The 56,897-nt window shown below is 61.9% G+C and carries 52 protein-coding genes and 3 pseudogenes (2 of these 55 only partly in view); 26 read left to right on the top strand and 29 right to left on the bottom strand.

All coding sequences use genetic code 11. The features are described 5' to 3' along the window. The 6 genes from DBZ32_RS15905 to DBZ32_RS15880 all read right to left on the bottom strand — a co-directional run. Nucleotides 1–697, bottom strand: the beginning of a protein-coding gene (locus DBZ32_RS15905; protein ID WP_119168163.1) for a VWA domain-containing protein. Its footprint begins 827 nt before the window's first position; only the first 697 of its 1,524 coding nucleotides appear in the window; it begins with the start codon at nt 695–697; the stop codon falls past the left edge of the window. Then, nucleotides 694–1,677: a VWA domain-containing protein gene (locus tag DBZ32_RS15900; protein ID WP_119168162.1), complete on the bottom strand. Its 984-nt coding sequence runs from the start codon at nt 1,675–1,677 to the stop codon at nt 694–696. The genes DBZ32_RS15905 and DBZ32_RS15900 overlap by 4 nt, the downstream gene beginning before the upstream one ends. Continuing rightward, on the bottom strand, nt 1,674–2,162 hold the full coding sequence (locus tag DBZ32_RS15895) for a DUF4381 domain-containing protein (RefSeq protein ID WP_119168161.1): 489 nt from the start codon (nt 2,160–2,162) through the stop codon (nt 1,674–1,676). The genes DBZ32_RS15900 and DBZ32_RS15895 overlap by 4 nt, the downstream gene beginning before the upstream one ends. Next, nucleotides 2,159–3,145 (bottom strand): DUF58 domain-containing protein, encoded by a 987-nt coding sequence (locus DBZ32_RS15890; RefSeq protein ID WP_119168160.1) that lies wholly within the window; start codon nt 3,143–3,145, stop codon nt 2,159–2,161. The genes DBZ32_RS15895 and DBZ32_RS15890 overlap by 4 nt, the downstream gene beginning before the upstream one ends. Nucleotides 3,146–3,155: 10 nt before the next feature. Beyond that, on the bottom strand, nt 3,156–4,136 hold the full coding sequence (locus tag DBZ32_RS15885; protein WP_119168159.1) for an AAA family ATPase: 981 nt from the start codon (nt 4,134–4,136) through the stop codon (nt 3,156–3,158). Between the two features lie 142 nt (nt 4,137–4,278). Then, a complete protein-coding gene (locus tag DBZ32_RS15880) occupies nt 4,279–5,814 on the bottom strand; it encodes an arylsulfatase (protein ID WP_119168158.1) in 1,536 nt (511 codons plus the stop codon). Between the two features lie 300 nt (nt 5,815–6,114). Between DBZ32_RS15880 and DBZ32_RS15875 the strand changes: the two genes are divergently transcribed. Then, nucleotides 6,115–6,507 (top strand): RT0821/Lpp0805 family surface protein, encoded by a 393-nt coding sequence (locus DBZ32_RS15875; protein ID WP_162906790.1) that lies wholly within the window; start codon nt 6,115–6,117, stop codon nt 6,505–6,507. Here DBZ32_RS15875 and DBZ32_RS15870 read toward each other — a convergent pair. Next, nucleotides 6,425–7,174 carry a Crp/Fnr family transcriptional regulator gene (locus DBZ32_RS15870; RefSeq protein ID WP_162906789.1) on the bottom strand — a complete coding sequence of 250 codons (750 nt, stop codon included), beginning with the start codon at nt 7,172–7,174 and terminating at the stop codon, nt 6,425–6,427. The two genes, DBZ32_RS15875 and DBZ32_RS15870, sit on opposite strands and share 83 nt — an antisense overlap. 583 nt (nt 7,175–7,757) lie before the next feature. Here DBZ32_RS15870 and DBZ32_RS15860 point away from each other — a divergent pair. Beyond that, complete coding sequence (locus DBZ32_RS15860; protein WP_208539253.1) at nt 7,758–9,074, top strand: hypothetical protein; 1,317 nt, start codon at nt 7,758–7,760, stop codon at nt 9,072–9,074. Nucleotides 9,075–9,259: 185 nt separating this feature from the next. Beyond that, a complete protein-coding gene (locus DBZ32_RS15855; protein ID WP_119168154.1) occupies nt 9,260–11,335 on the top strand; it encodes a tetratricopeptide repeat protein in 2,076 nt (691 codons plus the stop codon). Nucleotides 11,336–11,854: 519 nt separating this feature from the next. Here DBZ32_RS15855 and DBZ32_RS22865 read toward each other — a convergent pair. The 13 genes from DBZ32_RS22865 to DBZ32_RS15785 all read right to left on the bottom strand — a co-directional run bounded on the left by DBZ32_RS22865 (nt 11,855) and on the right by DBZ32_RS15785 (nt 27,131). Continuing rightward, a complete protein-coding gene (locus tag DBZ32_RS22865; protein ID WP_119168153.1) occupies nt 11,855–12,307 on the bottom strand; it encodes a GFA family protein in 453 nt (150 codons plus the stop codon). Nucleotides 12,308–12,895: 588 nt separating this feature from the next. Further along, nucleotides 12,896–13,390 carry a GNAT family N-acetyltransferase gene (locus DBZ32_RS15845; protein ID WP_162906788.1) on the bottom strand — a complete coding sequence of 165 codons (495 nt, stop codon included), beginning with the start codon at nt 13,388–13,390 and terminating at the stop codon, nt 12,896–12,898. 996 nt (nt 13,391–14,386) lie between these two features. Further along, on the bottom strand, nt 14,387–14,695 hold the full coding sequence (locus DBZ32_RS15835; protein WP_119168150.1) for a 2Fe-2S iron-sulfur cluster-binding protein: 309 nt from the start codon (nt 14,693–14,695) through the stop codon (nt 14,387–14,389). Nucleotides 14,696–14,697: 2 nt separating this feature from the next. Next, nucleotides 14,698–16,131: an amidase family protein gene (locus tag DBZ32_RS15830; RefSeq protein ID WP_162906787.1), complete on the bottom strand. Its 1,434-nt coding sequence runs from the start codon at nt 16,129–16,131 to the stop codon at nt 14,698–14,700. Between the two features lie 5 nt (nt 16,132–16,136). Continuing rightward, complete coding sequence (locus tag DBZ32_RS15825) at nt 16,137–17,525, bottom strand: glutamine synthetase family protein (protein WP_235830227.1); 1,389 nt, start codon at nt 17,523–17,525, stop codon at nt 16,137–16,139. A gap of 7 nt (nt 17,526–17,532) precedes the next feature. Next, nucleotides 17,533–18,270 (bottom strand): type 1 glutamine amidotransferase, encoded by a 738-nt coding sequence (locus tag DBZ32_RS15820; RefSeq protein ID WP_119168148.1) that lies wholly within the window; start codon nt 18,268–18,270, stop codon nt 17,533–17,535. Between the two features lie 7 nt (nt 18,271–18,277). Further along, nucleotides 18,278–19,306 (bottom strand): NAD(P)/FAD-dependent oxidoreductase, encoded by a 1,029-nt coding sequence (locus DBZ32_RS15815; RefSeq protein WP_119168147.1) that lies wholly within the window; start codon nt 19,304–19,306, stop codon nt 18,278–18,280. Continuing rightward, on the bottom strand, nt 19,303–21,348 hold the full coding sequence (locus tag DBZ32_RS15810; protein ID WP_119168146.1) for a molybdopterin-containing oxidoreductase family protein: 2,046 nt from the start codon (nt 21,346–21,348) through the stop codon (nt 19,303–19,305). The genes DBZ32_RS15815 and DBZ32_RS15810 overlap by 4 nt, the downstream gene beginning before the upstream one ends. 22 nt (nt 21,349–21,370) lie before the next feature. Further along, nucleotides 21,371–22,477 (bottom strand): ABC transporter ATP-binding protein, encoded by a 1,107-nt coding sequence (locus DBZ32_RS15805; RefSeq protein ID WP_119168145.1) that lies wholly within the window; start codon nt 22,475–22,477, stop codon nt 21,371–21,373. Then, nucleotides 22,474–23,607: an ABC transporter ATP-binding protein gene (locus tag DBZ32_RS15800; RefSeq protein ID WP_119168144.1), complete on the bottom strand. Its 1,134-nt coding sequence runs from the start codon at nt 23,605–23,607 to the stop codon at nt 22,474–22,476. The genes DBZ32_RS15805 and DBZ32_RS15800 overlap by 4 nt, the downstream gene beginning before the upstream one ends. Continuing rightward, complete coding sequence (locus DBZ32_RS15795) at nt 23,604–24,464, bottom strand: carbohydrate ABC transporter permease (RefSeq protein WP_119168143.1); 861 nt, start codon at nt 24,462–24,464, stop codon at nt 23,604–23,606. The genes DBZ32_RS15800 and DBZ32_RS15795 overlap by 4 nt, the downstream gene beginning before the upstream one ends. After that, nucleotides 24,464–25,366, bottom strand: coding sequence for a carbohydrate ABC transporter permease (locus DBZ32_RS15790; protein ID WP_119168391.1), 903 nt, complete (start codon nt 25,364–25,366; stop codon nt 24,464–24,466). Before DBZ32_RS15790 ends, DBZ32_RS15795 begins: the two co-directional genes overlap by 1 nt. A 196-nt stretch (nt 25,367–25,562) precedes the next feature. Then, nucleotides 25,563–27,131: an ABC transporter substrate-binding protein gene (locus DBZ32_RS15785; protein WP_119168142.1), complete on the bottom strand. Its 1,569-nt coding sequence runs from the start codon at nt 27,129–27,131 to the stop codon at nt 25,563–25,565. Nucleotides 27,132–27,343: 212 nt separating this feature from the next. On the opposite strand from DBZ32_RS15785, the gene pdxR reads away from it, so the two are divergent. From pdxR to DBZ32_RS15730, 11 genes are all read left to right on the top strand, one after another. Next, a complete protein-coding gene (gene pdxR, locus DBZ32_RS15780) occupies nt 27,344–28,855 on the top strand; it encodes a MocR-like pyridoxine biosynthesis transcription factor PdxR (protein ID WP_119168141.1) in 1,512 nt (503 codons plus the stop codon). Nucleotides 28,856–29,109: 254 nt separating this feature from the next. Beyond that, the gene (locus tag DBZ32_RS15775) at nt 29,110–30,036 is read left to right on the top strand and encodes a LysR family transcriptional regulator (RefSeq protein ID WP_119168140.1); all 927 of its coding nucleotides are present in this window, start codon (nt 29,110–29,112) and stop codon (nt 30,034–30,036) included. 181 nt (nt 30,037–30,217) lie between these two features. Next, on the top strand, nt 30,218–31,156 hold the full coding sequence (locus DBZ32_RS15770) for a dihydrodipicolinate synthase family protein (RefSeq protein WP_119168139.1): 939 nt from the start codon (nt 30,218–30,220) through the stop codon (nt 31,154–31,156). Between the two features lie 25 nt (nt 31,157–31,181). After that, the gene (locus DBZ32_RS15765) at nt 31,182–31,943 is read left to right on the top strand and encodes an SDR family NAD(P)-dependent oxidoreductase (RefSeq protein WP_119168138.1); all 762 of its coding nucleotides are present in this window, start codon (nt 31,182–31,184) and stop codon (nt 31,941–31,943) included. Then, complete coding sequence (locus DBZ32_RS15760; RefSeq protein WP_119168137.1) at nt 31,940–32,812, top strand: alpha/beta fold hydrolase; 873 nt, start codon at nt 31,940–31,942, stop codon at nt 32,810–32,812. The genes DBZ32_RS15765 and DBZ32_RS15760 overlap by 4 nt, the downstream gene beginning before the upstream one ends. Continuing rightward, a complete protein-coding gene (locus DBZ32_RS15755; RefSeq protein ID WP_119168136.1) occupies nt 32,809–34,251 on the top strand; it encodes an amidase in 1,443 nt (480 codons plus the stop codon). Before DBZ32_RS15760 ends, DBZ32_RS15755 begins: the two co-directional genes overlap by 4 nt. Before the next feature lie 117 nt (nt 34,252–34,368). Beyond that, on the top strand, nt 34,369–35,898 hold the full coding sequence (locus DBZ32_RS15750; protein ID WP_119168135.1) for an ABC transporter substrate-binding protein: 1,530 nt from the start codon (nt 34,369–34,371) through the stop codon (nt 35,896–35,898). Between the two features lie 86 nt (nt 35,899–35,984). Next, complete coding sequence (locus DBZ32_RS15745) at nt 35,985–36,905, top strand: ABC transporter permease (RefSeq protein WP_119168134.1); 921 nt, start codon at nt 35,985–35,987, stop codon at nt 36,903–36,905. Continuing rightward, nucleotides 36,902–37,801 carry an ABC transporter permease gene (locus tag DBZ32_RS15740; RefSeq protein ID WP_119168133.1) on the top strand — a complete coding sequence of 300 codons (900 nt, stop codon included), beginning with the start codon at nt 36,902–36,904 and terminating at the stop codon, nt 37,799–37,801. Before DBZ32_RS15745 ends, DBZ32_RS15740 begins: the two co-directional genes overlap by 4 nt. Next, a complete protein-coding gene (locus tag DBZ32_RS15735; protein WP_119168132.1) occupies nt 37,798–38,793 on the top strand; it encodes an ABC transporter ATP-binding protein in 996 nt (331 codons plus the stop codon). The genes DBZ32_RS15740 and DBZ32_RS15735 overlap by 4 nt, the downstream gene beginning before the upstream one ends. Further along, a complete protein-coding gene (locus DBZ32_RS15730) occupies nt 38,790–39,767 on the top strand; it encodes an oligopeptide/dipeptide ABC transporter ATP-binding protein (RefSeq protein ID WP_119168131.1) in 978 nt (325 codons plus the stop codon). The genes DBZ32_RS15735 and DBZ32_RS15730 overlap by 4 nt, the downstream gene beginning before the upstream one ends. Before the next feature lie 22 nt (nt 39,768–39,789). On the opposite strand, the gene DBZ32_RS22535 is transcribed toward DBZ32_RS15730, so the two are convergent. Both DBZ32_RS22535 and DBZ32_RS15720 read right to left on the bottom strand, forming a co-directional pair. Continuing rightward, a complete protein-coding gene (locus DBZ32_RS22535) occupies nt 39,790–39,933 on the bottom strand; it encodes an aldehyde dehydrogenase family protein (RefSeq protein WP_407923502.1) in 144 nt (47 codons plus the stop codon). 22 nt (nt 39,934–39,955) lie between these two features. Continuing rightward, a pseudogene (locus DBZ32_RS15720) lies at nt 39,956–40,504 on the bottom strand (ABC transporter ATP-binding protein); the annotation flags it as partial. A gap of 412 nt (nt 40,505–40,916) precedes the next feature. On the opposite strand from DBZ32_RS15720, the pseudogene DBZ32_RS22530 reads away from it, so the two are divergent. Next, a pseudogene (locus tag DBZ32_RS22530) lies at nt 40,917–41,156 on the top strand (transposase); the annotation flags it as partial. A 168-nt stretch (nt 41,157–41,324) separates the two neighbouring features. Here DBZ32_RS22530 and DBZ32_RS22860 read toward each other — a convergent pair. Next, nucleotides 41,325–41,519 carry a transposase gene (locus DBZ32_RS22860; protein ID WP_119168130.1) on the bottom strand — a complete coding sequence of 65 codons (195 nt, stop codon included), beginning with the start codon at nt 41,517–41,519 and terminating at the stop codon, nt 41,325–41,327. A gap of 164 nt (nt 41,520–41,683) precedes the next feature. Between DBZ32_RS22860 and DBZ32_RS15710 the strand changes: the two genes are divergently transcribed. The 3 genes from DBZ32_RS15710 to DBZ32_RS22140 all read left to right on the top strand — a co-directional run bounded on the left by DBZ32_RS15710 (nt 41,684) and on the right by DBZ32_RS22140 (nt 43,223). Then, nucleotides 41,684–42,166 carry a cupin domain-containing protein gene (locus DBZ32_RS15710; RefSeq protein WP_235830226.1) on the top strand — a complete coding sequence of 161 codons (483 nt, stop codon included), beginning with the start codon at nt 41,684–41,686 and terminating at the stop codon, nt 42,164–42,166. Nucleotides 42,167–42,644: 478 nt separating this feature from the next. Then, the gene (locus DBZ32_RS15705; RefSeq protein WP_208539251.1) at nt 42,645–42,848 is read left to right on the top strand and encodes a hypothetical protein; all 204 of its coding nucleotides are present in this window, start codon (nt 42,645–42,647) and stop codon (nt 42,846–42,848) included. A gap of 51 nt (nt 42,849–42,899) precedes the next feature. Further along, nucleotides 42,900–43,223, top strand: coding sequence for a hypothetical protein (locus tag DBZ32_RS22140; RefSeq protein ID WP_162906786.1), 324 nt, complete (start codon nt 42,900–42,902; stop codon nt 43,221–43,223). Nucleotides 43,224–43,560: 337 nt separating this feature from the next. Here DBZ32_RS22140 and DBZ32_RS15695 read toward each other — a convergent pair whose 3' ends face one another. Together DBZ32_RS15695 and DBZ32_RS15690 are read right to left on the bottom strand one after the other, a co-directional pair. After that, nucleotides 43,561–44,238: a glutathione S-transferase family protein gene (locus tag DBZ32_RS15695; RefSeq protein WP_119168128.1), complete on the bottom strand. Its 678-nt coding sequence runs from the start codon at nt 44,236–44,238 to the stop codon at nt 43,561–43,563. Continuing rightward, complete coding sequence (locus tag DBZ32_RS15690; RefSeq protein ID WP_119168127.1) at nt 44,238–44,660, bottom strand: antibiotic biosynthesis monooxygenase; 423 nt, start codon at nt 44,658–44,660, stop codon at nt 44,238–44,240. Before DBZ32_RS15690 ends, DBZ32_RS15695 begins: the two co-directional genes overlap by 1 nt. Nucleotides 44,661–44,755: 95 nt before the next feature. Here DBZ32_RS15690 and DBZ32_RS15685 point away from each other — a divergent pair, with 95 nt between their 5' ends. Then, nucleotides 44,756–45,343 carry a TetR/AcrR family transcriptional regulator gene (locus DBZ32_RS15685; protein ID WP_119168126.1) on the top strand — a complete coding sequence of 196 codons (588 nt, stop codon included), beginning with the start codon at nt 44,756–44,758 and terminating at the stop codon, nt 45,341–45,343. 491 nt (nt 45,344–45,834) lie between these two features. Here the strand turns inward: DBZ32_RS15685 and DBZ32_RS15680 are convergent, their stop codons facing one another. From DBZ32_RS15680 to folE, 4 genes and pseudogenes are all read right to left on the bottom strand, one after another. Beyond that, nucleotides 45,835–46,530, bottom strand: coding sequence for a DUF1826 domain-containing protein (locus DBZ32_RS15680; RefSeq protein WP_119168125.1), 696 nt, complete (start codon nt 46,528–46,530; stop codon nt 45,835–45,837). Further along, nucleotides 46,527–47,099, bottom strand: a complete 573-nt coding sequence (locus DBZ32_RS22935; RefSeq protein WP_456236568.1) for a GTP-binding protein — start codon at nt 47,097–47,099, stop codon at nt 46,527–46,529. The genes DBZ32_RS15680 and DBZ32_RS22935 overlap by 4 nt, the downstream gene beginning before the upstream one ends. A 21-nt stretch (nt 47,100–47,120) precedes the next feature. Beyond that, nucleotides 47,121–47,756 (bottom strand): annotated as a pseudogene (locus DBZ32_RS22930) (GTP-binding protein); the annotation flags it as partial. A 108-nt stretch (nt 47,757–47,864) separates the two neighbouring features. Further along, on the bottom strand, nt 47,865–48,518 hold the full coding sequence (gene folE, locus DBZ32_RS15670) for a GTP cyclohydrolase I FolE (RefSeq protein ID WP_119168124.1): 654 nt from the start codon (nt 48,516–48,518) through the stop codon (nt 47,865–47,867). A 200-nt stretch (nt 48,519–48,718) separates the two neighbouring features. On the opposite strand from folE, the gene DBZ32_RS15665 reads away from it, so the two are divergent. From DBZ32_RS15665 to DBZ32_RS15630, 7 genes are all read left to right on the top strand, one after another. After that, nucleotides 48,719–49,138, top strand: a complete 420-nt coding sequence (locus DBZ32_RS15665; protein WP_162906785.1) for a Fur family transcriptional regulator — start codon at nt 48,719–48,721, stop codon at nt 49,136–49,138. Between the two features lie 185 nt (nt 49,139–49,323). Beyond that, nucleotides 49,324–49,542, top strand: coding sequence for a hypothetical protein (locus DBZ32_RS15660; protein ID WP_119168122.1), 219 nt, complete (start codon nt 49,324–49,326; stop codon nt 49,540–49,542). A gap of 866 nt (nt 49,543–50,408) precedes the next feature. Then, a complete protein-coding gene (locus DBZ32_RS15650) occupies nt 50,409–50,711 on the top strand; it encodes a HigA family addiction module antitoxin (RefSeq protein WP_119168121.1) in 303 nt (100 codons plus the stop codon). Next, complete coding sequence (locus DBZ32_RS15645) at nt 50,698–53,472, top strand: class I SAM-dependent DNA methyltransferase (protein WP_119168120.1); 2,775 nt, start codon at nt 50,698–50,700, stop codon at nt 53,470–53,472. The genes DBZ32_RS15650 and DBZ32_RS15645 overlap by 14 nt, the downstream gene beginning before the upstream one ends. Further along, a complete protein-coding gene (locus DBZ32_RS15640; protein ID WP_119168119.1) occupies nt 53,469–54,302 on the top strand; it encodes a hypothetical protein in 834 nt (277 codons plus the stop codon). The genes DBZ32_RS15645 and DBZ32_RS15640 overlap by 4 nt, the downstream gene beginning before the upstream one ends. Further along, nucleotides 54,299–56,368: a DEAD/DEAH box helicase gene (locus DBZ32_RS15635; RefSeq protein ID WP_119168118.1), complete on the top strand. Its 2,070-nt coding sequence runs from the start codon at nt 54,299–54,301 to the stop codon at nt 56,366–56,368. Before DBZ32_RS15640 ends, DBZ32_RS15635 begins: the two co-directional genes overlap by 4 nt. Continuing rightward, nucleotides 56,361–56,897, top strand: partial view of a GIY-YIG nuclease family protein gene (locus DBZ32_RS15630; RefSeq protein ID WP_119168117.1) — the 5' portion only. The gene runs 666 nt beyond the window's last position; 537 of the gene's 1,203 nt are visible here — the first part of the coding sequence; it begins with the start codon at nt 56,361–56,363; its stop codon lies beyond the right edge, outside the window. Before DBZ32_RS15635 ends, DBZ32_RS15630 begins: the two co-directional genes overlap by 8 nt.

Genomic DNA, 56,897 nt, shown 5'->3' with positions numbered 1-56,897 from the left:
TGGCGAGCGACAGGAACAGCACCGGCGGGCCCTTGCCGGCGATGTGCCGCTCGAAGCTCGGCAGGTCGGCTCGGTCAAGATCGTCCAGAACGAAGAGGATGGCGCCCGGCGTCGTCTCCTCGGCCAAGGTCGCGGCGGCGAGGTCAAGGGCCTGTGTCGCATTCTGTCCGGGCGACGGCATGATGTCCGGCGAGAGCGCCTCCAGGAAGGGTTTGAGGACCGCCAGGTCCTCGGTCAAAGGCACCACCCGGTGAGCGCTGCCGGCATAGGCGATCAGGGCTAGGCGTCCGCCGCCGCGTGCTGCCATCAAATCGAGAATCTTGTGTTTTGCCCGTTCAAGCCGGTTCGGTGGCAAGTCGGTCGCCTGCATACTATCGGAGACTTCCAGCGCCACCGCCAAGGGCGCCGTCTGAGCCATCAGAGGGTTGGGAACTCGGCTCCAGGTCGGCCCCGCCGCCGCGAGTGCCAGGAGCGCAAGCGTCAAGGCGATGCCGTCGATGGGAAGAAGGCGTCGCGGTCCCGTTCCGCCCAAGGTGAGGGCGGCGGCGAGGTGCGGCGCGACGCCTTTCGGCGGCGCCGGCGGGCGCGTAGCGCGGCGCCGAATACCCCACCAGAGCAGCATCGCGATGGGAACAACCGTCAGCCACCAGGGACGAAGGAGGTGGAAGGCTGCCAGCGCCGCTTGGAGATCACTCATGCTGAGGCCCTCCGGTTTGATCGCCAATGCAACCAGGCAGTGACCGCCACCACGAGCAGGACCGCTGCCATCAAGGGCCAGTGACCGAGGGGCTCGCGCGGCTGGAAGGAACGCCGCTCTACCGCGCGCGGCGCCAACTGCTCGATGCGCGCGTAAACGCTGGCCAAGCCGGCTTGGTCGTCGGCGAAGAAGAAGCGGCCGTCGGTGCGGGTTGCGATGTCTTCGAGCGCCGAGAGATCGACGGCGGCGTCATCCTCTGCCTCGGGATCGCCGACTCCGATGGTGTAGATCTCCACGCCCCTTAGCGCGGCAATCTCAGCGGCGTTGACTGGGCTCATGCGGCTGCCGGTATCGGCGCCGTCGCTCAGCAGGATCAGCAGCCGTTGCTCGATCTCGCTGGCCTCGAAGCTGCGGATGGCCAAGCCGATCGCATCGCCGAGGGCGGTATGCGGTCCGGCCATCCCGACACTGGTCTGCTCCAGCAAGGCGCTCAGGCTGCGCAGGTCCTCGGTAAAAGGAGCCTGCACGAAGGCCCGGCTGCCGAAGACGATCAAGGCCAGCCTTTCCCCTTGTCGCGCAGCGATGAATGCGCCGACGACGTCTTTGACCGCTTCCAGGCGTTGCAGGCGCCTGCCGTCCGTGCCAACGAAGTCGCGCTGGTCCATCGAGTCGGAGATATCAATGGCCAGGATGACGTCGCGTGCGGCCTTAGTCGTCTCAATTGGATCATCCAGTCGCTCCGGACGAGTCAACGCAGCAATCAGCAGCAGCCAAACCAGGATCGCGGAAAACATCTGCACGCGGCGGCGCAGCAGCACGACGGAGCCCAGCCGCGGTCGCATGCCCGCAGTGGCAGTGATTTCTCGAAAGAAGGGAAAGCGCAGCGCCGGCATCTCTTCTCGGTGCGGCGGCAGAAACTGCCAAACCAGCCAGGGAGCCGGCAGCAGCAGCAGCGCCCAGGGGAAGGCCAGCTCTATCATCGCTTCCGACGGATCCCTGATTTGGGACGGCGGTGACGGCGGATCCAGTCTGCAGCGACTGGCGCCAATCCGGGTTGTGGAGCCGTTGTCGCATAGGGCGCCACCGCGAAGGCTCGGCCAGCACCTCGGCGGAAAGCGGTGCCGTCGCAGGTTTCATCGAGAAAGGCGAGCCAAGCCTCGCCGTAGAGCGCGGCAACCTTGGCACGCGGAAAGGCGGCCAGCGCAGTGCGCCGAAGGACCTCGGCCAGTACGGCCGGATCGTCACCTGCGGCGGCGACTTCTCTCAGCGCCGCGCGTCGGTAGGCTTCCGCACGGTGGGCCGCGATCCAGCGATACAACAGCCAAGCCGCAGCCGCCGTCAACGCCAGCCCGAGCCAGATCCACCCGGCAGTCTGGGGCCAGAGCGGTATCGGCGGTGGTTCCGGAACCGGCTCCAGGCGCTCGAGCAATTCGACGAGGTTCAGGCCGGAAAGGTCTTCGCTCATCGGCGCGCCCCGGGATGCCCCATCAACTTTCGGAGCTGAGGCAAGGTGGGCGCTCCAGCGTCGAGCGGGAGCAGCGGGAGTCCGAGGCGGGCTTGCCAGGCAAAGAGAAAGGCGAGGCGTCCGCTAGCTATCTCTATAAGGGCGCGCCGTACCACCCTCGACTCAAGCTCAATCTCTGCCTGCAGGCAACCGTCGGAGACGACGACCCGTAGGTCATCGGGAAGCTCCTGCGCCATTGGGTCGGTAACCGGGCAAAACAGTACGTCATTGTGTCGCGCCAGGCCGCCCAGCCGCGCTTCTGTGCGCGCGTCAATTCTGTCGAAGTCGCTGATAATCGGAATCAGATGGTCGCGGGGGGCGATGCGGGCCACGGCTGTCAGCACCTGATTGAGAGGCAGGGGCTCGACAGTAGGCGCCGCCGCCTTCAGTCTCCCGTTCGCGGCAGCCAGGGCAGCAAGTAAGCGATCGAGAGCCTTGCGGCTGCGTTGCAGCCGGACTTCGGCAATCGCCTCGTCGCCAAAGACGATCCCGCCGACCCGGTCGCCTTGGTCGAGGATGCGGAAGGCAGCCAGTGCTGCTGCCTCAGCCGCCGTCACGGACTTCATGTTATGCCGTGAGCCGAAGAACATTGACATACGCTGATCGACCACGATCAGCGCCGGGCGGTCGCGTTCCTCCGTGTAGACGCGCAGATGCGGCTTGCCGATACGCGCCGTGACCTTCCAGTCGATGGCGCGGGTGTCATCTCCGGGCAGATAGCCGCGCAGTTCCTCGAAGTTCAGTCCGCGCCCCCGCAGGCGCGAGGCATGCCGGCCATTCAGCACACTGCGGAGCGACCGTCGCGGCAGGAAGCTCAGCGTCCTCGCCTGCCCCTCGATCCGCCGCAGATGCGCCAAATCGACATGAACACGCGGGTCGGCAAGGGGCCGAACTCTCGACTTTTCCGTCAGTCCCGCTCGTCCGCGCGCGGCGACGTCCCGCATGCCGAACCTCCTAGATGAGCGCCACCTGAATCACGATCTCATCGACGACACGATCCGCCGTGATGCCATCCCCAACCGCCTCGTAGCTCAGGGTCAGGCGGTGGCGCAGAACATCATGGACGACGGCGCGCAGATCCTGCGGATCGACATAGTCGCGGCCCGCCAGCCAAGCGTGGGCACGGCCGGACCTGTCCAGTGCCAGGGAGGCGCGCGGGCTCGCGCCGACTTCAATCCAGCGCGCCAGATCTTCGGAGTAAGCTTCCGGCTTACGGGTGGCGTAGACTAGGTTGGCCATGTAGAGTTCCATCGCCTCGGCCACGTGGATCTCCGCGATCTCCCGCCGTGCGGCGAAAACGGCCTGCTGCGAGATGGGGGCTAACGCTTCCTGGGGCTGTTCTTCCCGGCCGGCCGCTGTCTCCTCCGCCCGGACCAAACGGATCACCCGAACCTCGTCCTCCAAGGCCGGATAGTCGATCCTGACATGCAGCAAAAAGCGGTCCATCTGCGCTTCCGGCAGAGGATAGGTGCCCTCCTGCTCCACCGGGTTCTGTGTCGCCATCACCATGAAGAGCGGAGCCATGGGGTGCGTTTTGCCGGCGACCGTGACCTGCCCCTCCTCCATCGCTTCAAGCAGGGCGGCCTGCACTTTGGCCGGAGCGCGATTGATCTCGTCGGCCAGCACGATATTGGCGAAGATCGGGCCGGGCTCGAAGCGAAATTCGCCGCGCCCATCGACCTGATGGTAGATCTCGGTTCCCGTCACATCGGACGGCAGCAGATCCGACGTGAACTGGATGCGGCCGAAGACAGCCTCCAGGTTTCGCGCCAGGGCCCGAATAGCACGAGTCTTCGCGAGGCCGGGCAGTCCCTCGACCAACAGATTTCCGTTGGCCAGCAGGCCGATCAACAGGCGCTCGATCACCCCTTCCTGACCGATGATCGCTTGGCCCATGCGGGACTTCAAATCGAGGATCTGCGCATGAGCACTCATGTTGGATCTGGCACTTCACTCCGGCCTACAGACCGCGCCAGCGCCGATGCCTCCGCTGCAGTAGCGCCGCAGTTGGTATTCACGAAGCCGTTTGGCTTCCGGCTCCTGATCCAGAAAGCCTGAGACGGCGCGTCTCACCCTCCTACCGTGTCGCGGGCTGCTGTAGCCGCTCCATGACCTGATCGATCGAGAAGCTCGCCGGCTTCTGCCGCGGCGGGAACTCCTGGAAGGTTGCCAGGAAGTCGCCGACGTATTGCTGTGCCGGCACCAAGAAAAAGACCCGATCGATCAGCCAATCGTAGTAGGTATTCGACGTGCGGTAGGCCCGCTCAAAAGGATCCCGCCGCAAATTGAAGATCAGTGGCACGCGCAGCGGCGTCCAGGGCTCGATCCAAGCCCTCAGCGTGTCGTACTCCTTCTGCTCCATGAAAATGGCTTTCCAGTCGCCATAGCGCAGCGCGGTCAACTCGCCGGTGTCTGCGAAGTAGAAGATCTCGCGCCGCGGCCCTTCTTCTTCCTCGCCCAGCAGGTGTGGCAAAAAGTTATAGCCGTCGAGGTGCATCTTGTATTCGCGCCCGATCGCTTGAACACCGCCTTCGCGCAGTTGCTCCTTGATGTCCGGCACGCCGACGGCGGCCAGATAGGTCGGCAGCCAGTCCATGTGATGCATGATCTCGTTTGAGATCGCGCCCGCTTCGATGCGGCCGGGCCAGCGCACCATAGAGGGCACGCGCCAGCCACCTTCCCAGTTGGTGTTCTTCTCGCCGAAGAAAGGCGAGGTCGCGGCGTCCGGCCAGGTGTTCATGTGGGGGCCGTTGTCGGTCGAGTAGTGCACGATGGTGTTGTCGGCGATGCCGAGCCGGTCGAGCGTCTCCAGCAGCATTCCGACGTGCATGTCGTGTTCGACCATGGCGTCGGAGTACTCGTCCTGACCGGAAATGCCGCGAATCTCCTCCTTGATGTGGGTGCGGAAGTGCATCCTCGTGCCGTTCCACCAGACGTAAAAAGGCTGGTTTTGCTCAACGGCGCGCTCGATGAAGTCGATGGCGGCGGCCAGTGTCTCCTCATCGACCGTTTCCATCCGATTCCGGGTCAGAGGTCCCGTATCCTCGACTAGACCGTCTGCCGTCGAGCGGATCACGCCGCGCGGCCCAAAGCGTTCGCGGAACTCCGGATCGGCAGGATAGTCGGGGTTCTCCGGCTCCTCCTCCGCATTGAGGTGATAGAGGTTGCCGAAGAACTCGTCGAAACCGTGGTTGGTCGGCAGATGCTCGTCTTTGTCGCCCAGATGATTCTTGCCGAACTGTCCGGTCACGTAACCTTGCGCCTTCAGCAGACCGGCGATCGTCGGATCCTCCTCCTGCATACCCAGGTCGGCGCCGGGAAGACCGACTTTCGAGAGGCCAGTGCGGAAAACGCTTTGCCCTGTAATGTAGGAGGAGCGGCCAGCGGTGCAGGACTGTTCCCCGTAGTAGTCGGTGAACATCATGCCTTCTTGGGCGATGCGGTCGATGTTCGGGGTGCGATAGCCCATTAATCCGAAGGTATAGGCGGAGATGTTCGACTGACCGATATCGTCTCCCCAGATCACCAGGATGTTCGGCTGCTCGGTCTGCGCGAATACGGGCGGCGCCGCGATTGCCGTCAAAAAGCCGAAGAGAAGAGCAAAACTCCGCATCGCACTCCACTCCTTTCGCTCACCACCCTATTGCGAAGACGCTACCATGAGTGCATTGGAGCACTTGTCGCCTTGGCGACAGAATCCGAGACCCCCGATCGTAGGGTGACCGGTTGCCGCGGATCGGCTGCTGAGCGTAATCGCCCACCAAACTCGGTGTGTCCCTCTAGGCTTCGGGGAGTTGTCGCATAAGCGACAATTGGAGCCGGCAGGCTGGCCTACAATGAGACGTTCCAATGGTATATGCGGTGGCCTCGCGGCTACCTTCACGCGCCCAGGATCGCAACAGAAGGAGCGACCATGCTGCAGAAGCGAAGTGGTCAGCCCGGCAGGACGCTCGGCTTTATCTTCTCGGTCTCACTGGCATTGACCTTCCTGCCGACGGCCGCTGAGGCGCAACTCACCAGCCCCTTCGGTCGCGATGGACCGCCCTTGACGACCGCCGACATCGACATGATGCGGGATGCGGCGAGACAGCTCTACCAGACCGAGCGCGCTATCGGTTCGACCGCGGAGTGGAGCAACCCGGAGAGCGGCAACGGTGGGAATGTCGCCTTAGCCGAGAAGCTAGAGCTCCAAGGGATGCCCTGCCGGCGCCTGTTGCACGATTTCACCATCGCCGACGGTAGCCGGCAGTACCGCTACTATGTCGACCGCTGCCGCGTGCCGAGTGGCGAGTGGAAGATCCCCTGAGTGGCCGAGCGCCAATGGCGACGTCAGGAGACTCTGTTCTGCAGCAACGGTCGTCCGAGATCTGCCGGGCGCTCGCCCTTCGGGTGAGCTGCGAAAGCGGCCAGCTTCTCGCGATCCAAAACGCGGACTGACCGAAAGAGAGTTCGATGATCCGAGCCTTGGCCATCGAGCGGAGGATCGGGTTGAGGCGCTGGCGGGAGACCCCGACCAGCTTGGCGAGGTCCGATTGCGAAACCGCCAACTCACCGGGTCGGATGGAGAGTCCGAAGCGCTGTGGCGACCACATTTCCGGCGAAGTAAGCATAGCCAGGCGCGAAGCGACGCGCGAGGCCGTGCACAGCCCGTCGATGGCTGCCAGATACCCTAAGAACAGGCGATAACGCCGGATCGCGAGTTTGACGAGGTTGCTGTCGAAATCCGGGAACTCGGAGCGCAGAGACTGGACGCGATCCGGATAAAGGTAGAAGAGATCGCAATCGGTGTCGGGAGTTGCCGTGATCTGATGCGACTCACCGGTAATTGCCGCAGCCTCACCGAACCAGAAGCCGTCATGAGCGATGTGCATGAGGCTCTCCGTCGAGTCAGAGGAAGCGCGTGTGAAGCGCACGCATCCAGACAATAGGTGGTAGAGACCGGAAAAGTCGTCACCCTCGATGTAAAGGGACATCCCGGCTCTACGGGTAATGGAGCGACCCGCTCTCAGCAGCGCCAGTCTCGTTTGCGGCTGCAAGTCGGTAAAGAAGCTGGAGTGGGTCAGGCTGCCCTGCAACTGCGAGGCTCTAATACACTGGCGCATGCTGCCTCTCCCGTCTTCTCTATGTTCTGTGCAACACCGACCGTTACAGAGCAATGACTGAGTGGATGAATATAATGGCATATAACGCTGCAAAAACTATCGAAAAGCAGAAAAAATTCTGTATGTTCACATGTATTTCATCAGCAGAAATATGATGATAATTGATTTTGTCAGAGCTGGTACTTTCCGTGAAGACGTCAGAATTGAGGTACGTCACCTGCTTCAAGTGTGGATTTTATATTTTATAATTTTCGAGATTGCTCGAGATGAAATTGACGCAGAGAAAGTTGAGAATCAATTTGATGATTGAAATAAATAATTTCTCGCGACTCAACTATATTTTCTGGTGCAGCCAAATATACGAAGGCACCCAATCTTGAGTAGATTTGGAATCTCGCAGGAAGGCGCCAGAGCTTTGAGTAGCTGAATTACAAGAAGATGCGGGGGTTGGCTCATGCAGATGAAGGGCGCAGCTACGATTGGCCTTGTCGGGCTGCTTACGGCGGGCTGTACGGGCGGAGGGGAGACCTCCGCGCTCGTCTTCGACACAGCCGCAACGACGATGCCCGACCGCTCGGCCGTCTCACAGACGGCGGCTGAAACGGTCACTGCCGCAAGACCTCTCAACCCAGCGCCTGTCTTATCCGACGGAAACGAACTGCCTCATGGAGAAAAGCAGCAATCAACGCAGCCCGTCACGCTTCATGATCCTGCAGCGGCAGCTCCCGCACACTCGCAATCAACGACAGGTCTTGCCTCACATAAACCTGCGATCACGCAGATACCGGAGTTGGCCAAGGCAGCCGATGACGAGCAGGCTTGGGAGCGCCCGCCACTCATCGATAGCAGACTGACAGAAGCTCAGTTGACGCAGGCTGACATGTCGGACTCGGCACCTGGCCAGGATACGACAGACAACCTCGGCGAAATTGCTCAGAAGGCCAACAATCCGATTTCCGACGCTTGGCTGCTGATCACTCAAAATGACACGACCTTGATTGGAGGAGATGCGATCGACGGGACCGAGGTTGCCAACGTCACGAAGTTCCAACCGGTGATCTCTGCGCCGGTCCTGGACGGTGACTGGAACTTCGTGGTCCGGCCGGTACTGCAGCTCTCCTCCCTACCCTTCGACAGCGACGTTGGCGATCTGCTGGGTGCCAGCCCGAACGACATTGTGGCGGACGACTCCCTCTCCCAAATAGCCGCCAATCCACTGGGCCGGACGACCGGTTTGGGAGACACGGTGCTGCTGACGCTGCTTGGCCCCAACACAAGTGATGGCTGGATCTATGCCGGCGGCGCCACACAGATCTTCCCGACCGCGAGCGACGATATTCTGGGACAGGGCAAATGGCAGGCCGGACCTGCCGTTCTCTTGGCACGTCTCGGCAACGACTACGGTGGTTTCGGGATCGAGCACTTCAACATCGGTGTCCTGCCGCAACACTGGTGGTCCTATGCGGGCGACGACGACCGTGACAGCACCAACCAGTCCGACATCCAGTACTTCATCAACTGGAAGGCAACGCCAACACAGTTGATCGGGATGACGCCCAACATCAGCATTAACTGGAATGCGGACGGCGGCTTCAACGACAAAGTCGCCTTGCCGGTGGGACTCGGCTTCATCGGACTGTTCCGGATCGGCAAGCTGCCTATCCGCTGGGGCGTCGAGGGTCAGTACTACCTGACAGGTCCCGACGAGCTGCGACGCGACGCGAACTTTCGCTTCTTCATCGCGCCCATTGTCCCGAACCTCTTCAAGTGACGGCCTGGCCAAGCCGACTGCCGCTGAGGGCGGCCCTTCTTTGCATACTATCTGTTGCCGCACCGGCAGGCGCAGAGAGTCCGCCATCCGCCCAGTCGCACGAGGGTTTCGCAGGATCGGCAGCTTGCCAGGATTGCCACACCGCCGAGCACGCGGCCTGGTCGCGTTCGCACCATCGTTGGGCCATGGCGCAAGCCAACGAGACCAGCGTGCTCGGGAACTTCGACGAGGCTACCGCGGAGCTGGACGGCCGTTCCGTTCGCTTCTTCAGGGAGGAAGGACGCTTCTTCGTCGAGATCGGCGAAGTCGCCGAGGGGATGCAGGTCTACGAGGTTACGCATACCTTCGGCTATGCGCCCTTACAGCAGTATCTCATCCCCCGGCCCGGCGGTCGGTTGCAGGCCTTCGGACTGGCCTGGGATAGCCGACCGGCAACGGAAGGTGGCCAGCGCTGGTTCGATCTCTATCCGGGGCGTGACCTTATGCCGGATGATCCACTCCACTGGTCGGGACGCGACCAGACCTGGAACTGGATGTGCGCTGACTGCCATTCCACAAATCTACGGCGGAACTGGTCGCCTGAGACCGAGAGCTACCAGACAACCTGGCAAGAAATCAGCGTCGGTTGCGAGGCCTGTCACGGCCCCGGCCGCACGCACGTCGAGACTGCCCGTACAGGCGCTCCATCGCCACTGATTGACCTTTCCGCGAGCGGCCGCTGGGAGCAGGGCGATAGCATGACCTTGGTCGCGCGACTATTGCAACAAGAGGGCGAAGGATCGTCGCGCCGGACCCAGGTCGAGACCTGCGCGCCTTGCCATGCCCGCCGCGCGCCCTTGAATGACGGCTATGCGATCGGCGCCCCCTTCATGGATTTCTATCGTCCGAGCCGGCTGGCCGAGGGCCTCTACCATCCCGACGGTCAGATCCAGGACGAAGTCTTCGTCTGGGGCTCGTTCCGGCAGAGCAAGATGGCGACGGCCGGCGTGGTTTGCAGCGACTGTCACGAACCGCACAGCGGCGAGATAAGGTTCCAAGGAAACGCCGTCTGCACCCAGTGTCACGAAGCCTCGCACTTCGATGCAGTTTCGCATCACCGGCACGCGCCGGAGACGGAAGCAGCGGCCTGCGTGACCTGTCACATGCCGGCCCGCACCTACATGGTGATTGACGACCGGCGCGATCACTCCTTCCGCGTTCCGCGTCCGGATCTCAGCGAAGCGATTGGAACACCCAACGCCTGTACCGCCTGCCACGGTGATCAAGACGCTGCCTGGGCTGCCAGTGCAATCGACACCTGGCGCGACGGCGACAAGTCCTGGCGACGCGCGCACTTCGGAACAGCCTTGGCCGCAGGGCGGCAGGGTGAGCCAGGGGCCTGGCTCGATTTGCTCGCTCTCCTCGACGCTCCCGAGGTTCCGGCCATCGCTCGGGCCACGGCGCTATCCTTGCTGCCGGCCTACGACGACTGGTTGAAAGACGATGATCTAGAGGCCGTTGCCGGAAGCTTGAACGATGAGGATCCGCTTGTTCGCCTTGCCGCCGTGGAAGCGATCGCCAGGCTTCCGCTCGCGACCTCGAGCAGGCTGCTGGCCGAGCGTTTGCAGGATCCCGTAGCCGCCGTGCGCCTGGCGGCCGCGGCGCAGCTTTCACGCGCAGACGAGCGAGACCTGTCTCTCGAGCAACGCTTCGCTTTGACATTCGCGTTGCACGACTACCGCGACAGTCTCGAAACCTCCGCAGAACGCGCCGATATGCAGGTCGCCTTGGGCAACCTCCACCTTACCGAGGGCAACCAGACGCTGGCGGCTGCCAGCTTCCGACGCGCCCTGGCACTCGACCCAACCTGGATACCTGCCTACCTCGCCTTGGCGGATCTGCAGTCCCGCTGGCGCGAGGAAAGCGAGGCCGAAGCGCTGCTTGGCGAAGGCCTGGAGCGTCTGCCGGACAACGCCGAGTTGCAGCATGTCCTCGGACTATCTCTGATTCGCCAACAGCGCCATGCAGAGGCGGTACCGCGCTTGGGTCGAGCTGCGACAGCAGCGCCGCAAGTCGCTCGCTTCGGCTACGTCCATGCGGTCGCGCTCTGGTCTGTCGGGCGGCCCGACGAAGCCATCGACGTCCTGCAAGAGTTGCTAACCCGCCACCCGGCCGACCGGGCCAGCCTCGAAGCCCTGGCGGCCTTCCTGCAGCGTTCAGGCCGAACCCGGGAGGCTCTAGAGGTTGCACGCCGCATCCAGGAGCTGCACGCACTGGAGTGAACTTCTCCGCGCCCTGCCCATCAGCCTACCGGGAGACAGCGAGAAGCTCCTCGTCTGTGGGTCAGCCTGTTCCTCGATAAAGCAGCTGAAACAGCGCCAACTTATAGACAAGGACAGTTTGAGGAGCAGGTCAGATCGACCGGCCGCTCAGCTGCTCTGCTTCTTTGGCCAATTCGCACGCATGTTGGTTGCGGGGGCCCGCAACCGACGTGGTTGGCAGCATCTTCTCCAGTCTGCGGCGTGATAATCCAACTTCATCCAAGTGCGGACGAGCTGATTTCTCTAGGGTGCCACCTAGTTCGACTCTCCTGGCCAGCCCTCTGATCCTTCCAGCCACCTGGTTAGCTTTCTGTGGCGGCGCAGTTAAGGCTTATCAGCGAAGCAGACCTTCGTGCAACGTGCAGAGAACGACGGGAAGCAGCCCAATTTGCACGATGCTGCGGCCACGATAAACGGCAGCTCTGTAAGGTATAACGCTGTCTCACCCCGCCGCCTCGCCCCATATTTCTCAGAAAGGTGTCATCGCTTAGAGTAGTCTAACATCAGCACCTCTAGCTCCTCGATTGTTTCCGGGAACCGGGCGAAGCTGTGCTCGGCTGGAACGTTCGACCACGAGAGCTTTTCCTCCGTCATCAATTCGACGAAGGGAACAAACCAGGTTAGGTCATCGAGCACAGAAGCGCGGAGATTCACCCGGGTGTCCGCGCCTTGGATACGGGTAAAGATGAAATTCAAGCACTTGGCGCAAAAGTTGTGCTCTCGCCGTTCCGTCCTTAGACCCCCGACCACCAGTTCACCGGTTACAGAGAAGGCGTCGGCCGGGAACATAGCGGTCAAAGAGTAAGCACTCGCGCAAAGCTTCTGACAATCGCGGCAGTGGCACGCGAGCGTCAGAAGTGGAGGTGCGGTCACGCGGACGCGTACCGATCCGCAAAGGCATGAGCCTTCGAGCGGGAGATGGGGAGCACTCATCGACAAACTCCCTTTGAGCTTGGTTCCTAGGTTAAGCAGACATTGGGACGACCGTCCCAGGTAGCAGCTTCGTCTCACACTGCGGAATTCTGATCCAAAGAGTACAAGTGACAGAGTCGGGACTCTATCGGACGTTCTCGGCTCCTCACCAAGCCTATCCAACTGGCCCAAAAACAGAAGCCAAGGCCCTGAAAGAGGAACATTTGCCCCAGATCGCGCGATTTCTGGCTCAATCTGGTTGCGGGGTGATTTGAACCTACGATCCAAGTCATTGATCTTTGGTTCTGCCAAAAGGGCGGCCGGTCGGACCGCCTCGGTTTGTCTTTGATCGGGTTGGATTATCTTGGTTCGAGTTGGTCGCGGGGGGGGCGCACTCCCCTATTTTCTCTTTCTGAATTCACGGAATTTCCGGCAATTGCTTGCCGCTTGATGCCAATCACGAAAGCTCTACAAGAGTCTTTAAAGACCGAGTCCGGCCCCGAACGGCCGGTCGGGTTGTCTATTTGGACGACCACTTCGAACCCATTTGAGACAGTCATCCAAATAGGTCGATCTTCCAGAATACAGCAACTTAATGAAACCGCTCGCCTAGTTCAGTTTTTTTTCCATGCGGAAATTCGTAAGCCCCACGCCCGCTATTTCCACTTCTTGTTCAAGGTCAACAATCCAACCCTGCCGCAGGAAGAAAGGCCTCGCCTTTAGGCTGGCTTCTGTGTGCAAGCGCTTTGCTCCCAGTTCACGCGCCTTATTCTCGACCGACGTATAGAGGCGCCACCCTACCCCCGACCCGACAACGGAAGGTGATACAAATGCCAGATCAATCAATCCAGTGGCGTCGATTGTCATGAATCCTACCGGTTCTCCGTCCAACTCGGCTATCAGAGCGATCATCGGACGCAAGCGCTCAAGCCAGAATGACGGATCGGGTTCTTCTCCACCCCATGCCTGCCGCTGTTCGGCACTGTAGAAGTCACTCGTACCTTCGTGGACCGCATCGAAGTAGACTTGAGCAACTGCCGCCGCATCTTTCTCCCGAAACTCACGAATGATCACGTTTCCTGGCATCGGTTCGATTTTCTCCAAGATTCTCTGACTGATCGCAAGCCGCTAAGAACGTTGGAAGTTCAATCGGCGGGCATGAGGTCGTTCGTAGCAAATGTCCGCTTTCGTCCGCACATCAGTAGTTCGTGGTTCCTACCGCAGTGGCCGAGTTGGATCGCTTCGAGATCACTACAACCGTCTCAAAGCGGTCTTTGCTCGCGGACGTGGGGATGACGGTATCGCGCCCACCTCGATCGTTATCGCCAACGCAGAAGCGGCTACCTGTGTTCGACACCCTGACCCATCCCGCGCCGGCCTTCCTTTGCCGGCGTCAATCCGATGGGCACTTCTCCCCTACTCATCTTAGTGCTTCTATAAAGGCGACCCCGCGAAGACACGTCAAGCCGCAGTTTCTCTCATCCGTCCCGGCAGTGACGGTCCTGCGGGCATAGCCGTAGCCGGTCAACAGCCGTTCGTTGAAGCATTTTTTCGTAAGGCTGCTGTCGCCCATGACGGACTTCGGTTGGTGCCGACTGAGCGCGCCGGGGTCGTGCAACGAAACAAGCAGCCCTTGACGGGCCGCTTGTTCGAGCATTTCTGTCGCGGGGGCGGGATTCGAACCTGCGGCTTTCAGATTATACGCCTACTAAGGTGGACGGCGCTGGATCTGCTTTGCCTTTTTTTACACCTGGATCTGCACGACTGTGCTCTATCCATCTGGCCTGGTTATGCACTCAATCCAGTTCATCATCCAGGCAACGGATAATCTATGGATGTCAGGCGTCTGCGTGTCTTGGTGGTATCGGTGATCCGAGCGAGACCGCTTGTAGCCGTCTTCAGACCAAAGTGCACAGGTCGGGGGCCTTTTGATCTTCCGTTGCGATGAAAGCGCCGGGTCGATCACGGCGGCAACCTCTCTGCGACGCATAAGCTCTCCAGGTGTTCTCTCGAAGCCGAGCAGCGTCGCAGCGAGCGTGGCTTTAACGGACCAGCCGAAACCAGTGAGCCGGCCGACGGGCGATCTCTCGTCCGCGCCTGTCAGTGAGCGTCGGGCAGTGTCACGACGATCCCATCGGTGTCCTGCGACAGGAAGATCTGACAACAGAGTCGCGACGTCTCCGATAGATTGAAGGCGACATCGAGCATGTCCTCCTCGCCATCTGACGGTGGCGCGAGGCGTACGAACCAGTCGGCATTGAGCCAAACGTGGCAGGTCGCGCAGGCCAGGGACCCGTTGCACTCGCCCTCGATCAGCCCCGCCTCACGCAGCGCTTCCATGACGGAAAGACCGGCCTGCGCCTCGACAGTGCGACGCTTCCCCTGCGCATCGATCACCGTGATCCGCATGGTCACGCTCCCAGGCAAGGGGGCAAGCGGTGGGTCAGGTTCCGTCTTGTCTCGACCGCTGTCGCCAGAGCCAGCAGCGTCTCCTCCTGCCCCGCCCCACCGGCCAACTGCACGCCGATCGGCAGGCCGTCGGACGTGAAGTCCGCGGGAACGGAGATGGCCGGCTGGCCGGTCATGTTGAAGAGGTAAGTGAAGGGGCACCAGCGCCAGTCGTCCGGAGCTTCCCCCGGTGGGGCCTCCGCCTGCAGGTCGAAGGCAGGTCCCGGCATCACCGGAGTCAGAACGGCGTGGTAGCGGTTGAAAAAGGCCTGTGCCGCGGCAGCGATGGCCAATCGCCCGGCAAGAGCGCGATGGTAGCTCAGGATGTCGATCGAACGGCCGCGCGCAGCGATCTCCCTCAACAGCGGGTCCATCCGCTCCGCCTGCTCCGGCGCGTAGCTATCGAGGAAGCCGGCATAGGTCGCTTCCCAGAACACCATGAAGGTCTCATAAGGGTCGGCGGGCCACTCGGGATCGGCTTCCTCGACCAGGGCACCGGAGTCGCCCAGGACCTCGGCCACCGTCCAGATCGCAGCTTCAGTCTCCCGATCCGGTTGCCCCAAACCGCCCAGTGTCGGCGAGACCGCGACCCGCAAGCCCACCGGACCTTCGGCAGCGCGCGCCGCCGGATCGAAGGGCAAAGGCCAGGCATAGGGATCGCGCGGTTCGGGCCGCGCCATAACCTCCAACATCGCCGCGACGTCCGCCACGCGGCGGGCCATCGGTCCGGTCACGGAGTGTGGCATGAAGAAGGACGGTGGAAAGGACGGCACGCGACCAAAGCCCGGCTTCAGGCCGACCAGGTTGCAGAAGGCAGCCGGAATTCGGATCGAACCGGCACCGTCGGTGCCCAAAGCCAAGGTTCCCATACCCAAGGCGAGGGCCGCCGCCGCGCCGCCGCTGGACCCCCCAGGGGTCCTGTCGAGTACATAGGGATTGCACGTCACTCCATGAACGGCGCTGCGGGTAACGATCCGCGATCCCGATTCCGGGGTCGCCGTCTTACCGACGAACACGGCGCCAGCCTCACGCAGTCGCGCAACCGGCGGCGAATCCTCGGGGGCCGGAATCGTGGGGTCGAGAGCAAGGGATCCGCGCCGCACCGGCCAGCCTGCGACCGGCGCGAGGTCCTTGATCGAAGTCGGAATGCCGTCGAGCAAGCCCAGCGGACATCCGGAACGAAACCGCTCGCAGGAGGCTCGGGCCATGGCCAGCGTCGTGGCACGGTCGCGGTAGACGAAGGCATTGACCGACGTGTCGAAGCTGTCGATCCGCTGCAGCGCCGCCTCGGCCGCCTCCACAGGCGAGAGAGCGCCACGGCGAAAAAGGTTCGCCAGTTCCGCAACGCCGAGATCTGCAGGCGAATTCGCTTCGATGACTGTCGGTTTCGCGCTCACGAGTCTCAATAGAGCTCGAAGTACTCATCGAGTTCAGCCTGCGGAATCTCGTCGCGTAGCCGGCCCGCCTCCTGCCATTTCATGGCCGTGTAGACCTTAACGAATTCCTCGCCGAGCAGATCACGCAAGGCGACATCGGCCTCGAAGGCTTCCAGCGCGTCCTCGATTGCGGTCGGCAGCTTTTCGAAGCGCTCGTCGTCTTCTTGCGGTCCTGCCGCCGGCGGGTCGAGTTCGCGGCCCTGCCGCACGCCCAGCAGGCCGGACGCGATCACCGACGCCGCCACCAGATAAGGGTTCGACATCGCCGAGGGAACACGCACCTCGAGATGGGTCGCTTCGTCGTAGCTGGCCTTGACCCGTACGCTCGCCGAGCGGTCCTGCACGCCCCAGGAGATGTTCGAGGGGGCATAGGTGCGTGGGCGAATGCGGCGATAGCAGTTCGGCGTCGGATTCCAGATCGCCATGGAAGCCCGCGCGTGATCGAGAATGCCCTGAATGAAACTGCGCATGAGCGACGACAAACCGTGCTCAGCCGCCGGATCGAGAAAGGCATTCTTGCCCGTCTCGCTGTGGAGCAACGAGATGTGAAAATGCGAGCAGCTACCCGACAGACCCTTGTAGGGCTTGGTCATGAAGGTGCCGAGCAGACCATGGCGCGCCAAATACTCCTTGACGGTGCCTTTGAACACGAAGGCCCGGTCGGCCGCGGCGACCCCGTCCAGCGCCGAGTAGTTGATCTCCACCTGGCCCGGTCCGTGCTCCACGTTGTAGGTGATGATGTCGATACCCTGAGTTTGGAGCGTACGAATCAGGTCGTCGATCGCCGGATGACCGTGGGTCCGTGCGGTCACGAAAATCGGCTGCCCCCCGAAAATCGGCTTCCGTGTCTCCAGGTCCACCGCGTAAAACTCGTACTCGTGGCCCATCTTCACGGTGTAACCCTGGGCTGCCGCGAGCTCGAGCATCTTCTTCATCAGCAGCCGCGGCGTCGCCATCTGGGGTTTACCGTCGTACCACATGGTGTCGCAGATGACGCGACCGGTCTTCTCGAGCCAAGGTACCGGAGACAGGGTCTCCGTATCCGCGACCATCACGCAGTCGATATAGTTCATCTCTTCATTGTAGCCGGAGCCGCGCACCGGGATGGAATAGCTATCCAGGGCCACGGTGCCGCCATAGAGATTCAGACCGGTCGTCATGTAGTGCGCGACATGGTCGATCGGAATCGTCTTCCCACGCGACAAGCCCGCCATGTCCGGCAGTTCGAAGCGCAGGTAGTCGAAGCCGGCCTTCCGCACGTCTGCCACGAAAGCCTCCGCGTCCTCGGAGGAGTAGAGCTTCAATTTAGGCAAGGTCGCTTCCGGGGCTGTCGTCAGTACGGTTGCATCCATCATTCGTCCCTCACTGCACGGAGGCGGCCTGCGCGGCCGCCACGATCTTCAGGAAGTTCTCGTTGAGACGCCGCGCGGCGGCCTTGAAGTCCGCTAACCGTGCCAGAGTGTCGGCGGCCAACGCTGCCGCCCCCTCAAGCCCCAGGGCCTGCTCGAGCGAAGCGGCATAGGCTGGAATGGCCTGCCACTCCGGCACCGTCGCCTCGGTGAGCTCGACGTGATACTGGAGGCCGTAAGCCGCTTGCCCAACCCGGAAGGCCTGCACCGCACAAGCCGCGTTACGCGCCAGGACCTCGCTGCCAGGCGGCAAATCGGTCACCTCGGCGCCGTGCCATTGAAAGGTCTCCATGCCGTCGCCGAAACCGGAGAAGAGCAGGTCGGTCTTGCCGGCGTCGGTGAACTCGACCGGGGCCAATCCCACCTCGGGCGCGCCGGCCGCGCCGACCGAACCGCCCATCGCTTCGGCCAGCAACTGATGGCCGAGGCAAACCCCGAGAAACGGCCGTCCTAAATCACCGACCCAGTGCCGGATCGCCGCCTTCTCCGGTGCCAACCAGGGATGCTGGCGTTCCTCCCACACATCCATCGGGCCGCCCATTGCAACGAGAACGTCGTAGGGTTCGAGCGACGGGATCGGTTCGCCTTCGTCAAGCTCGACCGCATCCCAAGCAATCCCGGCCTCGCGCCAGAGGTCGCGAAAGACTCCAGGGTGCTCGACATCGACGTGTTGGAAAACCAGAAAGCGCATGAAAACCTCAGCCGGTTAGCATCGCGGCTTCGGCAGCTTGCCGAGGGACGCCGCGAGTGGTGGAGTGTTCGAAATGCAACGGCTTGCCCGGAAAGACCCGCGCATGAGCCGCATGCGCGGCCAACGAAGCTTCTGCAAAGCCGGTGAGAATTAATTTCTGTTTGCCGGGATAGGCCGCGACATCGCCGATGGCGAAGACGCCGGAGCGTGCCGTTTCGCAGGTGATCGGATCGACCGGGATCGTCTTGCCGTTGCCCCCCAGTCCCCAGCCGGCCAGCGGCCTGAGATTACTGGCCAGGCCGAACAGTGCGATCAGGACATCGGCCTCGAGCCGCTCGGTACCGCCACCGATCCGAGACAACTGCAGGGCCTGAAGCTTTGGCGGCACCCCTTCCAGTCCAGCCAACTGATACGGCGTTCGCAGCGAGATCCGCGGATCGGCCCGCATCCGCACCACAGCATCGGGCGCGGCACGGAACCGCTCGCGCCGGTGAACCACGGTCACGCTCGCTGCGACCTCGGCCAGAGACAAGGCCCAGTCCACAGCGCTATCGCCGCCACCGGCAATGGCAATGCGGGCGTCGCGAAAGCGCTCGCGCCGAGCGACGTGGTAGAAGACGCTGTGTCCCTCGTAAGCCTCGATATCAGCGAGCGGGGGGCGGTTGGGGCCGAAGGCGCCGGCGCCGGCAGCCAACAAGAGAGCTCGCGCACGGACCTCTCGACCGCCAGCCGTTGTCAGCAGGAAGCTCCCGTCCGCATGCTCCACCAGAGCTTCGGTGGTCTCCTTAAACAGAAATCGCGGCTCGTAGGGAGCGGCCTGTGCCATCAAGTCATCGACCAAGGCGTCGGCGCGCACGACAGGTCGGCTGGGAATATCGTAGATCGGCTTTTCGGGATAAAGCGCCGTCAGTTGCCCGCCCGGCTCCTCCAGTGCATCCACCAGCGCACAACGCATGCCCAATTGCCCACAGGCAAAGACCGCGAACAGGCCGACTGGGCCGGCGCCAACGATGCAGATGTCGGTTTCGAGAGTCACTCCGCAGCCTCCGCGCGTCGTAAATCTACTTCCATCGAGTGCACGGTGGTGGAGTCTCCAATATCGCTCTTACGGCCCTTGTGCAGTACATTGATGTTGGCGGCCGCCGGCTCGGCGCTCGGCCAGCGGCCCTTGTAGACGATTCCCATGCCGGGCTGCGCGATCTCACTGACCTCGACCGGCAAAGTCAGCACACCGGCCTCGTTGGACAACGTGACGCGGTCGCCGGACGTCAAGCTGTGAGCCTGTGCGTCGTCGGGATGCAGAAGTACGGCGTTGCCACCCAGTTGCTTCCGGATCTTCGGGTCGTTGGCGTAGCTGGAGTTCATCTGCCACAAAGAGGCGGGCGAGAGAATGCGAAGCCTGCCGTCCGTGGTGCCAGGGTCGGCGTGGGGTTCGGGGACCCGGGGCAACCCGTCGGCCTCGGCGCGTGCCGATGCGATCTCGATCTTGCCCGAGGGTGTCGGGTAGCGACCCTCTGCGAACTGCAGGCGCGGCTCCGGGTACAAGCGAACGGTTCCCGCCTTCGCCAACTCGGCAAAACCACCTTTGAACGGCGTCTGGGCCAGAATCCGGGCGATCAGATCGGCGTCGCTCTCGAACAAGGCCGCCGCTTCGAAGCCCAGGGCAGCGGCGAGACGGCGAAAGATCTCCTGGTTCGGCAGCGCCTCGCCCAAAGGCTCCTGCAGCTTTACCTGCGCCGAGAGGGTCTGATGGAAGTAAGGTACGATTACGTCGTCGAATTCCAGGAAGGCCGCCGCGGGCAGGACGATGTCGGCGAAAGCGACCGTATCGGTCGAAAAAACGTCGCAGGCGACGTGAAACAGGTCCTCGCGCATCAAGGCTTTGCGCAGCCGCGCCTGATCAGGAGACGAGGCCAGGGGATTGCAGTTCCAGTTGAAGAAAACCTTGGTGCGTTCCGAGTCCTCCAGAGTCTCCGCCAGATCCATGTGGCTGATCGAACCGCTTCCGCGATCGAGTTCGGGAGGGACGACGCTGTTCATGTCGATGCCGCGACTGCCGGGCCCGTTCATGTAGCAAAAACCGGCGCCGGGCTTACCCAGGTTCCCGGTACCGGCGATCAGGGCAGCGAGCGCGCGAAAGGCGTTACCGCCCCGGGCCGTGCGCTGCATCCCCTGGCCCAACCAAAGCAGCGAAGGGCCCTTGGCATAGGCGATGGCAGCCTGCTCGATCTGTGCAGCCGGGACGCCGCAGCGGCGCTCGGTCGTTACGGGATCGGCAGCCTCGATCGCAGCGAGGATCTCGTCGAAACCAATAACCTGAGCGTCGATGAAAGCCTGATCGAGCAGGCCTTCGCGCTGGGCGACATGGAGGAAGCCGAACGCCAGCGCGGCATCGGTTCCCGGCCGCAGCTGCAGATGCAGCGAGGCTCGCTCGCGGGCCGTCTTGTGACCGATCGGATCGATCGCGATCACCTCTGCACCAGACTCCCGTAGCCAGTCCTTGTGCATATGCGGTGCCGAGTGGGAGGGGTTGGCGCCCCATATCAGAATCGTCTTGGCCTGCTTTGCCGTTTCCGGGTCGAACCCCTCCAGGGAGTCGCCAAACACGTACTCCAGGGCAACGTGACCGGCCTTGTTGCAGACACTGTCGGGATCGACCTCGGTTGCTCCGAGATGGCTAAAGAAGCGTAAGGGATACCACCCCGCGATCAGACCGACGGTGCCGGTGTAGTGCGCCTGCATAATCGTCGACGTCCGGCCGGCTGCAATCAGCGGCTTTAGAGACTCAGAAATCTGCTGCAGAGCCGTCTCCCAGGAAACAGGCTCGAACTTAGCTTTTCCCTTCGGTCCGACACGACGCAGAGGCCGAGTCAATCGCGCGGCTGGATCTTGCCAGGTTCCGTTATAGACAATCGCACACTTTCCGCAGAGTCCGCCGCGCGCGACGTGATGCTCTGGGTCTCCGAGAATCTTGCGTAACTTTCCGTCGTCGCGCACCGCTACGATCCCGCAGGCGTCGTAACAGTCCCGCGGGCAGGTCGTCTTGACGTAGTCGCGCTTTCGCTCGCCAGCGCTCATGCTGGTCTCCTCCCACCTTCCATCATATGAGTCGCCGCCCGCTGTCTTTGTCGAAGCTCAGCATTCGATCGAGACGGGGGCGCAAGCAAACCGACGAGCCAATCGGAAAACGGCTCGCATCGTGAGCCGGTAGCGTCGCCCGCAGGACTGAGCCCGCCGCCGTCAGCGTTACGGCCGCATTGAGCCCAAGCGGTTCCACATCCACAACCTTCGCGTCAGTAGCCGTCGCGCCGTCGGCGCCCGACTTCGGTTGTTCAAGCCTCATATGCTCGGGGCGAATGCCGATCTCGACGGAGCCTCGGGCACCATCGAAAAAGCTGCACAACGGCGCCGGTGCCGGCAGCACCATTTCAGCGGTGCGCAGGCGTCCGCCATCGGAGGGGTCGTAGACTGCCTGCAGGAGATTGATCTCGGGCGCACCGACGAAGCGCGCGACGTCCCGGTCGGCCGGCTCGTCGTAGAGCGTCTGGGGCGGTGCAACTTGCCGGACTCTACCGTCGATCAGCATGACCACGCTGTCGGCGATCGCCAAAGCTTCCGCGAAGTCGGGCGTGGCGAGCAGGAAGGCATAATGATGCTCGCGTTGCAGACGTTTCAGCTCGGCACGCAGTTCCACACGGAGCGTGGCATCCAGACTGGACAGAGGTTCATCGAGCAAGAAGAAGGCAGGCTCGCGCACCAAAGCCCGTCCGAGCGCCACGCGCTGACGCTCGCCGCCGCTCATCGTTTTCGGCAAGCGTCGGAGCACATGTGGAATCTGCAAAGTCTTTGCGACGGCGGCGACTTTCTCCTCGATCACGGCGTCGCCTTGACGGCGGATCCGGAGAGGATGCGCCAAGTTCTCGAAGCCGGTCTTGTTCGGATAGAGCGCCAGGCTGTCGAAAATCATGGCGACGTCGCGGTCCTTCGGCTCCAGGAAGGTGGCATCTCGACCCTCGATCAGCATGCGACCGCTATCCGGCACCTCCAACCCGGCGAGGGTGCGCAACGCCGTCGTCTTGCCGGCACCGGCGGCGCCGAGCAACACCAGAAACTTGCCGCGCGGCAATGCGATATCGACGCCATCCAATGCCAGCGTCTTGCCGAACCGCTTGGTGATGCCTTCGGCGGAGAGAACGAGATCGCTCATGCCGCCGCCCCTGCCCTTGCCCCTGCTCGAGCGCTCTCAGTCAGGTTGCGATTGGTGTCGCCGGAGAAGAGGACGAGCTTGTCCGGAGCGATCGAGACACCGACCTTCTCGCCATCGGATGGCTGCACGTCGGAGGACACCAGGGCCTTCAGTGTCACCTCTGCAACTTTGACCGTAACAACGGCTTCGGGCCCCCTTGGTTCGACGGCGCTCACAGTTCCATTGACCGGGCTATCAGCCGTCGCTGTCAGCCGCACCGCCTCAGGCCGCACACCCAAGGTGACATGAAGCTCCCCGCCGGCTGCCGCAGGTGCCAGTCGATCCGGCACGATCACCTCGAAGCTCTCATGCCGGAATCGCTGGCCGGAGGCATCCGACGTCAACACCCCCTGGATCAGGTTCATCGGCGGCGACCCGATAAAGCCGGCAACGAAGACATGCTCGGGGCTGTCGTAGACCTGCTCCGTCAGGTCGCACTGCCGAATTTTGCCCCCGCTCATCACCGCGATGCGGCGGGCCAGCGACAGGGCTTCGATCTGGTCGTGCGTGACGTAGATGATCGTTAGGCCGATCTCCGACTGCAGGCGGCGCAGCTCGCGGCGCATGGACAGGCGCGTCTCGGCCTCCAGGTTGGACAGCGGCTCGTCGAGCAGCAGGATCGAAGGCTCGGTGACCAGCGTGCGGCCGATGGCAACCCGTTGAAGCTGCGAACCGCCGAGGCGCGATGCCTTTTCCTTCATCAAATCGCCCAGCCCGAGCAACTCGGCGGCCTGACCGACCCTGCGGTTTACCTCGCTTCGCGGCAGGCCACGAACCTGCAACCCGAAAGCCAGGTTCTTCTCGACGCTCATATGGGTGAAGACGGCGTAATCCTGGAACACGAGCCCGACGTTGCGTTGACCGGGCGGCACCCCAACAACAGAACGTCCGTCGACGCGGATATCGCCTGAGGTCGGATCTTCGAGCCCGACGATCATGTTCAGTGTCGTCGACTTGCCGCAGCCCGAGGGACCAAGCAGCGCCAACGTCTCACCGGACTCGACGGTCAGGTCGATCCCGTCGACTGCGACCACGGCACCATCGTCGTACGCCTTGTGCAGATCGACCAGTTCCAACTTGGGTGCGGTCATCGTTTGACCGCTCCGAAGGTCATACCGCGCGCGAGATGCTTCTGGATCAGGAAACCCGCGATCACGAGGGGAGACATGGCGAGAAATGCCAGAGCTGCCTGAACCCCGTAGAGAGTGCCAGCCGTTGCCGTAACGTACTTGGCGAGACGTACGGGGATCGTCTCTATATTGGTGTAGGAGAGCACCAGCGCGAAGAGAAACTCCGACCAGTTCAAGATGAAAATGAAGAGCGTCGTGGCGAAGAGTCCGCCGCGGATCAACGGCAAAGTCACGGTCACGTGCGCCATGAAGCGCGACTTCCCGTCCACCATCGCCGCCTCTTCCACTTCACGAGGGATCTCGTCGACGAAGCTCTTCAGCATCCACGTCGAGAACGGCAAGGTGATCGCTACATAAATCGCGATCAGGCCGAGGTAGGTATCGATGAGGCCGACGGCGGAGAAGATGATCACGAAGGGGACTGCGATGGCCGCCGGCGGAAACATGCGGCCCGAGAGAATCAACAGAGGCGTGAACCGGCCGCTCGCGCTGTAGCGCGACAAACCGATCGCCGCGAGCAATCCGATCATCACGGACAGCAGCGTGGCGCTCACGGAGGCGATGATCGAACCGATCACCGCTGCCGTGGCGGATTCGCTGACGCCGCCCACGCCGTAGTCGCGAATCGCGTCGGGGTCGAACAGCGTCCGGAAATTGATCAGGGTCGGTTCTGCAGGGATCCAGACGGCCGGAACCGCATTCCAGTCGGTCGGCGGCTTGATCGCGGTCATCGCAATCCAGAAGATCGGGAACAGCGTGACCACGAGCAGGAAGATCAGAACGACGACCAGCGGCCAGGTGATAGGTCGGACCGGCATCAATTTCGCCCCTCCAGCAGCTGCTTTCGAATGGGCGTCAGCAGCAGATCGACCAGGAACAACGTGCCGAGCAGAACCAGAAAGGCCGCAGCGGCGCCGTAGGCGAGCTGGAAGTCGTTGAAGGCAAGCTTGTAGATATAGAGGCTGATCGTCTCCGTCGAAGACCCCGGACCGCCGCGGGTCAGCATGAAGACTTCATCGAACAGCTTGATGATCTCCATCGAGCGGATGACGAAGGCCACGACGATGACCGGCAGCAGCATCGGCAAGATGATCCGCCAAAAGACTTGGCGCGGACTGGCTCCGAGAATGACGGCTGCCCGGATCGGGTTCTCCGGAACGCTGTTCAAGCCGGAGAGAAGGATCAGAAAGAACAGTGGCGTCCAGTGCCAGACCTCGGTGATGATGACCGTGGCGGTTGCAAGCGAAGCGCTGCGAAACCACTCGAGCCCGGCGCCGTCGCCCAGCAGCAGCTCCAGCATCTGGTTGATCGGGCCGTTCGACTGGAACAGCATCCAGAAGGTGTAACCGACCACCACCGGCAGCACCATCATGGGTGTCAACAGCGTGGAGAAGATAAGTGACTTGCCGCGGAACTCCCGCATGAAGAGCACCGCCATTCCCAGGCCGATCACGAACTCCAGCGAGAGACAGACGACCGCAAGGACCAGGGTGCGCACGACAGCTTCGACGAAGCGGGTGTCGTAGAAGAGCAGTTCTTCGTAGTTGAACAATCCCTCGAAGCTGGCGTCGAACAGCGATCCGCGCGTCGGCGACCAGGTGGTGAAGCTCAATGCCAGGGCGACCAGCAGCGGCACGACCAGGACGAAGAGCGAGATCAGTTGACCCGGCAACATCAGACCGCGCACGAAACGCCGCCGTCGACCGGCCCCGTCGGGCATGTCCGGCTCGGTTACGATCGGCGTGGTCGTTTGCCTCTCAATCCGATCCGTTGAAATCTTGGTCTCGACATTCATTGCGAGGTCGCTGCAAGGGTGGACGGCACGAAGCACGAAAGAGTGAGACTGACCTCGGGAGTGGGAAGCCGGTCGCGGCGAACGCTTCGGCTTCCCATGCTCACGACAGCTCCGCTATCCGCTAGACCCACTGATCAGCGCCGCTGGCTCGCTTGATTGGCTCGGCCAAGTTCCTGGCGAGAGACAGCCAGGACTCTTTCACTTTCTCTTTTCCGATACGGCGGGTGATGCGATCGCAAGCGCGCGCCGCATCGTCCAGCGCTTCCTTCGGTGCCTTTTCGCCCGTCATGCAGGCGTGCACTTCCTTGTCGAGCGCGTCCTGATACTCGAACCCGCCCGGCAGGCAGAAGTCCGGTACGGTGTTGACGATGTTGTTGTAGAGGGTGTCGAGATATTCGGGCGAATAGGTGTCGACCAATCGTTGGGTCGGTGCCTTCATATGATTGACACGATAGGGGTCGGAGTATCCGCCGAGATAGGGGATGGCGTCGGATGAGACGGTCGGAGAGGTCATCCACTGGGCGTAGGCGTAAGCCAGCTCCGGATTGGCCGAGTAGCGAGATACGGCATAGCCATACCCCCAACAGAACAGTCCTGCGTAGAGCTGCGAGCCATCGCTCAGGGTATCGGACGGCATGACCGTCGCTGCGATCTTGCCCGTGGTGGCAGGCCCGGTCGAGGGAGCCTTCGAATATTTGAAGCCGGACGGCCAGACAATGTTCATGAAGCCGGCGCCACGACCGAAGGCATTGTAGTTGGACGACCAGGTGAAGCTGAAGGCATCCGGATGCAGGTAAGGGTTGATCGCCAGCATGTCCTCCAGCGCGGCCAACCCCTCGTCGGAGTTGAAGGTGGGATTCATGTCGCCGTCGAAGTAGAGACGGCCTTTGGACATGAGCCGCTGCATGAACATCCACTTCACGTAGTAGCGTGAACGATATTCCAGGCTGCCGAAGAAGTTGTTGTCCGGATCGTGCATGAACTTGGCGAGGTCGTGATACTCCGTCCAGGTCTTCGGCACGTCGAGCGGATAGCCATGGGCATCCGCGAAGGCCTTCATCTTGTCCGGGTCGGTCAGATGGTCGCTGCGGCACAGCAGCGTGATCTGATCGCCGTCATTCAGCAGACCGGCGACCCGCCCGTTGTAGAGCTGGGCATGGTGGCTCGCTGGAAAGACCACACCGTATTCTTCGTTGAAGAGCTCTGGGTTGTAGGTCTCGACCCAGTCGGTCAGGTCGTAGATCACGCCTGAGTCGATCCAGTCCGGATAGGACATCGCCGTCGGCATCATCACGTCGTAGCGACCGGTACGGGCGACGGCTTCCTGCATGCCCTTGGTGTGCACCACCTCGTCGGGTTCTTCGATGAACTCCAGATCGATGCCCAGCTCGTTCTTCCATTTGTCGACGTAGGGGGTCATGTTGCCGATAGACCCGGTGGGGATCAGCAGAGTCAGCGTCTTCTTCTCGGCCTTTGCCGCCATCTCCTGGGCGAGAGCCCAGGCACGTTCTTCGGGCCCGCCGATCGCCGCGTAGGCCTTGCGTGCGCCCAATGGCGACAGTGCCACGAAATTGGCGACGCCGGCGGATACGCCCAGCGCTGCCAGGCGATTCAGAAAGGTCCGGCGCGAAAGTCCGCCGGCATCGAAGTCCCCACACGCCGTGTCGATCTTCTTACGGTCCCTGTTCATCGTCTTTTCCTTCCCGGCCTGGCACGCAAGCTCCGTCGCGCGCGGCTTCTGCTCGACTGGACTCCATCGTTCTGGCCGCGCCCTTCGATGCGCCGTCAGACGGTTGCCTCAGCACTATGCAAGGAACGCTAACTGCGCCCGGTCATTGAGCAGAAGGACCATTATGGGATACAGAATGGAGCCAATTTGATGAATGGCTGGATGACAACACCTTGGCCAAATCGGGCTCCAGAGGGTCTTTCGCGACTGTCCACCTCGATCATGCGGGCGGCATTCCGGTGTATCGGCAGATCGTGGACCAACTGCGCGCAGACATCGCGGGCGGCCACCTGACGCCGGCGACCAGATTAGCCTCTACCAGAACGCTCGCTTCAGAATGGGGAGTTTCGCGCAATACGGTTTTACAGGTTTTCGAGATCCTAAAAGGCGAAGGCTATGTGGATTCACGGGTCGGCGACGGAACCTATGTGGCGAAGGAAATTCCCGAACAGCCGCCGACCAGGCCGGAAGCCGTCGCTCCCGGTATGGCATTCCAAAGCGGGCAGCGGGGATATCCGTTCAAGCGCCTGTCGCGGCGGGGCCGCTCCCTCATGGAGCAGTGTCCACCCGGTTTGACCGAACGTCCCGCCCCCTTCATGCCCGACGTTCCCGACCTTCGCGCCTTTCCCATTCGAACTTGGTTGCGACTGATGAGCGAGGTGTCGGGGCGCCTGACCGGCTCTTCGCTGGTTCAAGTCTCGAATGCCGGGTACGAGCCGCTGCGCGAAGCCATTGCCCATCATCTGCGGACAGCCCGTGGGCTGAATTGTGTGGCTGCCCAAGTGATAGTGACGAGTGGATCGCAACAGGGACTGGATCTCGTGACGCGCATGTTGCTCGATCGCGGCGACCCGGTTTGGATAGAGGAGCCAGGGTACATCGGCATACGCGCCTCCTTGCTCGCCAACGGCTGTCACGTGCTGCCGGTCCCGATTGACGACGACGGTCTGGATGTGGCCCAGGCCCGCGATCGCTTCGCCACGCCGCGGCTGATCTGCGTATCTCCCGCACGGCAGTATCCGCTCGGAGCGACAATGTCGCCGGAACGGAGGCAAGCACTCGTTGAAGTTTCACACGGCACCGGAGCCTGGATTCTCGAAGACGACTACGATTCGGAAACACGATACGCGGGGCATCTGTTACCAGCACTGCAAAGTCTCGACCGCTCCGGCCGCGTGATTCATATGGGTACTTTCTCGAAGACCTTGCTACCGTCGTTTCGGCTCGGCTTCCTTCTCGTTCCGATGGATATCGCCGAGGACTTCGCCAAGGCGCGCGCCGTGATCGACCGCCATGCTCCGATCATGGAGCAGATGGTCCTGGCCGAGTTCATGCATCGAGGTCTGTACGCCGCCCACTTGCGCCGTATGCGGGCGCTCTATCGAGACCGGCAACAAGCGATGATTTCGGTTCTTCGCCGGATCGTGGGTTATCGGCCACCCGCCTACGAGATGACTGGCGGCATGCACTTGGTGGTTCCGCTGCGCAACGGCGCCGACGACGTCGAGGTTGCCAGAGATCTTTGGAACAAAGAGATCATCGCGCGTCCGCTGTCGATGTACTACGCAGGACGTGCGAAGCGACCCGGCCTGCTATTGGGCTTCGCCGCCTATCCTGTCGAAGCGATTGAAGACGCAGGCCGCCGTTTGGCACAGTTGCGGGGACTCGCCTCAGATACGGAGTGAGACGCAGTTTAGCGGCACCACTCACGTCTTGGCTCATTGGTCAGGGCTGTCAGGGCCGTGCGACCGGTACATCCGCCCAGATTGGATCGTTACCGCTTTCACCCCCAGAGCCGCATCCTTAAAGAAAGCGTGTTAGAGGATGGGGCGCGCCAAACGCGGTGTCCGGCAACTGAGAAACTCGGGATCGTACGGCTGATCGCGCCATCGCCGTGCCGATCATGAACAGGCTGAAATTGTCGAAACAGTAGCAACCGATGAACCTCCGCCAATTGGAAGCCTTTCGTATGGCCATGCTGCATGGGTCCATCACGCGTGCCGCCAAAGCCATGCGGCTGTCGCAGCCGGCCGTTACCAAACTGATCGCGGCCCTGGAGCAGGAGGTCGGGTTTCGGCTATTCGACCGTGCCCCGGGCGGTGTGATCCCGACGCCGGAAGCGATAGCCTTTCACGAGGAACTAGAACGCTCCTACCTCGGGCTGCAGCGCCTCGCGCAGTCGGCTCGCGAGATCCGCGACCTGCGCCGGGGACATGTGCGGATCGCCGCCATGCCTGCCCTCGCGACCGACCTGGTTCCATCGATCATCAGTCGCTTCTCGGCGACATATCCCGACATCCGAATCAGCCTCGACGTTCATACCTCGCCGCGAATCGCCGATCTTACCGCCGCAGCGGCTTTCGATTTCGGCTTCGCCCATCTGCCGAACCGACGCCCCGATCTGACGGTGGTGGCGAGCTACGAGATGGCCTGTGTCGTAGCGATGCCGCCGGGTCATCCGTTGGCGGCTCGCAAGATGATTCGTCCGCAGGACCTGGACGGCGTGGCGATGGTCGCGCTCAGCCATCACACCGTTACGGCCCGGCATGTCGACCAGATGTTCATCGACGCCGACGTAACTCCGCAGATCCGAGGAGAGTGCCAGCCCAGCTTCGCCGCCTGCGCCCTGGTCGCCCGAGGAGTCGGTATCTCCATCGTCGATCCCCTGACCCCGGCCATGTTCGGCGAGGACACCCTTTCCGTCCGACCGCTAGATCCCCTCATCCCCTTTCATTTCCGGTTGATCCGGCCGGCCGGACTGCCCCAGTCGCGCGCCGCCGCCGCAGTGATGGACGACGCTATCGCCACCGTCGAGGCCTCCCCTTTGATAGAGCGAACAGGACGAGAGCGGCGCGACACCTCCTGAGTCCGCGACAGGCCCAGAATCGCTGACCCAGAAGCGCAGACTCAGAAACGTCGCTCGATCCGCCACGGAGGGCATTCCAATTGGTTATGGAGTGATCGAAATTAGATATTTGGTGTCATACCCTCTGGCGGCCTAGTCTTGCGTCGAGACCGCCCGCATTGCCGGAGAGAGGAAAGGCGTCATGGCCCACCGCAGACCGATCGGATCCTTCGTCGCCCTTGTCACACCGATGAACCTAGACGGTTCGGTGGATTACGAGGGCTTCCGCAGCCTTCTCTCCTGGCACGCGGAGCACGGAACCTCGGCCGTCCTGATCATGGGCTCGACCGGCGAGGTCTCGATGCTAGCGGCGGAGGAACGGCACAGCATCATCCGCGAGACGGTCAGGATGCGTCCCTCCGGCATGCTGCTCTACTATGGCTGCACCGGTCAAAATACCGCGCAGACAATCGACTATGTGCGCTTTGCGGCGGCGGAAGGTGCCGACGGCGCCATCATTGCTGCGCCCGCTTACATCTGCGCAGCCAACGCCGATATCGTCGCCTACGTTCTGGAGGTTTGCGATGCCGTCGATCTGCCGATCGGCTTCTACAACAACCCTCCGCGCGTAAAGACGGACTTGCACTGGAACGATCTGCTGCAGATCGCCAAGCATCCGAACATGGTCGTTCTGAAGGAGAGCACGACGCGCGTCGGCCAGGTCGCGCAGATCTGCGCGGCGGAGCCCGACATGGCAATCATGTGCTGCTGTTCGCCTAATCTTGGACTGGTCATCCCGACCATGGCGCTCGGTGGGCACGGCACCGCCAACATGACCGGCAATCTGATCCCCGAGGAGATGGCGGTGATCTCCAAGCCTTGGGAGACCGGAGACGACGCTTTCGCCTGCCGCGAAGCCTGGCTGCGTAATCTGCCGATCCTGCACTTCGCCTACTCCGCCATCAATCCCGTCGCGGTCAAGAGCCTGATGCGGGCAGTTGGATTACCTGCCGGCCCCTTGCGCAAACCGCTGCGTCCGCTCGACCCTGCGGCACTTCAAGTCGGCCTCGACGCCTTTGCAGCCTTGGATCTGGACCGCAAGTACGGCTTCAAGCTCGCCCCGGCAGCTGCCGCAGAGTAACCGGTTGGTAGAGGGCGGGAGGGGGATGGCTGAGGAGATCGAGCGCGTCGTTCTGATCACAGGTGCAGCCAGCGGCATCGGGGCGGCAACGGCCCGGTCGATCGCAGCGCCGAAGACGGCACTTCTGCTGACCACCCGCAGCAACTGCGAAGGGCTCGAGCGCACCGCAACGGCGGTGCGGGAGGCGGGCGCAACCGTCGCAACTCAGCTTGGCGACCTGACGGACATCGACGTACCCGCCGCCTTGGTGGCGCTCGCCCGCGCGCGCTTCGGCCGCCTGGACCAGATCGTGTCTAACGCCGGGCGTGCGGCCAAGACCGAGTTCGGCGACTTCGACGCCGCCGACGTCGCAGAGTCCATCGCTGTAAATACACTGCCCTTCGTCGCCTTGGTGAACAGTGCCCTCCCCGACCTCCGCGCCTCGACCTGGGGCCGGGTGTTGGCCATCAGTTCCTTCGTCGCCAACGATATCGGCATCGAGGGGACGATCTTCCCCACCACGGCGGCCGGCAAGGGTGCGCTGGAAGCGCTAGCCAAGACGTTGGCCTTCCAGCTCGCGCCGAGCGGTGTGACGGTGAATTGCGTCGCGCCCGGCTACACGCGCAAAGAGGGCGGCCACGCAGCGCTCGGGCCGGCAGCGTGGGAAGCGGCGGCGAGAGCCACGCCGAGCGGTCGGATCGCCGATCCGGATGACATCGCCGCCGCCGTCGCCTTCCTGCTGTCACGGCCGGCCCGCCACATCACCGGCCAGGTGTTACGCGTCGACGGGGGACTTTCGCTGCTATGACATCGGCCCACACTTCGCCGGGCACAGTGGTGTTGGAACCGCGCGTGCAGGTCGCTCCGGGTCGCTCGATCGCCTGTGACGTTGCGGGCACCGGGGCACCGATCATGTTGCTCCACGGCATCGGAGGAGCACGTGCGCAATGGCGCCCTCAGCTCACCGCGCTGGCCTCGGGCTTCAGGGCGATCGCCCCGGACGCGCGCGGCTACGGAGACAGCGACGGCCCGCCGGTTGTCCGCTTCCGAGACTTCGCCGACGATCTCTTCGCCTTGATGGATGCCTTCGGCTTCGACAAGGTCAACGCCGTGGGGCACTCGATGGGGGGGCGCATTCTGCTGGAAGCCTGCGCTATCGCTCCGGATCGCTTCACCGGGTTGGTCCTGTCCGGCACGCAGCCAGCCTACTTGGCACACATGAGCCAGGCCGAACGGCAGGCTTACATCGACGCGCGCCACGGTCTGTTCGACGGTGAGAGCGTGCGCAGCGACCGCGTACAAGGGATTGTCGAAAGCTTGCTGCACCCAACGGCGAGTCCGGCCGCGCGTGCGCAGATGAGCGAGAGCCTAAGCGGTCTGAAACGCCTGCCCTACCTCGCGGCCCTGACCGCCTCTGCCGGAATGGATCGGCGCGACCTGCTCGCCAACCTGACAATGCCGGTTCTGGTCGTCGGCGGCGACAGCGATGCCGTCTGCCCGCCTGCGGTTACGGAGGCTCTGGCCGCCGCAGTGGGCCAGGGGCCGGCCCAAATTCTTAAGGACGTCGGACATATGCCGAACCTGGAAGCCCCGGACCGCTTCACAAAGCTGGTCCTAGAGTTTTTCAAGGGTGCTTCGGAGTCCGCCCGAGGTTCGAGAAGGAGGTTCGTTCGATGAGCCAGCTTGCGGCCCTCACGGCCAGCGAGATGACATCCGGCTATCGAGCGGGCCGCTTCAGCCCGGTCGAAGTACTGGCAGCCGTCCAGGCTCGGGCCGATGCGATTCAGCCGACGCTGAACGCCTTTTGCCGCTTCGACCGAGAAGGCGCGCTGGCGACCGCTCGCCTGTCCGAGGCCCGCTGGCGGAATGGAACGTCACTCGGCCTGTTGGACGGTGTACCGGTCAGTGTAAAGGACATGATTCTCACTCGGGGCATGGCCACCTTGAAAGGGTCCAGGACCGTCGATCCCTCGGGACCGTGGGATGAGGACGCACCGGCCGTCGCTCGCCTGCGCGCGGCAGGTGCGGTCATCTTTAGCAAGACGACGACCACCGAGTTCGGCGGCAGCCCCTTCTCATCCAGTCCGCTGACCGGCAACACGGTCGGCCCCTGGAACACCGGCTACGGCTGCGCCGGCTCGAGCATGGGCGCAGCAGCACAGTTGGCCGCAGGTGCCGGACCGCTGGCGCTGGCGAACGATGCGGCCGGTTCGATCCGGATGCCCGCGAGTTTCGGTGGCTGCTTCGGACTCAAACCGACCTACGGACTTGTCGCCAACTACCCACCGAGCGCGGCCGGCAGTCTCGGCCATGTGGGTCCGATGAGTTGGTCGGTGGCAGACGCGGCCGCGATGCTTGTAGTAATCGCGGGTCCCGATGTGCGAGACGGCGACGCGCTGCCACGGCAGGAGACCGCACTGGCCTTTCAGCCGGAGATGGCCTTAAGGAAGCTCAAGATCGCCTATTCGCCCAGCCTCGGTATACGCGACCCGGAGCCCGAAGTTGCGAGGTTGGTCGACGCGGCAGTCCAACGTTTCGCCGAACTCGGAGCACAGGTCGAGGAGGCGACGCCGGAACTGCCGGACCTCTTCGGCGCCTACGACATTCTTCGCCTCTGCAATCGTGCGGCAGGGGTCGGCAAGCTTTCAGCCGATCAGCGCGCTCAGCTCGACCCCGTGGTCGCGCGGGTCGTCGAAATGGCCGAGGACTATGACGTCAACGACTACGTCTGGGCGCAGTCGGTCCGAACTGCGCTGAAAGCTTCGATGCTACGGTTCCATGAGCGCTACGACTTGCTGCTGACGCCGACGATGGCGGTCCTGCCGCATCCGACCGGGATCAGCCAAAGCCCGAAGGATCTCCACTGGTACCAGATGAACAGCGAGATCTGGTCCCCTTACACCTTCATCTTCAACATGACTCAGCAGCCGGCAGCCAGCATTCCCTGCGGCCTGACCGGCCCGGACTCCCGAGCTGCGCCGGGCCTGCCAGTTGGCCTGCAGATCGCAGCAGCCCCCTTTCGCGACGACCTGGTCTTGAGCGCCGCTGCAGCCTTTCAGGCAGTATCGGACTTCGTCCGGCCTACCTTCGACCCGCAAGAGGCCGCTGCCCAGTGATGCGCCGCAAGCGCTACCGAGCGCAGACACCAACCGGAATGTAGACAGCATCGAATAGGAACGGCCCGAGCGAACAGGGTCGGCCAAACCTACGAAGCGAACAGAGGAGAGCAAGAAATGAAGAGAGTTCTCGCGACCGCAGCGATCAGTGCGCTGACGCTCGGTGTCCTAACGCTGGGTGGCGACGCGGTGAAAGCCGGACCGGATGACAACTCACTGACCATCGGGCTGGGTGAGGAGTTCCCAAATCTCAACGGCTACCTCAATACGGCGCGGGATGGCGTGGTGATGACCCGCCACCTTTTCGATACGCTGATCTGGCGCAATCCCGAAACCTTCGAATATGAGCCGTTGCTCGCGACAAGCTGGCGTCAGATCGATGAGCGGTCCTGGGAGTTCGATCTGCGCGACGGCGTAACCTTCCACGATGGCTCCGAGTTCTCCGCCGAGGATGTCACCTTCACCCTAAACCGTTACGCGGACCCGGAGGCCGGCGCACGCTCACAGGCCTCGGTCGGCTGGATCGAGCGTGTCGAGGCCGTCGATGCACGCACGGTTCGCATTGTCTCGAAGGAGCCGTTCCCTGCAGCCCTGGAGTTCATTGCCGGCTCGCTGCCGATCTATCCCTCGGACGCCTACCAGGCTGCCGGTCCCGACGCCTTCGGCCAGTCGCCGATCGGCACCGGTCCCTATGCACTCACCGCCGTGGAGGGAGGGACTTATACGCTGACCCGGAACCCCGCCTACTTCGCCGACGGCGGCAAGGGCACACCTTCGATCGAGGTGCTGCGGGTGCGGACGATTCCCGACAGCGCAACAAGAATCGCCGAACTGATTGGCGGCGGCATCGACTGGACCTGGAACATGCCCAGCGACCAGATCGAGCAGCTCTCGGACATCCCTGGCGTCACCGCCGTTCTGGGATCGACCATGCGGATCGCGATGGTCGCGCTAGATGCGGCAGGACGAACCAGCGAAGGCAATCCGCTGACCGACGTTCGGGTTCGACAGGCGATCAACCATGCCATCGACCGCGAGACCATAGTGACCAATCTGGTCGGCGGCGACGGGCGGACGATCAATGCCCCCTGCTACCCCCGGCAGTTCGGTTGCGACGAGTCGGCCGCGGTCGTCTACGACTACGATCCGGAGAAAGCCAAGGCGCTGTTGGCCGAGGCCGGCTTTTCCGAGGGCTTTACGGTGGAGATGGCGTCCTACCGCGACAGGGCACGGGCGGAAGCGGTACAAGCCTACCTGGCAGTGATCGGCATCACCGCAAATCTCGAGATGCTACAGGCTCGGGCCTCCTTCTCCGCCTGGCGGGAAGGTCAGATCGGTATGTGGTACGGCGACTGGGGCTCTTTCTCCATTGCCGACGCTTCCGCCTCGATGGGCAATTTCTTCAACGGCGGTACGAACGACGGCGCACGCGACGAGGAGATCATGGCGCTGATCGCGGAGGCCAACGTCTCCGTCGATCCCGAGACGCGAAAGCAGAGCTACGCCGAGGCGATCACCCTTGCCAGCGAGCGTGCCTACTGGGTGCCGATGCATACCATCGTGATGGGCTACGCCTACAAAAGCGATCTCGATTTCACGCCGCACGTGGACGAGTTACCGCGTTTCTTCTCCGCCTCTTGGAAATAATCTCTTGAACGGCGTGCGGGCCGTGCCGAACAGGCCGGCCACCGTCGTGCCTGCCCCGAGCGGGCGACTTGGAGACTCGTGACAGCATGTGGGCCGTGATCGTCCGTCGCCTCGTGGTTGCCGCACTGGTCGCGCTGGCGGTCTCCGTCATGACCTTCTGCCTGTCGCATGTTGCGATCGACCCGGCGCTGGCGCTGGCCGGCGACAGCGCGACCGACCTGGACATCGAGACAATCCGCGAGCGCCATGGATTCGATCGCCCGGTCGTCGTGCAATATGCCGACTATCTCGTGCGCCTGTTGCAGCTCGACTTCGGCACATCTTACCTGACCAACCGACCGGTACTGGAGATGGTCGCCGAACGCTTGCCCGCGACGGCGCTACTCGCCGTACTATCGATTGCCTTCGCACTCGCTTTGGCCATTCCGCTCGGCGTCGCGGCGGCACTGCGACCCAACTCGATCATCGACCGTTTCGCTCTTTTCCTGGCTGTTGCCGGACAGTCGATCCCCAACTTCTGGGCCGGCCTGCTGCTCATTCTGCTGTTCGGCGTTCAACTGCGCTGGCTACCCATCTCGGGCAGCGATACGCTGGCCCATTTCGTGCTGCCGATGATCGCCCTCGGCTCCTACGCCACGCCGGCTCTGATGCGGCTGACGCGCGCAGGCATGCTCGACGTGCTGAGCTCGGACTACATTCGAACAGCCCGCGCCATGGGTTTAAGCCAGGGTTCGATCCTGTTTCGCTGGGGCTTGCGAAACGCCCTGCTTCCCGTCATTTCGCTCACCGCCGTCCAGTTCGGCTTCATGCTGGGAGGTTCGATCATTATCGAGTCGGTCTTCGCCATCCAGGGCATCGGTTACCTCGCCTGGCAATCCATGAGCCGGGCGGACATGCCGGTGATCCAGGCCATCGTGCTGATGATCTCGATGTTCTATATCGCCCTGACGCTGCTGGCCGATCTCCTGAACGCCTGGACCGACCCGCGGCTGAGGACGCCGACATGAGCCTAGTGCCGCCGCCGCTCGAACGCGTAGGTCCCATCGCCCGGCGGCCCTACGCGGAGTTCGCCCTCGCCGCGCTGCGGCATCGCGGGTTCCTGATCGGCGGTACGATCCTGCTGGTTTTCGCCTTGCTCGCGTTGCTCGCGCCGCTGCTGAGTCCCTTCGATCCCTATCTGCCCGACGTCGCCAACCGCCTGCGACCGCCCTTCTGGCATGCGGACAGTCTCGCCAGCCATATCCTGGGCACCGATCAGCTTGGCCGCGACTATCTGACCCGACTGCTTTACGGCGGTCAGATTTCCTTGCTGATCGGTATGGTTTCGGTGGCGATTTCGGGGACTATAGGAATCACGCTCGGCCTGGTCGCCGGCTACTTCGGCGGCCGGGTCGACGCGGTCATCAGCTTCATCATCACAACGCGCCTGTCCATGCCGCTGGTCCTCGTCGCTCTGGCCGTGGTCGCCATCGCCGGTGGGTCCTTGACAACGGTGATTCTGGTGATCGGGCTGTTGCTCTGGGACCAGTTCGCCGTGGTGGCCCGCAGCGCGACCCAACAGGCCCGCAGCGCGGACTACGTGCGCGCGGCGCGCGCGATCGGCTGCTCGCTGCCGCATATTCTCTTCCGGGAAATCCTACCCAACATCGCGCCGCCGCTGATCGTCGTCGCCACGGTCGAGATGGCCAGCGCCATCCTGCTGGAGGCCGCACTCTCGTTCCTCGGGCTGGGCGTGCAAGCGCCGCTCCCCTCCTGGGGACTGATGCTCTCCGAAGCGAAGACCTTCATGTTCTTCGATCCTTGGCTGATCACCCTGCCGGGGCTCTGCCTGTTCCTGCTGACCATGGCGATCAATCTGCTGGGCGACGGCCTGCGCGACGTGACCCGGAGAGGGGGAGCGTGAGCCGGCTTCTCGACCTCGCCGGTCTGCGGGTCACGCTGCCGACCGCAGACGGACCACTGGAGGCCGTGCGCGGGGTCGATCTCTGGGTCGAGCGCGGCGAAACGCTCTGTCTGGTCGGAGAATCCGGCTGCGGCAAGTCCATGACCGCTTTGAGCCTGCTCCGTCTGCTCCCGCCTCGGGCTCATTGGTCGGTGGATCGCTACGCCTTCGACGGACGCGACCTCCTGGCCGACCGGGGCGCATCCGTCGAAGCTTTGCGCGGGGCGCATATCGGAATGGTCTTTCAAGACCCGATGACTGCCCTCAATCCGACCTTTCGCATCGGCGACCAGCTCAGCGCCGTCTACCGTCGACACCGCGGCGGCGACCGACGAACGGCGCGCAATCGTGCAGTCGAACTGCTTGAAAGGGTCGGGATCAGCAACGCGCCGCTGCGTCTTCGACAGTATCCTCACGAACTGTCGGGCGGCTTGCGGCAGCGGGTGATGATCGCCATGGCGGTGCTGTGTATGCCAGCGCTGATCGTTGCGGACGAGCCCACTACCGCGCTCGACGTGACGATCCAGATTCAGATTCTGGCGCTACTGAAAGACTTGCAGAGCGAGTTCGGCATCGGCGTCATTCTGATCAGTCACGATCTCGGCGTGGTCTCCCGCGTCGCCGACCGAATCGCCGTGATGTATGCGGGCCAGGTTGTGGAAACCGGCGGTGCTCGGACCATTCTAGGCAGCCCGCGTCATCCCTACACGCGCGGCCTGCTCGACAGCGTGCCGAGGCCCGATCCGGCACAGCGGGGCCAGCCGCTCGGCACGATCCCCGGAACGGTGCCGTCCTTGGTGGCGCCGCCCAAGGCCTGCGCCTTCTCCAGCCGCTGTTCGCGCGTCCAGCCGGACTGCGAAACCTCGGTCCCGGCGCTTCTGCAACTGCCGGCCGACAGCGGCGACCGCTGGCTCCGTTGTCTCAACCCGCTTGCGGCAGGCGACGGCGCATGACCGCCGAACCGCTCCCCTCCCCGGTTCCGCTATTGGATGCTCGCAGCATCGAAAAACGCTATCGCGTTTCGCGGGGGCTGCTGCGTGGGAAAAAGACGCTGCACGCGCTGGCCGGAGTCGACCTGACCATTCCAAAGGGCGGCATCCTGGGTCTGGTCGGCGAGAGCGGCTCGGGCAAGAGCACGCTGGCCCGACTGCTGCTCGGCCTAGAGGCGCCCAGCGCAGGCCTCATTCGCCTCGAGGGCCGCCCCCTGGCCGCGATCGACCGTAAGTCGCTGGCACGCCGCATACAGCCAGTATTTCAGGACCCCTTCAGCTCGCTCAATCCTGCTCAGCGCATTGGCGACATCATCGAGCTACCGCTGAAGGTCCATCGCATCGGCGATGCATCAGACCGCGCCAGGCGGTTAGCGCAGCTGCTGGATCAGGTCGGCCTGCCCTCACGTGCCGCTGCAGCCTTTCCCCGCGAGCTGTCCGGCGGGCAGCGCCAAAGAGCGGCGATCGCACGCGCTTTGGCGATCGCCCCGGAGCTTCTGATCTGCGACGAACCGACTTCGGCACTGGACGTCTCCGTCCAGGCACAGATTCTCAACTTGCTTGCCGACCTGCGTCGAGAAACCGGTGTCGCCATGCTCTTTATCAGCCACGACCTTGCCGTCGTAGAGCACATGACAGACAGAGTGGCGGTGCTCTACCTCGGTCGCATCGTCGAGGCAGGACCGACCGATGCGGTTTTCCACGCCCCCAAGCACCCCTATGCGCAAGCCCTGCGATCTGCGGTGCTCGTACCGCAAGAGGGCGGGGGACTACCTGAACTGGGACTTGGAACGAGCTTCCCCAACCCACTCGACCCGCCCAGCGGATGCCGCTTTCACACGCGCTGCCCGCTCGCGGAACCGCGGTGCGCACGTGAGGCGCCGCTGCCGCGCCATGGCGACGACCGCTCGGTGGAGTGCCATCTGGCGCAGCTCTGAAGGATCCCAGCACTGTCGTGCTTCAGGGATCGAGGGTCACGTTGACGTTCTTGCATTGGGTGAAAGAAAGCAGCTCTTCCAACCCTTCCTCGCGACCGATGCCGGACTGCTTGTAACCGCCGAAGTTGGCGCCGATGAAATGCTGACTGACGTTGTTGATCCAGATATAGCCGGCTCCGCCCGCCAGGCTACCGCTGGTGCAAAGACCAACCCTTCACTAACATTGCTACTGGACCACCTCGTGGGGGCCGCTCACGGGTGATCAGCAAGGCGGTCTGGCGCAGCGCCGCAGAAATCTCGAGCAACTGTTCACCGAGCAGTAAGCGAGTCTGCTCGTCGAGCGCGGCGAAAGGTTCGTCCAGCAGCAGGATGCGCGGCTCGAAGGCCAGCGTGCGCGCGATGGCGGCGCGCTGGCGCATGCCGCCGGATAGCTGGCGCGGATAGCTCCGCTCGAAGCCCTGCAGCCCGACCAGCTCGATGAAGCGCTGCGCCTTCTCGTAGCGCTCCGTCCTGGGCGTTCCGGCCACCTCCAGCGAGAAGGCCACGTTGTCCAAAATCGTGCGCCAGGGGAAGGCGCTCTCTTGCTGAAACACCATGCCGATATCGTGGTGGGAGCCGTCGACCGGCTTGCCGTACACCATCACCCGCCCGCTGCTGGCCGTCTCCAGGCCGCCGATGATGTTGAACAGGGTGGACTTGCCGCAGCCGCTCGGCCCGATCACGGAGACGAATTCGCCTTCGCCGAGGCTCGAAGCTCGTGTCCGCCAGGGCCTCTAGAGGCGAGCCTTCGACGGTTTCGAAGATCTTGGAAACACCTTCGATGCCGAGGACGGCTGCGTCGGTCACGGCGTCGACGTCATATCGACGTTCTTCTGCAGCATGGGGGCGAACCAACAAGCCGCATCTTCGGGCCTGGTCACGATCGCATACCTCCCTTTCAGCGCCTGCCAAAGCGGCGACCTTCTCTCGAGGCTTCCACGCCAATGTCGGAGAGCATTCAGCCGGCCCGGCGGACCGCGCCACAAGCTTTTAGCTATAGCAGCTAAACTGTTGGCGACAGTGTTATTACTCGAACCTGGAGAGGGCGTGGCTCACCCTTCTGAAATCCCACCATGAGATGGCGGTACCCATCGAGAGACAGGATGGACCGTGAGAAAAAGCCGATTTTCGGAGGTGCGGATCATCGGGACGATCCGCGAGCAAGATGCCGGGGCGAAGACCGCTGAGAGAAGACTACGGAAACCTCCCGCAGGCACGGCATCTCAAATGCGACCTTCTACAAGTACAAGACCCGGTTCGGCGGCGTAGAGGCTGTGGACGCCAGAGGCGAAGAACGCAAAGCTGAAGCGTCTCCTGGCGGAGACGATGCTGGACAACGCGGCGCTACGAGCCAGTCGGATGGGCAACCCCTTGGCATCGACAACCGCGTGGATTTTCGTTGTCAGTCCACCGCATGAGCGGCCTGTGCGGTTGCTCTCGCATGTCCTGGTGCGGCTTGCATGCTGATGCACCCTTACAATGGACGTGTCGAGCGTTTGGACATCTGCGCTACGACTATCAGTCATGGCCGCGAGGATGTTGTCCCAGATGCCCGCCTTGCGTCAGCGATTGAACCGGTTGTAGCAGGTTGGATGCTGGCCGCAGATATCGCCACAGCGCTCCTGATTGCAAGACCCAGAAGATGCTGTTCAACACACGCCGGTCGTCAACGCGAGGAACAGCGTGAGACTTGTTTGGCAGAACAGGTTGGATGACTGATCATTCAGAATCGGTGAGTTCATAGCGCATGATTCGAAGCCCCTGCGAGTTTGAATCACGATCGAGCTGTGTCCGGCAACGAGCCCGCCAAACGTCTGGTTTTGGATGCCTTTTCACCGTCAATTTGACAGATTGGAAAACGTGAAAAATGATCCAAGGTGGACTCATTCACCACAACGACGGTGCCGCTTTGCTACTGCATCATGGTAAGGACACGTCGTTTCGTCATGGTAAGCCCTAAGGTGGCCGCCACAGTGAAGTGCCTACGCATCTACGCCACGCCGGATGGGGAATCGCATTTTGATGAGGTCGAGATACCGACCAAAAAGGTGTCGGTCCACCCCGAGGCCATACCGTTCGATGTTACCGCCAGTTATCCGGCATCGCGCGTCCGCTTTACCCGCATCCCGGCGGGTATGCGCCAGGTCGATTGGCACACAGTGCCTGATCGAGTGCTGACAGTGAGACTAGATGGCTCAGTAGAGTACGAGACGAGTGACGGTGAAGTCCGGAAGGTTGCTGCGGGCGAATTTGTTCTCATCGAAGACACACATGGTAAAGGCCATCTTTCGCGTCACTCGCCAGACTCTCAACTCGTTCTTTGGATTTCTCTGTCGAACGGTTTGGATGAACCGCTGTAGTCATGATGTGGGTGCGATTGTCGTATTGTGCGCAGCAGGAACTTGTCTTCGATCACATGTGCTGGAATTCCTTCAGCCCCGAGCGGAGAGTCGGTAGATATGAAAATTCTAATTGTGAACATCTATGGAGGTCCGTTTATGGCTAACCTAGGAAGTCTGCAGGCCGACCCGATTGAGTCTGGTTTCGGGTGCAAGGCGGACCTTCCTCGCCTGTGCCTCATCGGGTCACGTTTATGAATACAGAGCTCAGGAAAATGGACACCTCGAAATACCGTTTGGCTTGGGACGCGTTGGCATAACTCCCTGGCGCTGCAGTGCGGTCGCCTCTCTTGGAGTAGCCAGAGTTTCATCCGGACCCCCTAAATCCGAATAGTACTTTCGCAAAGCCTCGTGACAGCTGACCGCTCCCCTTGCACACACGGTCCGAGATCGGCGTGGAGGAGCGGTCGCAGATTACCCGCGCATTCTGGTCGTCGGCGTGACGATCCCTGCGCCGCACCGCGAAGGCGACCAGCGCGACCGCCATGCCCATGTCCCGACCACGACCCGGCACCTGGAGTCGGAGGGGTTCACAGACAAAACGCGCATGCTCGACGTTGCGAAGACCGACGGCATCGAGATCGAGCAGATGCCCGGAGTCTGTGCCGAGTCGCAGAACGCCGTACTGAGCGGGCAGACGTAGTGGCGCGCGTCGATCGTCGATTTCCGGAGGCGCAGTACGAAGTCCCCGTTCTTGAGGCAACGGGCTCAGAGCCGAGGGAGTCGACCGCGATCCGCGCGCGGCTGGAAGCGGCGCGGGATCGGGCGCATTCTCGCGGAGCATGTCGCCGGGCGCTGGCCGTTGCCGCGTTGGGTGATCCCGACACCGCTCGCCATCCTCGCCTGCCCCTTCGCGGGCGTGCCGCTACCTTTCGCCCGGCGCAACCTTGGTTATCCGCTCGCGTTCTCTTCGGAACGGGCACGCGAGGGCCTCGGACTCGCGCTGCGCCCTGTGGAGACGACCCTGGCCGAGCACTTCGACCAGCTGGTGGAGCAGAGAGCCTTCGACCGCGCCTGACGTGCAGGGATCCGGTCAGCACTTGAGGTCGGGTAGCCGCTCGTTGTGGGTGCCGAAGCACTGAGGCGTCGCCGAACGCCCCGCCCGGCCCCAGGCGGGGCGCCCTTTGACACCGACCCGCCTTCGTTCTCTTCATCGCCCCCTTTGAAGAAGCCATTCGCGTTACGGCTCCATACTGTCCGATGGGCGGGACCTTGCCGACGCTGGTCGGCTTGGTCCCAATGGCCGCTTTGGGGTCGACTACAGCGAAGAACCCAGTTTCATAAAAGGAAAATGCTGTGCAACCTCTAGGCAGCAGGTTGCACAGAGCTGTGAGGTTGCGCCCTATCCCATTTTCTCATGCGTTTTGTGGAAACAGAATGCGGGCCGTGTCGGCGTCAAACTCCTGCTTGAGGCCAAAATCCCGCGCCTTGAGAGCCATGGCCCGCGTCGCCGCGGGTCGCGCTGAAATCGTCTCAAAAAGCGCACTGACCTTTGGGAAATCGGACAATCCTTCGGCCAGCGCATAAGCCGCATAGCTCATCCACCCCCAGGCGGCCATGTCCGCAATGCTGTAGTCGTCACCGCCCAAAAACGGCACTTCGTTCAGGCGCCGCTCCATGACTTCGTAGTGACGGATGACTTCTTTGCGATACCGGTTCTTTGCGTAGGGCAGGTCCTCGGGTGCCATACGCCAGAAGTGAACGGCTTGTCCCGAGAACGGGGACAACCCCGTCGCCACGAAAAAGAGCCAACTGAGCGTTGCCGCGCGGCCTCTATCGGCTTTGGGGATGAACTGGCCGTGCTTGTCCGCCAGATGGAGAAGGATCGCATTCGAATCGAAGACGATTGTTTCATCGTCGACGATTACCGGCACCTTGGCATTCGGGTTCAGACTACGAAACGCCGGATCGTGCTGTGCGCCACGGAACGTGTCGACTGGTACGACATCGTAATCGAGCCCGATTTCCTCTAGCAGCAGCGCGACCTTCATCGGATTGGGCGAAGGATGGAAGTGAAAGACGAGATCGCCCATCACTCCGCCACCAGGGTAACGCTGTAAACGTCGTAGGGGTGGAATTCCGGCGAGGACATCGCGAACGCCTGCGCAAGGTCGGGCAGTTGCCCTTCGCCAAGGGCTGCGACCACCGCCTCGACCGACGCGACATCGTCCCATTGCGCGTAGTTCACGACATAGCTGTCGTCGCGGCTGATATGGACGCTGGCAGTCTGAAAGCCGGGCATCCTGCTGGCATCATCTTCCATGGCGATGGTCAGTTGCCGGGCCAGCTGTTCGAGCGTGACGCCTTCGTTCGGGGTCATCACATTCATGAACGTGACGTGATCACCTCCCGCAGCGATCGTTACCTCCTGGGCCGCTGCCGGGAAGGCAAAGGCGATGGTGAGCGCAGCCGCGGCTGCGGCTACGGCTGCGGTGGCTTTGATCCGATAGGTCATTCTGAGGTCCTTCCGACGCGATTTTCCGGGACTGGCATCGCGATAGATTTTAATGTATTGATGACTACAGAAAAAAGTCAAGGAATACTGTTTTTATGACTACAAAAAAAGAAACCCGAGGCCGGAAACGGAAGTTTGACCTTGACGTCGCGCTGGCCGAGGCACAGCGACAATTCCATCAGGATGGGTATGAAGGGGCCAAGCTGGGTGAGATCTGCGCCGCGCTCGGCATCACGCAGACCAGTCTCTATGCGGCTTACGGCAACAAGATCGGCCTCTATCGCAGCGTGGTGGACCGCTACGCGCACACCTCCGTCAGCTTCATCGGCGACGCCTTGGAAAGCGCTAAAACACCGGAGCAGGTTTGGACCGGAGTTCTGTTTGGAGCAGCCGAAACCTATGGCAAGCCTGGGGCGACCGGGTGCCTGGTGCTCGGCACAGATGTCGCCACCACGAACCGTCAGGCAAAGGAGATCCTCGCGGATCAGGTCGTAAAGACACAACGGGTGATCGAAGACCGCCTGCGCGCGCTTGGGGCGACGGATGCAGGCGGCGACGCTCGAACGATCATCATGATTCTGCGAGGTCTGTCCGGTGCCGCCCGCGCCGGCATAGGATCAGAAGACTTGCGACAGGATGTAGAGCGGCTTTTGTCCGCAGGCCCGATCAGATCTTCGGAATAAGTCAAAAGAGATCTTTGGCGTCACTGCGCAGCATCGGTCAGTTTAGGCTCGAAGCGGTTCTTCGCTGCGATCTTCCGCAACTGTAGCTAAGGCATCTTCTCATTGACAACAGGTGTTTATGGGACTCTCTCAGAAAGCCGCCAATTGTCTCCGGCGCTTCTGACTCATTCCCATTTCATTGTCGACAAGCTCATAACTACATTGAAATATAAAGAGAAAAACAAACTCCCAAAAGCGTTTCCGTCTCGCAGTTCGACAAAAAGAGAGGTTTTTGAAATCATTGAGCTTTTGGGGGGAAAGCGGAACAACATGGTTTCGGAGCCTATCGTCAGGCAACGGAGCGCAGGTGCTTCGTCGTGAGCCACGTGCGATTTGAACTTTTCAAAGACGAAACGGCGTACCTGTCGCAATTCTAACCTGAGACCTTCACCTTCGGGGAGGGCGATGGCAATCACGTCTAGCAAAGTTGACTGTGTTTTCCGAGATAAGGCTCAATAGTCTTTCGTAGACCACGCTTCGGGCGACGCCGCCGATCGCTTGTTGAGGCAGAGCAGCAGTCGCGTGCGGCCAGTGCTCGCGATCGGCGGCGAGCGGTGCACTATTCCGCTGCCCGGTCCGGCGCAGCTTCCCTTGAAGATCGCCACGTCGTGGACGCGGAGGTGCTCGACCGGTCCTTTGAACCGCCTCTGTTCGTGCAAGGCCCACTCCCCATGGATCGGCTGAACCCACTCGGTCGCGGGACCGCGATAGGTCGTCAGCAGGCGCGCCTTCTCGCGATCGCGGTGAAACTTCCAGCAGGCGTCGTGGCTGACGCGCTCCAGCCTCACATCAACGAGATCGGTCTGAGTAACCTTGGAGAATGTCGAGACGAGATCGTCGACATCCCGGACCAGCAAGTCGCGCATGTCTCCTTGCGGCACGCCACAGTCGTCCAAATGCGGTTTCAGCGCAGTCCGAAGGTCTCGGGGGCGAACAAGAATCCGCGTATCGGGCAGGCACGAAGCATCCATGCGGTCGAGCCAGCTTTGCAAGCGCAAGGGAAGTGCGCGCTGCCAGATCACGAGCTGCATGTCGGGCCGGTTGACGGCCGCGAGGCCATCCGCCGTGTCGCAGGTCTCGATGCCCACGCCCGACGTGGCAGACATCCCGACCGCCTCGCCTTCCAGCGATGTCAGTTGATCGGTCATGACGGTTCGCCCCGTCTCCAGACCGGAAAGGGATCCTTCAGCTTCCTCCAGACAGTGGGTTGCATGGCCGTTGCGTTGGCATCGCCGACGAGGCAGGCATCGAGCTGGCGTCGGATCGCGGACTCATCCATGTCTGTGCCAATGAAGACGATTTCCTGGCGGCGGTCTCCGTAGACGGGATCCCAGGCTTTGGCGATGTGCTGATGCCAATCCGGATGATCGGGCCAACGTGCCCCGGGAACGTTCGCCCACCAGAAGCCCATGGCCCCATGGCGTACAAGCGCGCCGGCCTGGCTCAACTCGCCGACCCATTCCGGGCGGGTCGCCAGCCAGAAGTGCCCTTTGGCACGAATAACACCCGGCCACGGCGCGTTGATGAAGGTGTGGAACTTCTCGGGATGAAAGGGACGGCGCGCCCGGTACACGAAGCTGCGCACCCCATACTCTTCCGTCTCCGGCTTATGTTCCGCGAAGCCGTAAAGTTCCTTGAACCACAGCGGATGTTCCTGGGCCTTGTCGTGATCGAACCGGCCGGTGTTTAGAACCTTGCCGAGCGACACGCGCGACATGCTGGTTTCGATCAGCTCCGCATCGGGATTGAGCGAGCGGATGATCTTGCGCGCGGCGTCGAGCTGTTCCGGCGATGCGGCATCGATCTTGTTCAGAATGATAACATCGGCAAACTCGATCTGATCGACGAGCAGATTGATCAAGGTGCGATCATCTTCCTCGCCCAGCGCCTCCCCCCGGTCCTTGAGGAAATCGCTCGAGGCATAGTCGCGAAGGAGGTTGGCGGCATCGACGACGGTCACCATCGTTTAGAGGCGCGAGACATCCTCAAGGCTTTCTCCATTTTCAGCGCGGAAATCGAAGGTGGCCGCTACGGGCAGCGGCTCGGAAATGCCGGTCGATTCGATGAGAAGATAGTCGAACCGACCATCTTGAGCGAGCCGGCGCACCTCCTTGAGAAGGTCGTCACGCAAGGTGCAGCAGATGCAGCCATTGGTCATCTCGACCAGAGTCTCTTCGGTGCGGCTCAGATCTGCGCCGCCGTCACGGATAAGATCCACATCGATGTTCACTTCGCTCATATCGTTGACAATGACCGCGACGCGCTTGCCTTCGCGGTTGTTGAGGATGTGGTTCATCAAGGTTGTCTTGCCGGCACCGAGGAATCCGGAGAGGACCGTGACGGGAAGCTTGGACTGCGGGAGACTCTCACTCATGGACAGCAACTCTCATACTGGCATCGTCGTTCACGGCCTCTCTGGACTGCCGAGCCTGGACTGGCGAGCCTGGATTGCCGAGGGGGAATCTGCCCGAGGCCGGTGCGTTCAGCTCTCATGCAGAGCGCTCCTGGGACTTCCGATCATCGCGAAAAACTCCCGGCGGGTCGCCGGATCGTCTCGAAAGGAGCCAAGCATACGGCTGGTCACCATGCTGACTCCCGGCTTGCGGATACCGCGCGTGGTCATGCATTGGTGCGCCGCCTCGATGACGACGGCGACGCCGCGCGGCTTCAGCACCTCCTGAATGCTGTCCGCGATCTGCGACGTCAGCGCCTCCTGAATCTGCATCCGCTTGGCGAACACCTCGACAAGGCGCGCGAGCTTGGAAATCCCGACGACGCGGCCTGCCGGCAGATAACCGACATGTGCCTTACCCAGGATAGGAACGATGTGGTGCTCGCAATGGGACTCGAGGCGGATGTCGCGCAAGACGACCATTTCGTCGTAGGCGGCAGTCTCCTCGAATGTCCTCGCCAGCAGCGCGACCGGATCTTCGTTGTATCCGGCGAAGAACTCCTCATAGGCCCGCACCACACGCTCGGGCGTGCCAGCGAGGCCTTCGCGATCCGGGTCGTCGCCGGCCCACTCGATCAGCGTGCGCACCGCCGCTTCCGCCTCTGCTTGGCTGGGCCGCCGGCGCTCAACCGGGTTGGTGAGACCGGAGTCCGTGGGCCGGCTGCCGAGCACTGCTGTGTCCATGTTTAGACCCTTTCCTGCGGCCACGCCCCCGGCGACCAGGGGTAAGCGGCTCTTGCAATCAGACAATGCAACGTTATAACGTTGCTCATCCAGAACACAAGAAGGGTAAAGTCACAGCGCTCATGTCGATCCAGCCCCGCCCCTGCACAGACCCGAATTGCCGCGGGCAGCATGCGCCAGCTGAACGGGTTGCGCTGGCAATGTCCCTCTGCGACGCGCGCGGTGCGCAACTGACAAAGCTGCGGCGCCAGATATTGGAGTTGCTCTGGGAAAGCGGTCGCCCGACGCGCGCCTACGAACTGATCGAAGCGCTGAAGCCTAGGGACTCCCGCCCGGTCGGGCCGCCGACCGTCTATCGCGCGCTCGAGTTCCTGATGTTCCAGGGCCTCGTCTCGAAGATCGAAAGCCGGAACGCTTACGTCCCCTGCACGCATCCGGAGCGCGGCCATGACTGCCTGTTCTTCATTTGCAGCACCTGCGGGGCATCGGTCGAGGTGGAAGACCGGCGGCTAGAGCGCCTGATCTCCGAGCATGCCGACCTTATCGGGTTCAGCGCAACACGGCACGTGATCGAGGTGGAGGGCACCTGCGCGCGTTGTATCGCCGCCGGCGCGGCCTGAAGGGACGAGAAGGGCCTCATGGAAAGCTGGAATCCCGATCGGTCATCGCAACCTCTGCCAATCTCGGTGTTTACCGGGTCGCTCGGCAGTAGCAGGGCAACTGTCCTCGCCTCTCCGATCCGACAGCCCACGCTGGGCCGGACACTCGTGCGCATCAAGGAGCAGCTTGCAGAAGCTGCAGCCGGGTGACCGTGGTGCTGCCTCTGAAGACTTACAACGACTGGAAACACTGCATCACAGTACTCTGCCACATCCCGCTCACACCAGCCTACGTCGAACAACGTCTCGCAACGCTTCGCGACCCCGCCGACCACGGAAGACAGAAGTTCGTCGTGACCTGGGGCGAGGCCCATCTTGCGCGTGTCATCGGTTGGTTCGAGCAGGCGGAGCGTGAACTGCGATGATCCTCAAGACGCACGGCCGCTAGCCCTACAGTCCTATCCCTGGCCGACCGCACTAGGAATGGCCCGGTGGCAAGCGGCTTGCTTTCTACCTCGCCGTCAATGTGGAGCACTGTCCCTCCGGCGAGGGGCTCGGCCATGCGCCGTCCCATGCGACGCCTCAGCCCGACGTGAGGAACTTTGCCTGGCGCGACTATGGCCTGCGCGTCGGCATCTGGAGACTCTTCGATCTTCTCGACGAAATGCTGCATCAATCGGCATGGCAGTCGCTCGTCTGCACAATCTCACTCCATACACCCATCGTCGGACAACCCTTCCGGCCGGCCCAGCTCCGACGCGCGCTTCAGCATACTCGAACGCAGGCCGACAGTGGGCAGGTGTGGTTCACGCAGCCGGGCGGGATCGCGGACCACATCGCGACTCCGCCGCGCGGCGTCGTACCTGGCTCGGAAACATAAACGACGAACTTGGCCGACAAATCATCGGCCACATTGAGACTCATTCCCACTCGATCGTCAACGGCTTTGGCTTCTCATTGTAACTATTTGCCTTTCTGTCCGCATCTAAAACTCATACCAACTGCGATACCATCAAGCCGAAGGGCTTGGACTCGCGGCATCCTTATGGGCACAACAGCAAAGTGACGAAATTCGTCTGCTAATCAACGGTTATTGTCCGGACCCGAGGGCCTTCGGGGCCGCGCGGTCCGAACCCATGCACGCATCGTTCGCCCACCATGGCAATCTGAGAAGCCACAAATGGTTGGCCTTCACTGACCAGCGCTGGGGTGGCAGGTCGAGGAATTTGATTGTCGAGTGTCGATTATCACTATAGCGTCCCGGTAGAAGTCTGGAGGGGAGTCGCTGACGATGCATCCGGGGGCGAAGGTCCGGGAAGATTGCCTCGATAAGAACGGGTTGAGTGTCACGGGTGCGGCTCGGGTTCTCGGAGTTGATCGCCAAACCCTCAGCAACTTGCTGAACGCCCGGTCGGGTATCTCGCCAGAGATGGCCGTCAGGCTCGAAAAGGCGTTCGGCACGCCTGCCCGTGAGTGGCTGATGCGGCAGCTCGATTACGAGCTGGCGGAGGTCATGCGCCGGGCCAAGAAGATCAAGGTCGAGCCTTTCCGTGCATCGACTACGGAAAGCGGGGGAACGCATGAACGCGGTTGAGATTGAGGAGGCCATATCCGCACTCGCTGAACAGCCGTTTGACGCGGCCGAATTCCCCTTCGCGTTTTTGGAGGCATTCGGCAACAAGGCCACGACGATCAAACGCCTGCGCAAGGGCCCGTCCAACGCGTCCGACATCGACGAGGGCGTGCTCCAGCGCAACAATATCCACATCGCCGTCGCGTCGATCAGTGAGACGGCGCAGATGCTGGCCGCCCTCAAGGCCAGCCCTGCGACCGCCAAAGCGAAGGCCAAGTTCATCCTCGCCACCGATGGCCAGGAGTTCCATGCCGAGGATCTGAGCAGCGGCGAGATCGTCGTTTGCAACTATCCGGACTTTCCAGATCATTTCGGCTTCTTCCTGGCGCTCGCTGGTATCTCGACCGTCCGCCAAATCCGCGAGAGCGCGTTCGACATCAAGGCCACCGGGCGGCTCAACCGACTCTATGTCGAACTGTTGCGCCACAATCCCGAATGGGGGACGGCGGAGCGTCGCCAAGACATGAACCACTTCATGGCGCGGCTGATCTTTCTGTTCTTCGCCGAGGACACGGACATCCTGAACGGGAATGACCTGTTCACGGCGACGATCGACCAGATGTCGGAGCGGGACGGCTCCAACATGCATGCGGTGATCGGCGAGCTGTTCCGGGCCATGAACACGCCCATCCACGACCGCGCGTCCGCTCAGCTGCCCCGCTGGGCCGATGTGTTTCCCTACGTGAACGGCGGGCTGTTTTCCGGCAGCACCGATGTGCCGCGCTTTTCCAAGATCGCGCGCTCATATTTGCTGCACATCGGCACGCTCGACTGGAAGAAAATCAACCCGGACATCTTCGGCTCGATGATCCAGGCTGTCGCGGATGACGAGGAGCGCGGCGCGCTCGGGATGCACTACACCAGCGTTCCGAACATCCTGAAGGTGCTGAACCCGCTCTTTCTGGACGATCTGCGCGAGACGCTGGACGAGGCAGGGGACAACGGTCGCAAGCTTATGAATCTGCGCAACCGGATGGCCAAGATCAGGGTGTTCGACCCGGCCTGCGGATCGGGCAATTTCCTGGTGATCGCCTACAAGGAAATGCGAGCGATCGAGGCAGAGATCAACGCGCGGCGCGGGGAAGCCGACCGGAAGTCTGACATTCCGTTGACTAACTTTCGGGGGATCGAGCTGCGCGACTTCCCGGCCGAGATCGCGCGCTTGGCGCTGATCATCGCGGAGTATCAGTGCGACGTGACCTATCGCGGTCAGAAGGAGGCCTTGGCCGACTTCCTTCCGCTTGATGCCATGAACTGGATCACCTGCGGCAACGCCCTGCGGCTCGACTGGCTGAGTATATGCCCGCCGACAGGGACAGGCGTGAAGCACCATGCCGACGACCTATTCATGTCGCCCGTTGATCAAGCTGAAATCGACTTCGAGAATGAAGGCGGAGAGACCTACATTTGCGGAAATCCGCCGTACCTTGGTAGCCAATGGCAAAGCACGGAGCAGAAGGAAGACCTTCAACGCATCTTTGAAGGCAGAACCAAGAACTGGAAGTCGCTCGATTATGTCTCTGGTTGGTTCATGAAGGCCGCAGATTTTGGGGTGCGTACAAAATCCGTGGCCGCATTGGTGTCCACGAATTCGATTTGCCAAGGGCGACAAGTCGAGACCTTGTGGAAGCTCATATTTGAGACAGGCCATGAGATTCCATTTGCTCACACGAGTTTTAAGTGGGCGAACTTAGCGAGTCATAACGCTGGCGTGACAGTTGTTATCGTGGCCGTCGCAAAGGACGCGAAGACCACGCGACGGATTTTCTCTATCGACAACGACGGGGAAACAGTTGTTAGAGAAACGGATAATATAAACCCTTACCTCATAGGTGGCCCCAATATCTTGGTGCCATCTTCTTCTAAGCCGATAAATTCCCTCAATGAAATGAGTTTTGGAAACATGCCGAATGAAGGCGGCTTTTTACTCCTAACTCGACCGGAAGCGGATGAGGCCATTGAGCAACACGGGGTCGATCGCAAATTCTTGCGTTCTTTCGTCGGTTCGCAGGAATTCATCAAGGGGCAAGAACGCCGCTGCGTTTGGGTGACAGATGAAGAGTATCAGGAAGCAAGAGAAAATGACTGGTTGAACGACAGGTTTGAGTCCGTTCGCAGTCAGCGGAGTTCGTCAAACAGGGCAACTACAAAGCAGCTTGCGGGCACGCCGTACCGGTTTGGCGAGGTGCGTCAAACAGGCAACGAACGTACAATTGTGGTGCCGCGCGTCAGCTCTGAGAACCGTGAGTTTCTGCCAGTGGGGTTGGGTGCTCCTGGCACTATCATTGGAGATCGAAATTTTGCCCTGTACGACGCCCCCCTGTGGAACATGGCGCTGATTGCCTCGCGCCTACATTGGGTCTGGATCGGAACTGTTTGTGTGCGGATGCGAACAGACTTTAGCTATTCCAACACCCTTGGCTGGAACACCTTCCCCGTCCCGAAGCTCACCGAGAAGAACAAGGAAGACCTGACCCGTTGCGCCGAGGACATCCTGTTGGCGCGCGAGGCGCATTTTCCAGCAACCATTGCCGATCTCTACGATCCCGAGAAGATGCCGGATAACCTCCGCGCCGCCCATGATCGGAACGACGAGGTGCTTGAGCGTATCTATATCGGCCGCCGATTCAAGAACGACACCGAGAGGCTGGAGAAACTCTTCGAGCTTTACACCAAGATGACTGCGGCCAGCCCGTCGAAGCGAAAAGCGGGGGCGACATGAGCAGCCTCACTGATATCGAAAAACGTTACCTTGAAAAGCTGCTTGGCATGCAAAGCGGCTATGTGCTGGATTATTCCGACGCAACCTTTGGCGAGTTCTTCAATCGCCATAAGATCGATATTCATGGCTCGAAATATCAGAGCTATGGCACCTCCAAGGCCAAGAAGATGCGGGCCTTTTGGGAGCGCGAGCCAGACGCCCTGGTTGGCACGGTCCTGTCGGAGATGCTGGATTCGTATGAGGCCGATTGCGATCTGAACAATCGAGAAGCCGATGCATCCGTTCTCGAAAAGTCGCGAGGTATTCTTGCTCGGCTTTCCGGGAAGCCTGTTCCTGCAAAACCGGCCCAGACCATTGACGATTTCCTACATCGCGAATTCACGGTTCCCAATATCCAAAAGCTGCCGATTGAAACGCAGGCCGTGGCAATCATTGAAAACCGTCTTGGCGAAGCGCGGACTGCTATGGGTGCTGGCGCGTATCTTTCTGTCATCTTTCTGTGCGGCAGTGTGCTCGAAGCCGTCTTGCTTGGGGCGGCCCAGAAAGAACCTTCGCGCTTCAATCGGGCTTCGAGCAGCCCGAAGGCTGCTGACGGCGGCGTAAAGCGCTTTCACGAATGGAGCCTCGCTCAGTTCATAGATGTTTCCTGTGAAGTCGGCCTGCTTAAACCCGATGTGAAGAAGTTCAGCCACGGGCTCCGGGATTTTCGCAACTACATTCATCCATACGAGCAAATGGTATCCGGTTTCATGCCGGATGAGCACACAGCAAAAGTCTGTTTTCAGGTACTTAAGGCGGCGCTTGCCAGCGTTGCGGGGGAAAGAAAATGAAGCCAGAAACAAAATCCGTTCCCTCCGTCTCCGTCACCTACGCCCAAACCGGCGGCTCGACCAAATCGAACGAGCTTGGCATGCGCCCGATGCAGGAGCGCGCCTATGAGCGGCGGGGCGAGCAATACCTGTTGATCAAGTCGCCACCCGCATCGGGCAAGAGCCGGGCGTTGATGTTCATCGCGCTCGACAAGCTGCACAACCAGGGACTTCGGAAGGCGATCATCACCGTTCCTGAGAAGTCCATCGGGTCGAGCTTCGCCGACGAGCCCTTGTCCAAGTTCGGGTTTTGGGCCGACTGGCATGTCGAGCCGAAATGGAACCTCTGCAACGCACCCGGTGGCGACGAGGGCAAGGTCGGTTCGGTCGGCAAGTTCCTCGAAGGCGACGACAGGGTGCTGGTCGCGACTCACGCCACGTTCCGTTTCGCCGTGGACAAGTTCGGGATCGACGCCTTCGACGGCTGTCTGATCGCCGTGGATGAGTTCCACCACGTCTCCGCCAACCCTGAGAACAAGCTCGGCGCGCACCTGGCGGAGCTGATCGCCCGCGACAAGGTTCATGTCGTCGCCATGACGGGTTCGTATTTTCGGGGCGACGCCGAGCCAGTGCTGATGCCGGAGGACGAAGCCAAGTTCGACGTGGTGACCTATACTTACTACGAACAGCTCAACGGCTATAAGTATCTGAAGACGCTTGACATCGGCTATTTCTTTTATTCCGGGGCCTATTCGGACGACATCCTGGCCGTCCTCGACCCGGCAGAGAAGACCATCGTCCATATCCCGTCCGTCAATTCCCGCGAGAGCACGAAGGACAAGATCAGGGAGGTCGAGCACATCATCGAGGAGTTGGGGGAATGGCAGGGCACGGACCCCGCCACCGGCTTCCAGCTTGTGAAGCGCGCAGACGGCCGGTTGCTGCACATCGCCGATCTAGTCGATGACGACGCGACGAAGCGGGATAAGGTGTCCGCCGCGCTGAAAGACCCCGCTCAAAAGGCCAACCGCGATCATGTAGACATTATCATCGCGCTTGGCATGGCGAAGGAAGGCTTCGACTGGATTTGGTGCGAGCACGCGCTGACGGTGGGCTATCGGTCGAGCCTGACGGAGATTGTGCAGATCATCGGCCGGGCGACCCGCGACGCCGAGGGCAAGACCCGCGCCCGCTTCACCAACCTTATCGCCGAGCCGGATGCGTCGGAAGAGGCCGTCACCGAGGCCGTGAATGACACGCTGAAGGCCATCGCCGCCAGCTTGCTCATGGAGCAGGTGCTCGCGCCACGGTTCAATTTCACACCCAAGGCAACGGCGAGCGGTCCGCAAAAGGGCTTTGACTACGGCGAAGGCGGATACGATCCGTCCAAAGAGAATGTCGGCTTCAATGAGGAGACCGGTCAGTTCCAGATCGAGATCAAGGGCCTTGCCGAGCCGAAAACCAAAGAGGCGACGCGTATCTGTCAGGAAGACCTCAACGAGGTGATTGCTGCATTCGTCCAGGACAAGACCGCGCTCGAGAAGGGCTTGTTCGACGGAGAGCACGCTGGCGGCGAAACGCTGGCGCAAGAGCTAACCCAGGTCCGTATGGGTAAGATCATAAAGGACAAGTACCCCGAGCTTGACGACGAGGATCAGGAGTCGGTTCGTCAGCACGCAGTTGCGGCCATGAACCTAACCCAAAAGGCAAAAGAAGCCGCAGTCGAAGAACGTTTGGGCGAGGGAGCGGGCAGCAACGCTCTGATCCAAGGCGTTCGCAAGTTTGCCATGGATGTGCGCGAACTCGATATCGACCTGATCGACAGCATCAACCCATTCAGCGAGGCCTACGCAATCCTCGGAAAGACCATGAGCGAGGAGAGCTTGAAGCAGGTCGCCGCCGTCATTTCGGCAAGGAAGGTACAACTCACCGCTGAAGAGGCACGTGATCTCGCCAAGCGCGCCCTGAAGTTCAAGCAGGAACGGGGACGGCTCCCCTCCATCACCTCGCCGGATTCATGGGAAAAGCGCATGGCCGAAGGCGTCGCCTTTCTTGCTCGAATGAAGCAAGAGGCAGCAAATGGTTAAGCAGTTCACCGATGAAGACGACGCACTGCTCACTGAACTAGGGGTTGAGGTTGAAGCGAAGCCGGTCGCCGCTCGAACGCCGGAAGAGGAGCGTGTGATTGCGGGCTTTGAAGAGATTCAGCGCTTTGTTGAAGAGCACGGCCATCCGCCGTGTCATGGCGAGGATCGCGACATCTTCGAACGCCTCTACGCCGTGCGGCTCGATCGTATTCGCGACCAGACCGCCCTAGCCGAGCTGGTCCGACCCATGGACAGCCATGGCTTGTTGTCAGATGCGTTCGCGCAGGCGTCGGGTCCCGCCGCAGATGAGCTAGATGACGATGCCCTTCTCGCTGAACTCGGAATCGACGCGGAAACTCCGCCGATCACCGAACTACGCCATGTGCGCTCGACAGCCGAGAAACGCGCCGCCGAGGATGTGGCTCTACGCGAGCGCTGTGAGGATTTCGAGACCTTCAAGCCGCTCTTCGATCAGGTGCAAAGTGAACTCGATTCCGGCCTTCGAGAGACTCGCCCCTTCGAGATGAAG

Source organism: Algihabitans albus, from assembly GCF_003572205.1.
GTDB lineage: Bacteria > Pseudomonadota > Alphaproteobacteria > Kiloniellales > DSM-21159 > Algihabitans > Algihabitans albus.
The sequence above is the reverse complement of the archived record's forward strand: the minus strand, read 5'-3'. Positions and strand labels throughout refer to the sequence as shown.

Bases quoted from the DNA above. Each gene is read 5' to 3' on its own strand.
- DBZ32_RS15730 (WP_119168131.1), top strand. From the start codon at position 38,790: ATGACCGCCGAACCGCTCCCCTCCCCGGTTCCGCTATTGGATGCTCGC.
- DBZ32_RS15870 (WP_162906789.1), bottom strand. From the start codon at position 7,174: ATGTCCCTTTACATCGAGGGTGACGACTTTTCCGGTCTCTACCACCTA.
- DBZ32_RS22865 (WP_119168153.1), bottom strand. From the start codon at position 12,307: ATGAGTGCTCCCCATCTCCCGCTCGAAGGCTCATGCCTTTGCGGATCG.
- DBZ32_RS15750 (WP_119168135.1), top strand. From the start codon at position 34,369: ATGAAGAGAGTTCTCGCGACCGCAGCGATCAGTGCGCTGACGCTCGGT.
- DBZ32_RS15640 (WP_119168119.1), top strand. From the start codon at position 53,469: ATGAGCAGCCTCACTGATATCGAAAAACGTTACCTTGAAAAGCTGCTT.
- DBZ32_RS15805 (WP_119168145.1), bottom strand. From the start codon at position 22,477: ATGAGCGATCTCGTTCTCTCCGCCGAAGGCATCACCAAGCGGTTCGGC.
- DBZ32_RS15680 (WP_119168125.1), bottom strand. From the start codon at position 46,530: ATGACCGATCAACTGACATCGCTGGAAGGCGAGGCGGTCGGGATGTCT.
- DBZ32_RS15785 (WP_119168142.1), bottom strand. From the start codon at position 27,131: ATGAACAGGGACCGTAAGAAGATCGACACGGCGTGTGGGGACTTCGAT.
- DBZ32_RS15810 (WP_119168146.1), bottom strand. From the start codon at position 21,348: ATGAGCGCTGGCGAGCGAAAGCGCGACTACGTCAAGACGACCTGCCCG.
- DBZ32_RS15765 (WP_119168138.1), top strand. From the start codon at position 31,182: ATGGCTGAGGAGATCGAGCGCGTCGTTCTGATCACAGGTGCAGCCAGC.
- DBZ32_RS15745 (WP_119168134.1), top strand. From the start codon at position 35,985: ATGTGGGCCGTGATCGTCCGTCGCCTCGTGGTTGCCGCACTGGTCGCG.
- DBZ32_RS15825 (WP_235830227.1), bottom strand. From the start codon at position 17,525: ATGATGGATGCAACCGTACTGACGACAGCCCCGGAAGCGACCTTGCCT.
- DBZ32_RS15740 (WP_119168133.1), top strand. From the start codon at position 36,902: ATGAGCCTAGTGCCGCCGCCGCTCGAACGCGTAGGTCCCATCGCCCGG.
- DBZ32_RS15885 (WP_119168159.1), bottom strand. From the start codon at position 4,136: ATGAGTGCTCATGCGCAGATCCTCGATTTGAAGTCCCGCATGGGCCAA.
- DBZ32_RS22935 (WP_456236568.1), bottom strand. From the start codon at position 47,099: ATGTCGCGCGTGTCGCTCGGCAAGGTTCTAAACACCGGCCGGTTCGAT.
- DBZ32_RS15860 (WP_208539253.1), top strand. From the start codon at position 7,758: ATGCAGATGAAGGGCGCAGCTACGATTGGCCTTGTCGGGCTGCTTACG.
- DBZ32_RS15835 (WP_119168150.1), bottom strand. From the start codon at position 14,695: ATGCGGATCACGGTGATCGATGCGCAGGGGAAGCGTCGCACTGTCGAG.
- DBZ32_RS15690 (WP_119168127.1), bottom strand. From the start codon at position 44,660: ATGACCTATCGGATCAAAGCCACCGCAGCCGTAGCCGCAGCCGCGGCT.
- DBZ32_RS15800 (WP_119168144.1), bottom strand. From the start codon at position 23,607: ATGACCGCACCCAAGTTGGAACTGGTCGATCTGCACAAGGCGTACGAC.
- DBZ32_RS15820 (WP_119168148.1), bottom strand. From the start codon at position 18,270: ATGCGCTTTCTGGTTTTCCAACACGTCGATGTCGAGCACCCTGGAGTC.
- DBZ32_RS15775 (WP_119168140.1), top strand. From the start codon at position 29,110: ATGAACCTCCGCCAATTGGAAGCCTTTCGTATGGCCATGCTGCATGGG.
- DBZ32_RS15645 (WP_119168120.1), top strand. From the start codon at position 50,698: ATGAACGCGGTTGAGATTGAGGAGGCCATATCCGCACTCGCTGAACAG.
- DBZ32_RS15855 (WP_119168154.1), top strand. From the start codon at position 9,260: ATGGCGCAAGCCAACGAGACCAGCGTGCTCGGGAACTTCGACGAGGCT.
- DBZ32_RS15685 (WP_119168126.1), top strand. From the start codon at position 44,756: ATGACTACAAAAAAAGAAACCCGAGGCCGGAAACGGAAGTTTGACCTT.
- DBZ32_RS15755 (WP_119168136.1), top strand. From the start codon at position 32,809: ATGAGCCAGCTTGCGGCCCTCACGGCCAGCGAGATGACATCCGGCTAT.
- DBZ32_RS15695 (WP_119168128.1), bottom strand. From the start codon at position 44,238: ATGGGCGATCTCGTCTTTCACTTCCATCCTTCGCCCAATCCGATGAAG.
- DBZ32_RS15895 (WP_119168161.1), bottom strand. From the start codon at position 2,162: ATGAGCGAAGACCTTTCCGGCCTGAACCTCGTCGAATTGCTCGAGCGC.
- DBZ32_RS15770 (WP_119168139.1), top strand. From the start codon at position 30,218: ATGGCCCACCGCAGACCGATCGGATCCTTCGTCGCCCTTGTCACACCG.
- DBZ32_RS15875 (WP_162906790.1), top strand. From the start codon at position 6,115: ATGCTGCAGAAGCGAAGTGGTCAGCCCGGCAGGACGCTCGGCTTTATC.
- DBZ32_RS15890 (WP_119168160.1), bottom strand. From the start codon at position 3,145: ATGCGGGACGTCGCCGCGCGCGGACGAGCGGGACTGACGGAAAAGTCG.
- DBZ32_RS15795 (WP_119168143.1), bottom strand. From the start codon at position 24,464: ATGCCGGTCCGACCTATCACCTGGCCGCTGGTCGTCGTTCTGATCTTC.
- DBZ32_RS15635 (WP_119168118.1), top strand. From the start codon at position 54,299: ATGAAGCCAGAAACAAAATCCGTTCCCTCCGTCTCCGTCACCTACGCC.
- DBZ32_RS15665 (WP_162906785.1), top strand. From the start codon at position 48,719: ATGTCCCTCTGCGACGCGCGCGGTGCGCAACTGACAAAGCTGCGGCGC.
- DBZ32_RS15760 (WP_119168137.1), top strand. From the start codon at position 31,940: ATGACATCGGCCCACACTTCGCCGGGCACAGTGGTGTTGGAACCGCGC.
- DBZ32_RS15900 (WP_119168162.1), bottom strand. From the start codon at position 1,677: ATGATAGAGCTGGCCTTCCCCTGGGCGCTGCTGCTGCTGCCGGCTCCC.
- folE (WP_119168124.1), bottom strand. From the start codon at position 48,518: ATGGACACAGCAGTGCTCGGCAGCCGGCCCACGGACTCCGGTCTCACC.
- DBZ32_RS15650 (WP_119168121.1), top strand. From the start codon at position 50,409: ATGCATCCGGGGGCGAAGGTCCGGGAAGATTGCCTCGATAAGAACGGG.
- DBZ32_RS15790 (WP_119168391.1), bottom strand. From the start codon at position 25,366: ATGCCCGACGGGGCCGGTCGACGGCGGCGTTTCGTGCGCGGTCTGATG.
- DBZ32_RS15880 (WP_119168158.1), bottom strand. From the start codon at position 5,814: ATGCGGAGTTTTGCTCTTCTCTTCGGCTTTTTGACGGCAATCGCGGCG.